Genomic DNA, 56,634 nt, shown 5'->3' on the forward strand with positions numbered 1-56,634 from the left:
GGTGGTCAAGGTCAAGTCGATGGCCACCCAGGAGATCGGGCTCAACGAGCATCTGGCCGGCGAGGGCATCACCGCGTACGAGACCGACCTGGCCGAGCTGATCGTGCAACTCGGCGAGGACTTCCCCTCGCACTTCCTGGTCCCGGCGATCCACCGCAACCGCTCGGAGATCCGCGAGATCTTCCTCGACAAGATGGCCGAGTGGGGCCGCCCCGCGCCGCCCGGACTGACCGACGACCCGCCCGCGCTCGCCGACGCCGCCCGGCTCCACCTGCGCGAACGCTTCCTGGCCAGCAAGGTCGCCGTCTCCGGCGGCAACTTCATGATCGCCGAGACCGGCACGCTGGTCGTCCTGGAGTCCGAGGGCAACGGCCGCATGTGCCTGACCCTGCCCGAGACGCTGATCAGCGTGGTCGGCATCGAGAAGCTGCTGCCCGCCTGGCGCGACCTGGAGGTCTTCCTCCAACTGCTGCCGCGCAGCTCCACCGCCGAGCGCATGAACCCCTACACCAGCACCTGGACGGGCTCCGCGGAAGGCCAGGACTTCCACCTGGTACTCCTCGACAACGGCCGCACCGGCGTGCTCGCCGACGAGGTCGGCCGGCAGGCGCTGCGCTGCATCCGCTGCTCGGCCTGCCTCAACGTCTGCCCCGTCTACGAACGCGCCGGTGGCCACGCCTACGGCTCGGTCTACCCGGGCCCGATCGGCGCCATCCTCACCCCGCTGCTGCGCGGCTTCGACACCGAACTGGACGCCTCGCTGCCCTACGCCTCGTCGTTGTGCGGCGCCTGCTTCGACGCCTGCCCGGTCGCGATCGACATCCCGGAGGTGCTGGTCGACCTGCGCGCCAAGGTCCCGCACGGCCGGGCCGAGCGCGCGGGCATGAAGGTCGCGGGCTGGGTGCTCAACGACGAGGTACGGCTGGCCAAGGCCCAGCGCCTCGCCACGCGCTTCCGCAAACTGGTGCCCAAGCGCCTGCCCGGCCCCTTGTCGGCCTGGACCGACACCCGGGACCTGCCGGACATTCCGGAAGAGTCGTTCAGAGATTGGTGGGATCGTGATGGGCGCGCGTGAGGAGATCCTGGGCCGGATCAGGAAGGCCGTGAAGGGCGCCCCCGAGGTGGAGATCCCGCGCGACTACCGCACGAGCGTCCCCGTGGCCGACCCGGTCGGGCTGTTCGCCGAGCGGCTGGACGACTACCGGGCCATCGTGCACGTGGTGCCCGCCGCCGACGTGGACGCCAAGGTGGCCGAGCTGACCGCCGGCAAGCGGATGGTCGTGCCCGGCGAACGCGCGTGGTCACGGGAAGAGCTGGCGGCGGCCGACGGCGTCGTCACCGGCTGCGCGATCGCCATCGCCGAGACCGGCACCATCGTCCTGGACACCCGCCAGGGCGAGCGGGCCCAGACGCTGCTGCCCGACTACCACCTGTGCCTGGTCCGCGCCGGCCAGATCGTCGGCGGCGTCCCCGACGCGATCGCCAGGCTCGACCCGTCCAGGCCGCTCACCTGGATCAGCGGGCCGTCGGCCACCAGCGACATCGAGCTCAACCGCGTCGAGGGCGTGCACGGTCCAAGGACCCTGGAAGTGATCATCAGCACCTGACTGGGTAGCCTTCGCACGTGTTCGACGCACAGCTCACCGTCACGACGGAACGCCTGGTCCTGCGCCCGTTCGGCCCCCAGGACGCCGACCGGATCCGCGCCGTCGTCGAGTCCGGGGCGATCTTCCTGCCGCCCGGCGCGCCCGCGCACGTCGCCGGGATCACCCCGTGGCTCACCGCGGGCGTGCACGAACTCCAGCGCTCGGGCACCGGCGCGCACCTGGCCATGACGGATGTCGACGGGCTGGTCGTGGGCGCGATCAGCCTGTTCAAGACCTCGTGGACCGCGGGAACCACCGAGGTCGGCTACGGCGTCCACCCGCTCTACCGGGGGCGCGGTTTCGCGCCTGAGGCGGTCACCGGACTGGCCGATCACGTCTTCGCGCACACCGACCTGCGGCGTATCGACCTGACCGCCAACCTCGACAACACCGCCTCGCTCCGGGTCGCCGAGAAAGCCGGCTTCACCAGGGAAGGCGTGCTGCGGGCCGCGGTCCTGGAGGACGACGGGCCGCACGATCTGGCCATGTTCGGGCTGCTGCGCGGCGACAGCCGTACCCCCAGAGAGGTCTTCCCGCACCGTGAGCTGCTCACGGCGCGGCTGCGGCTGCGGCGGCCGGACGAGCGGGACATTCCCGGACTGGCCGCGACCGGCGCCGACGAGCGGACGCAGGCCTTCACCACCGTGCCGCGCGGCTACACCGAGGCGGACGCGCGCGGCTTCCTGCGTCACGTCGAGCAGGCGCGCGCCGACGGCGCGGGCGTCGCGTGGACGGTCGAGGAGCGCGAGAGCGGGCGGTACGTCGGCGGCGTCGACCTCAAGGACACCGACTGGCGGATGCGTACCACGGAGGTCGGCTACATGACCGCGCCGTGGGCCCGCGGGCACGGCTACATCGGCGAGGCCGTGCTCGCCGTCGCGCGCTGGATCTTCGCCGAGCACGGCTTCCTGCGGCTCCAGTTGCGGGCCGCGGCGTCGAACACCAGCTCGCAGCGGGTGGCGGAGAAGGCGGGGTTCGTCCGCGAAGGCGTGGCACGCAACGGCGGCCACGGCGAGGACCTCGTCGTGTACGGCCTTATCCCTTCCGACATCCCTTCCGAGCAGGTGGGAAAGACGTCACTCTGAAGGGGTGACAATCACGGTGATCGGCTGGGACGGTACCGGCCTTCCGGCCATGGCGGCCGACCGGCTGCGCGCGGCCGCCCTCGTGATCGGCCCCGACGCCCTCCTCGGCGAGCTCAAGATCGACGCGCCGACCGCCTCGTCCGACGCGCTCATCGACGCCCTCGACGACCACCTCGAACAGGGCGAAGGCCCCGCCGTCGTGCTCGCGGAAGGCGACCCCGGGCTGTTCGGCGCCGTCGCCGCGCTGCGTGCCCGCGGCATCAAGCCCGAGGTGCTGCCCGCCACCGCGGTGATCACCCGCGCGTTCGCCTGCGCCGGGCTCAACTGGGAGGACGCCCTCGTGGTCGCCCCCGCCGGCGCCTACCAGCTCGCCCGCGTCGTCAACGCCTGCCGCGCCCACCCCAAGGTCGCCGTGCTCTGCACCGACGGCGTCGGCCCAGCCGAGCTGGCCCGCGAACTCGCGCCCACCACCCCGCGCTCCCTCATCGTCTGCGAGGACCTCGGCGGCCCCGGCCAGCGCGTCACCCACAGCCGCATGGGCGAGGCCACCACCCGGCCGTGGAAGGACCCCGACGTCGTCCTCGTCCTCGACCCGCTGCACCGGCCCAGGGAGACCGGCTGGGTGGCGGGGGCGCAGCCGGGGCCGCGCGAGTGGGCGCTGCCGTTCGGCACGGGGATCGCGCCGGAGGTACGCGCGTTCATCCTGGCCAAGCTCGGCCCCCGCCTCGGCGACCTGATCTGGGACGTCGGCGCCGGATCCGGAGAGATCGCGGTCGAGTGCGCCAGGTTCGGCGCGGCCGTCGTCGCCGTCGAGCGCGAGGAGGAAGCCTGCGCCCGCCTGCGCGCCAACGTCATCGAACACGGCGTCAAAGTCGCCCTCACCCGCGGCCAGGCCCCGCCCGCGCTGGAACCGCTGCCCGACCCGGACGCCGTCTTCGTCGGCGGCGGCGGAACCGACGTGATCGCCGCCTGCGCCGCCCGCGGCCCCCGCACGCTCGTGTGCTCGCTCAACACCGTCGAGCACGTGCCCGCCGTACTCGACCTGCTGCGCGAGCAGGGCTACCAGGCCGAGGGCACCCAGATCCAGGCCTCCAGGCTGACCGCCCACTCCGACGGCTCACACGGCCTGCACGCCGCCGATCCCGTGTTCGTGGTGCACGCACGGGTTCTCTGAACCGTCGCCGATCGGTTATCCTCGCGTGTCTTGTCTACGCACCGGAGAACCCCAACACATGAAGCCGCCGCTGCTGCTCATCGGGCACGGCTCGAACGATGACGGCGATTCCGCAGAGTTCGGCAGATTCGTCCATCGGCTCCGATGCCGCCTCGACGAGCAGGCCGCCGATGTATCCGGCGGTTACCTCGAACGCGCGACCCCCCGGTTGAGCGACTCCGTCGCCTCCCTGGTGGCACGCGGCCATCACCGCCTGGTGGCGCTGCCCCTCAGCCTCAGCCGGGTCAGCGACGACGACTTCCCCGCCGCCATGGCCCTGGAGCAGGAGAGGCACCCCACGCTCATGTACGACTACGGCCGCCCCCTCGGCCCCGACCCCCGCGTGCTCGCCGTCCTCGCCGAGCGGCTCAAGGACGCCGCCACCGACATCGTGGAGCCCGTCACCGAGCGGCCCCGCCTGCGCGTCGTCGACTCCTCCGCCGTCCTTGAGGAGTCCCCCAGGATCGAGCCGGGCGAGACCGCCGTCGTGCTGGTCGGCGAGGGTTCCACGGACCCGGTCGCCAACGCCGAGGTGCACCGGGTCTCGCGGCTGTTCTGGGAGACGCACGCCTACGACTTCATGACCGTCGAGACCGCCTTCGTCTCCGTCACCCCGCCCGGTGTGCCCGGCGGCCTGGAGCGCTGCCGCAGGCTCGGCGCCAAGCGCGTCATCGTCGTCCCCTACCTGCTGTTCGCCGGGGTCATGCTGGAGAAGGTCTGGGCCCAGGCGCTCGCCTACGGCGCCGGCCACCCCGAGCTCGACATCCGCTGCGCCGAGGTGATCGGCGACTGCGAGACCCTCGCCGACGTCGTGATCGACCGCTACGAGGAAGCGCTCCAGCTCGTCCACTAGCTAAGGTGGCGGGCGTGCTGGAAGAGACGATCGCCGCGATCCGCCCCGCCGACGCCCGCGCGCTGGCCGAAGCCCGTTCCCACCAGGACCGCCTCACCAAGCCTCCCGGCGCGCTCGGCGCGCTGGAGGAGGTCGCGGTACGCCTGGCGGGCTCGGCCGGAACCTCCCCGCCCCCGATGCCGGCGCCCGCCGCCCTGGCCATCTTCGCCGCCGATCACGGGGTCCACGCCCAGGGCGTGAGCCCGTGGCCGCAGGAGGTCACGCAGCAGATGGTGGCCAACTTCCTGGCCGGGGGTGCGGTGGCCAACGCCTTCGCCGCCCAGGTCGGCGCGTCCGTGACCGTCGTCGACGTGGGCGTGGCCGCCGACCTCACGCCCGCGTCCGGCCTCATGATCAAGAAGGTGGGGTACGGCACCGCCGACCTCTCCCTCGGCCCGGCGATGACGCAGGCGCAGGCCGTACAGGCGCTCGAAGCGGGCATCTCCGTGGCCCGCACGCTCATCGCGGACGGCGCCCGCTGCCTCATCACCGGCGACATGGGCATCGCCAACACCACGGCCTCGGCCGCCCTCATCGCCGCCTTCACCGGTACCGACGCCGCCGCGGTCACCGGCAGGGGCACCGGCGTGAACGACGAGACCCACACTCTCAAGATCGCAGTGGTCCGCCGCGCCCTCGACGCGGGTGCTTCGGCCGAGACACCCCTGTCCACCCTCGCCGCGCTCGGCGGGTTCGAGCACGCGGCCATCGCCGGGTTCATCCTGGGCGGAGCGGCGGCGCGGGTGCCGGTGATCCTCGACGGCGTCATCGCCGGTGCCGCCGCCCTGGCCGCCCACGCGCTGTCCCCCTCGGTCACGGACCACTGCGTGGCCGGCCACCGCTCCGCCGAACCCGGCCACGCGGTCGCCCTCGCCCACCTCGGCCTGCGACCGCTGGTCGACCTGGAGCTCCGGCTGGGTGAGGGGACGGGTGGGCTGCTGGCGCATCCGCTGGTGTGCGCGGCGGTCCGCGTCATGCACGAGGTGGCCACCTTCGACGCCGCCGGCGTAACCGAAAAGCCCATCTGACCAGCCCCTCGCCCCTTGCAACCTCCACCCGCCTCCATAGCCCCGTCAGGGCCGTCGCACCCCTCTAGCCTCACCCCGCCCCATCACCCTCACCCGCTACTCGCGCTCAGGAGCGCAACCCTGCGGCGCGCCGCCCCCAGCGCGGCATCCCGTCTCCACGGAAGCGCCCATTGGATCCCGGGCCCGCGTCTCGTGGCCGTGTGTCCGGGTCTCTGTGTGTCCGGGTCTCCGTGGGTCCGGGGCATCGGTCGTCGGCCAGGGGTCGCGTCCGGGAGTGGCCTGGCCGGGGATGGGGTGGTGAGTGTGATGATGGGGTTGTGACTCGTTATGGTGCGATGTACGGACCCGACATCACCTTCCTGGGCGTCGAGCGGTGCGATGTGCTCGATCCGGCCACCTACGCGGGCGCGGACGTGGTCATCGTCGGCGCCCCCTTCGACGGCGGCACCTCGAACCGGCCGGGCGCCAGGTTCGGGCCGATGGCGCTGCGCCAGGCCTGCTACCTGCCACACGACGGCTCCAGGCCCAGCCTGGCGCTCCGGGTGGACGCCCTTCAGGACCTGCGCGTGCTGGACGCCGGAGACGTCGAGATGTACTCGGGAGACGTCGAGAGCTCACTGGCCAACATCGAGGACGCCGTCCACCGGATCGCCGCCTCCGGCGCCATCCCGCTGATCCTCGGCGGTGACCACACCGTGGCGCTGCCCGACGCCAAGGGCACCGCGCGGGCCTTCGAGCCGGGCCGTACCTCGATGATCCATTTTGACGCGCACGCGGACACCGGTGACATCGAGTTCGGGCACCTGCACGGGCACGGTACGCCGATGCGCCGGCTCATCGAGTCCGGGGCGATCAGGGGGGACCGCTTCCTCCAGATCGGCCTGCGCGGCTACTGGCCGGGGCCCGAGACGCTCGACTGGATGGCCGAGCAGAACATGCGCTCCTACGAGATGACCGAGATCGTCGCGCGTGGGCTGGAGGAGTGCCTGACCGAGGCGTTCACGCTCGCGCTCGATGAGTGCGACCAGATCTTCCTCTCGGTCGACATCGACGTCTGCGACCCCGGCCACGCGCCGGGCACGGGTACGCCGGAACCCGGCGGGCTGTCGGCCAGGCAGCTTCTCGACGCGGTCCGCCGCATCTGCTACGAACTGCCGGTGGCGGGCATGGAGGTGGTGGAGGTGGCGCCGCCGTACGATCACGCGGACATCACCGCCTTCCTCGGCAACCGCGTTATCCTTGAGGCTCTGTCAGCGATGGCCAGACGCCGCAAGGACGGTGAGGGCGGGCCGCGCTGGGATCCCCGGCAGCCTCTACTTGACGGCCGCTAGTTCCACATTGCCAATCTTCCGTTAGGTTTACCTCCTAACACACCAACCTTCGCGAACGGGAGATTCGCCCCATGGGCCCCTACCTCCTCGGCCTGCGGCTTTCCGGCCGCCGGGTCCTCGTCGTCGGTGGCGGCCGGGTCGCCCAGCGACGGGTTCCCGCGCTGCTGGAGGCCGGTGCGGCGGTCACGGTGGTCTCGACCTCCGTCACTCCGGCGCTCGACGACCTGATCGCCGCCGGCCGGATCACCTGGCACGCCAGGCCGTACGAAGTGGGCGACTGCGACGGCGCGTGGCTCGTGCAGGCCTGCACGAGCGACCACGCGGTCAACGCGGCCGTGGCCGCGGAGGCCGAGGCCAAGCGGATCTGGTGCGTGCGCGCCGACGACAAGGACGCCTCGGCCGCCTGGACGCCCGCCTCGGGCAAGGTCGACGAGATCAGCGTCGCGATCACGGCGGGCGGCGATCCGCGCCGGGCCGCCGGAATCCGCGACGCCGTGGTCGACGCGCTCCGCGACGGCACCGTCGACGCCCGCCGTAACCGGGCGAAACCCATCGGTGTCGCCCTCGTCGGCGGCGGGCCGGGCGATCCTGGCCTGATCACGGTGCGCGGGCGGCAGTTGCTCGCCCAGGCCGACGTGGTGGTCGCCGACCGGCTCGCGCCCCGGGCGCTGCTCGACGAGCTCGCCCCCGACGTCGAGCTGATCGACGCCGCCAAGGTGCCGTACGGGCGTTCGCTGCCCCAGGAGGCCATCAACGAGGTGCTGATCGACCGGGCCAGGCAGGGCAAGTTCGTGGTCCGGCTGAAGGGCGGCGACCCGTTCGTGTTCGGGCGCGGCGGCGAGGAGATGCTCGCCTGCGCCCACGCGGGCATCCCGGTGCTGGTCGTGCCGGGCATCACCAGCCCGGTCGCGGTCCCGGCCGCCGCGGGGGTCCCGGTCACTCACCGGGGGGTCAGCCAGGAGTTCCATGTGATCTCGGTGCACGTCGCGCCCGACGATCCGCGCTCCACGGTCGACTGGCCCGGAATGGCACGCTCCGAAGGAACTCTCGTGCTCATGATGGCCGTGGAACGGCTGGCCAAGGTGGCCGAGGCCTTGCAGCGAGACGGACGTTCGCCGGAAACTCCCGTAATGGTGGTACAGGACGGTACTCTTCCCACGCAACGGGCGGTCACCGCCACGCTTGCCACCGTGGCCGACCGCGTTTCAGCGGCCGGGATACGGCCCCCGGCGATCGTCGTCGTCGGCGACGTCGTGAAGGTCGGCCAGGAGGTCGAGATGGTTCGATCGGAGCGGGTTCCGTGAATGCCATGGGTGACGGGCACCAGGAGTCCGCGGGGGAGCGGACGCTGTTCATGCCTCCCATCAGACAGCCCGCAGAGGTACGGCCGGCCGCCCCCGACCCGGCCGCCGAGCACGACGGCGAGCCACCGGAGGAGACGCCGGAGGCCGAGGCGACCCAGGATCCGGGCGCCGAGGACGTCGCCGCCGAGGACGTCGTGGAAGAGGACGTCGTGGAAGAAGACGTCGCGGACGAGGACGCCGGTGAGGTCGCCGAGCATGACGACGAGGCGCCAGAGGTAGCGGATCACGCGGACGTCGAGGCTGAGGCTGACGACGAGGCCACCGAGGACGAGGCCACGGAGGTGGCCGAGGACGCGGCGGGAGCCGTACCGGAAAAGAGTGAGGGCGCGCCCGCGCGGGCGGTGCGGGAGGAAGCGCTGCCCAAGGAGGCGGCTCAGCGGCTCGGCCTCGCACTCGACGCGCTGCGGCTGAGCGTGGCCGACCTGAGGTTCGGGCTCGACCTGCCCGGCGCCGAGGAGGCGAGGCAGGCGCGGGACGACCTGCTGGCGCAGTTGCGGGACTACGTGCTGCCCCGGGTGCGCACCAGCACGGCCCCGGCGCTGATCGTGGTGGCCGGGTCGACCGGCGCGGGCAAGTCCACGCTGGTCAACAGCCTGGCGGAGAAGAACATCAGCCGCACCGGCGTGCGCCGGCCCACCACCGGGACACCGGTGCTCGCCTGCCATCCCGACGACCTGCCGTGGTTCGGCTCGGGCGAGCTGCTCGGCGGGCTGACGCGGATCGAGAAGCCGACCCCGGAGACCGGGCTCGACAGCCTGGTCGTGGTGTCCACCGAGAAGCTGCCCCAGGGCGTGGCGCTGCTCGACACCCCCGACATCGACTCCGTCGTGGAAGAACACCACGACGTCGCCCACCGCATGCTCGACGCCGCGGACCTGTGGATCTTCGTCACCACCGCCGCCCGCTACGCCGACGCGCCCGCGTGGAAACTGCTGCGGCTGGCCAAGGAGCGCGGCGCCCGGCTCGGGATCGTGCTCTCCCGGGTCCAGCCGCGGGCGCGCGACGTGGTTGTGAAGCACTTCGTCCGCATGCTCACCGAGTACGGCCTGGGCGACGCCGACCGGTTCGTGGTCAACGAGGCCACGGTCACCGACGGCAGGCTGCCCGACAGCGAGGTCACCGACCTGCGGCTCTGGCTGGCCGAACTCTCCGTCGACGAGGAGCGCCGGGCCCTGGCCGTACGCGAGACGCTGGACGGCGTGCTCGACAGCTTCCGCACCCGGGTGCCGGAACTGGCCAGGCAACTGGAGGAGCAGGTCGCCTTCCGCAACGAGCTGCGTACCGACGTCGAGGCCGCCTACCTGGGCGCGCTGTCCGACATCGAGCGGGCCACCAAGAACGGTTCGCTGGTCAACGGCGAGGTGCTGGCCCGCTGGCAGGACTTCACCGGCTCCGGCGAACTCACCCGCGCCCTCCAGGTACGGCGGCGCGGCAAGGCGGCCAAGCAGACGCCCGAGCGCATCCAGGCCTTCCGCACCGCGATCCGCACCGGCCTGGAGTCGCTGATCGCGGCGGCGGCCAACCGGGCCTCCGAGGAGGTCGTGGCCCGCTGGCGGCACCGCGCGGAGCTGGGCGGGCTGCTCGGGGCCGGGCTCGAACGCCCCTCCGACGAGCTCGCGCGCCGGGCCAACCGGGCCATCGCGGCCTGGCAGGAGCACGTCACCGAGCTGGTCAGGACCGAAGGCGTGGCCAAGCGGTCGATCTCCAAGATCGTGTCGTTCGACGCCGACTCGCTGGCGTTGATCTTCATGGTGGCGATGTTCAGCGGCGGCAGCGTCGAGGGCGTGCCGCACAAGCTGGTCAACGCCCTGCTCGGCGCCGAGTCGCTGCGCGGCATCGGCGCGAAGGCGCTCAGCGACCTGCGAGCCAGGATCGGTGTGCTGTTCGACGAGGAATCCATGCGTTACGTGCAGGCGCTCGACGCGGCCGGGATACCGGACGAGTCGGCCGCGACGAGGCTCTACCAGGCGACATACAACCTCGAGGTCGCTCGATGACGGCTGTCACCACCACCGGAAGGCCGGGGCTCGGCCCCCGGCTCAACGCCCTTTCCAAGATCGTGGAGCTCGGCCCCGGACGGCTCGACGAGAAGCTGCTCACCGACTCGGGCGCCCTGCTGCTGCGTGCGGGCGACCGGCTCAAGCTCTCGTCCGAGCACACCGTGGTCGCGCTGGCCGGAGGCACGGGCAGCGGCAAGTCGACGCTGTTCAACGCGGTCTCCGGGCTCGAACTGTCGCCGACGGGCGTCAGGCGGCCGACGACGGCGCGTACCCACGCCTGCGTGTGGGGGCTCGACGGCGCGGCGCCGCTCCTCGACTGGCTGCAGGTGCAGTGGCGGCACCGCTTCGCCCGCGCCAGCGCGCTCGACAAGGGCGAGAGCCGCCTGCACGGGCTGATCCTGCTCGACCTGCCCGACCACGACTCGATCAGGGCGCTCACCGACAACGAGGCCGACCGGCTGATCGGGCTGGCCGACCTGGTGGTGTGGGTGCTCGACCCGCAGAAGTACGCCGACGCCTCCACCCACCGCCGCTACGTCACCGACCTGGCCGGGCACGAGGCCGTCACCGTCTTCGCGCTCAACCAGTCCGACCGGCTCTCCCACGAGGAACTGGCCGAGCTGGTCATCGACCTCAACGACCTGCTCAAGCGCGAGGGCGTGGCGCAGCCGACCGTCGTGCCCACCTCGGCCGTCTCCGGGCGCGGCATCGACAGCCTGAAGAGCGTGATCGCCGACGCCGTCTCCCGCCGGAGGGCCGCCATCCAACGTCTCGACGCCGACCTTGACCGGCTGACCAGACGGCTGGCCGAAACCTCACCCGTGGGCGAGGCGCCGCCCAACGTCGACGCCGCGCGCCGGGTCGGGCTGACGGACGCGCTCTGCGACGCCGTGGGCGTGCCCGCACTGGGCGAGGCCATGGAGAACATCTACGCCGAGCGGTCCGGGCGGTGGGTCGGCTGGCCGTACCCGCGATGGATCGCGAAGTTCCGGCCGGATCCGCTGAAGAGCCTCAAGCTGGACGAGATGCAGGTCGTCACCGGGCGGATCACCGCACAGCCCGCCGAGGTGGTCAACGCCGTGCAGGCGCTGGCCGACGGGCTGTCGGGCGGGATGACCGACGTCTGGCGGACGGGGCTGCACCACGCGGCGCGCTCGCGCTCCGGGCAACTGCCGCAGGCGCTCACCGAGGAGCTGGCCGAGGTCGCGCCAGAACTCGACCGGGTGCCGGGGTGGTGGCGGGCGCTCAAGGCGTGGCAGTACACGCTGGTGGCGGCGTTCTTCCTCGGGCTGGTGTGGCTGGGGGTCGGGCTGACGGCCGGTGACTCGCTGCCGACCGCGTTCGCGGTGCTCGGCGATACGGCGGCGCTGCCCTGGGTCGGGGTGATGATGGCCTCCGTGCTCGGATTGGGCGCGTTGTCGGCGGTCGCCTCGCGGAACTTCGTCGTTCTGGGCGCCTCGCGCGAGCGTGAGCGGCTGGAGCGGGAGATGCGCCGCCGGGTGGGCGCGGTGGCGGAGAGCATGGTCGTGGAGCCGGTTGAGCGGGAGCTGACCAGGCACAACGAGTTCGCCGCCGCCATGAGGGGCCTCACGGGCTGAGTTCTCCACAGGGGCAGGTTGTCCCCAGAACGGGGTTCGGCTGGTTCTTCCGGGTGCCGTTCGCGAGAACGTGGCCTCCGTCCGCGGGCAGCCCGCCCGCCGCATGGGAGGCAACCGATGAACGACATCTACATCACGCTCACCGGCAACGTCGCATCCGAGCCGCGCCAGTACACCTTCGAGGACGGGGTCCGGGTGACCTCGTTGCGGGTGCTGACCAGTCACCGCTATTTCGACAAGAAGACCGGGCAGTGGGCAGACGGGGAGAAGGTCTGCTTCGCCGTACGGTGCTGGCGCGCGCTGGCCGACAACGTCGCCCAGTCGATCCGGGTCGGGCATCCGGTCGTGGTGTCGGGGAAGTTGCGGATCAGGGAGTTCGGGGCGGAGGACGACCGGCGCTTCATGGCCGAGGTGGAGGCCTCTTCGGTGGGTCACGACCTGAGGTGGGGGACCGGCGTGTTCAGCAAGCCGGAGCGCGGGGCCTCGATCGTGAGCAGGGAACGGCGTGAACGGCTCGACGAGGACACCCAGGACTGGGCCATGGGCGGCGGCGGCCGTCCCCGGTCCGGTGCCGCGGAGCTCGACCCGGTGTTCGGCACGCTGGAGTCCCGTGAGCGCGCCCTGACCGGCGGCGACACCCTCCGTGCCGCCCTTCCGGCCGGGGCGGGGGAGGTTCGTGTGCTGGGCACGTCCATGGGGGATGCGGGTGACCCCGCGCTCCAGAGCGCCGGTGGTGACTTCGGTGGCCTCGGTGTTGCCGGTGGCCTCGTGCCGGAGGGTGAGCCCGGGGCAGGCGATGCCGGAGGTGCACAGGAGGTGGTGAAGGGCGAAGGTGGAAGCGCTCGCGAGCTGGGGAAGGGCGAGGGCGGTGGCGCTCGTGAGCTGGTGAAGGGCGGGGCCGGGGCGGTTCGGGAGCCGGGGAAGGGCGGCGTGGTGGCGGAGGTCGCTCGTGGGCGGCGGCGGGGGCGGCGTGAGGAGCCGGAGGGCGCGCTCGACGACGGTGACGTGCTGGTGAGAGTGCTCGGCGCAGCGGGCGACGGCTCAGGCGATCCCGTCGAGGAGCGGGCTGCCGCCTGAGTTCAGGCGGGCGGAGGAGGAGGGGGCACCGGCCGTGACGTGTCGGTGTCCCCGAGCCTGGCGAGCTCGGACACCGCGCGGATCAGCCGATGGTGTTGCCCGTGTCAGATGTTGAGAGCATCTGTCAGGTCCAGGTCACGCCCCGCACCATGGCTGCTCCTTTCCCGCACGGCCCGCTCGCGGAGTGAGCGGCATCCCATTCGGTGGCCGCTTGACGCAAAGGCCACCGAGCCAAAGGTAGCGGTTCCCGTCGCGCAACGCACACTCCGCAACTATTGTGTTACACATCGTTAGTTTGAGAGGAGACGGGATGGCGGCGACCAGTCACACCTCGGTCAAGTCTCGCGACGGTGTGTCAACACTGGCCGGCCGCTGGCCGCTGCTGGGGCAGCGCCGCGCCCTCATGGTCTATCTCATAGGGATCGTAATCCTGGATGTCGCGGCCATTGCCGTCTTTGCGACATCTGCCGAATTTAGCTGGTCAGATCTGCTGATGTTCGGCGCGTTGATGGCCTGTGGGGCGGTCTGCATCGAGGCGACCAGGCGGCTGGGCATGCCGGCCGGTGTCTCACGCGACCTGTTGTCGGCGTGGTGGCTGCCGGTGGCGCTGCTGCTGCCGCCGGTCTACGCCCTGTTCGCGCCGATCCTGTTGCAGGTGTTGCTCCAGTTGCGGGTGCGCGCCACGGTCCTGTACCGGCGCGTGTTCAGCTCGGCCGCCATCGGCCTGGCCGGGTGCACCGCCTCGGTGGTCTTCCACCACTTGGTCCCCGACCCGGCCGTCCTGTCCAGAGGCGGCGGCACCCCGATCCTCTACGCGGTGGCCTGCGCCACGCTGTTCGCCCTGCTCAACACCACGCTCATCGCCGTGGCCGCCCACACCGCCGACCCCGACACCCGCTGGCGCGACGTCCTGTGGGACCGGGAGAGCGTCCTGCTGGACGTGGTCGAGCTCTGCCTGGGCGTCACGGTGGCCATAGCCTGCGGCCTGAACCTGGCCTTGCTGGTCCTGGCGCTGCCGCCGGTCGTCCTGCTGCAGCGCAGCCTCCTGCACGCCCAGTTGCAGGCGGCGGCCCGTACCGACCCGAAGACCGGCCTCCTCAACGCGGCCGCCTGGCAGCGCGAAGCCGACACCGAGATCGTCCGCGCCCGCCGTACGGGCGAGACGCTGGCCCTGCTGATCATCGACATCGACCACTTCAAACGCGTCAACGACACCCACGGCCACCTGGTCGGCGACCAGGTCCTGGTGGGAGTGGCCGCCACCCTGCGCGGCCAGCTCCGCGACTACGACGTCGTGGGCCGCTTCGGCGGCGAGGAGTTCGTGGTCCTCCTCCCGAGAGCCGACATCTCCGAAGCCCGCCGCGTCGCCGAACGCCTGCGCCACCGCATCGGCCGCATGGCCATCCCCGCCGACGACGCCATGATCACCATCACGATCTCGGCCGGGGTCGCCATCATGAGCATCCACGGCGACGACCTGATCGAACTCCTCGCCGCCGCCGACCTGGCCTTGTACCGCGCGAAGGAACTGGGCCGCGACCGCATCTGCATCCCCGCCGTCCAGCCCCCACCCCCACCCCAACCCCCAGCCGACCCACCCCTCCCTCCACCCTGACCACCCCCACCCCAGGAGTTGTCACCCCGGCGCCGCGCGCGTGAGGTCTTCACCACGGACCCTCCCGGCCGCGTGCCGCCACGGCGCACGGGCACGCCTCCGCCCTTCCCGTGCCGCCTCGGGGTACCGGCAGGCCTGCGCCCTCCGCGTGCCGCTTCGAGGCACCGGCACGCCTCCGCCCTTCGCGTGCCGCTTCGGGGCACGGGCACGCCTGCGCCCTCCGCGTGGCGCCTCGGGATAAGGAGCACGCTCTTGCGCCCGGCGTGGCGCCTCGGGGCAGGAGCGCGTGCTTGCGCGTGGCGTGGCGCCTCAAGACACGGGGCATACCGCCGCTTCGCGAGTCTCTCCGGCCACGCGGCCTGGTCCTCCCGCGTGTTCCCGGTGCCGCTCGGCTCGGCTGTCAGGCGGTAGCTCGCCGGGTGTTCTTCCGTCGGCCGTGGGGTGCCCCGCCCGCCTGTCGTGCAGCCTGCTTGTGCGTCCGTGACGGGCGCCGGTGTCTCGGGCGTGTGGTGCGGCGGTGATGTGCAGGCGTATCGGCTGTGGGGCTCAGGCGTGGGGATCGGGTGTGAGCTGTGGGGCTGTGCTGTGGGGCTGTGCTGCGGGGCTGGGGTTTGGGGTGTGGGGTTCTTGGGTGGTGGGGAGGTTGCGTGCTTGACCGCAGGGTTGGGGTATATCGCTGGGGTTATCCCCAGGTGAGATGGGACGGATGGGTGGCGTGCGCGGATAGTACTAGCACGTCATGTACCACACCCCGGAGGTCCCATTGCGCGCCACCGGCGCCTTAGCCGCCCTCTTGCTGGCCGGATCCCTTCTTGTCCACCCCCTTCCCGCCAGTGCCGCAGAGCCTGGTGCGGCGACGGTGGTTCCGGTGCAGGTCACCGGGGATCCGGCCAAGCGTTTCAATCTGGTGCTTCTCGGTGACGGGTATACCGAGAGCGAGCAGGCCGCCTTCAAGACCGACGTGGACCGGCATCTCAACGTGATGTGGTCCATCGAGCCGTTCAAGAGCTACCGGAACTACATCAACGTCTACCGTGTGGACATTGTCTCGGGCGAGTCCGGGATCAGCTGCGATCCTGATCTCAGTTCGCCGCGGAAGAACACGCCGCTGAGCATGGGGTTCTGGGGGCAGTGCAACGCGCAGAGCGTGCAGCGGCTGATCACGATGAACAACTCCGCCGCCAACCGCTACGCCAACATGGTCACGGGCACCACGCCGGGCAATCGGCAGATTCTGGCGCTGGGCAACAGCAAGACGTACGGCGGCGCGGGCGGCTCCTACGCCACCGCCTCCGGCAGCAACGCGATGTCGGCCCTGATCAGCCCGCACGAACTGGGCCACTCCCTGGGCGGGCTCCAGGACGAGTACGACTACTACCAGCGCGGCGTCCCCGGCGGCGCCTACACGGGGCCGGAGCCGTCCAGCGCGCACCACTCGTTGCTGACCGAGCAGCAGATGCTCGACCAGAAGCGCAAGTGGTGGCGCTGGCTGGGTGAGGAGAGCGAGTCGGGCGGGCCGATCGCGCGGTTCGAGGGCGGGCTGTACGCCTCGACGGGCGTGTGGCGGCCCTCGCGGCACTCGATGATGAAGTCGCTCGGCTACTACTTCGACCAGGTCAGCCGCGAGGTGATGGTGCAGCGCATCACCGCGAAGACGGACGTGATCCAGGGTTCGACGCCGGTGAACGCGCCGGTGGGGGCGGACCGGGTGTTGTGGGTGGAGCCGATGCGGCCGCTTGGTCACGCGTTGAAGGTGACCTGGAGTGTGGACGGCGCCGCCGTACCCTCGACTGAGGATGCTCTTGACCTGCGGACCTTGAACCTGTCGCCGGGGACGCACACGGTCACGGCGACGGTGGCGGACACGACGGAGTTCGTGCGGGACCCGGCGGTGCGCGCCGCGCTCACCCGCGGCAGGACCTGGACGGTCGACACCACGCTGACCACGCCGCCCGACGGGCTGACTCCCGGCATCGTCTCGGCCGCGCCCACGACCAGGCCGGCCGGGCGCGGCGACGTCATGTACGTGGAGACCACGCATCCGGCGCAGCAACTTGTCCCGGTGACCTGGAAGCTGGACGGGACGAAGGTGGGCGACTCGGGCAGCGACTTCGTGCTCAAGGACCTGAGCCCGGGTGTCCACACGCTCACCGCGACCGCCGGGGCGGACACGGTGACCTGGACCGTTGACGGGACGCCGCCCACGACCGGCTACGAGCTGTCCGATCCTGTGGTGAAGGACGGTGATCTGTACCTGTACAACGGGCCGTTCACGATGCGGCTGACCGGCCGCGACGACAAGGACGGCTACGTGGTGTCCGAGTCGCGTGTGGACGGCGACGGCTGGTTCAACTACTTCGGCTGGCCGACCTCGGCGGACCTGCCGTGGACGTTCAGCGAGAGCGGCACCGTCATCGACCATCTCGTCTACGGCAAGTTGCCGCGCGGCCGCCACACGATCGAGTACCGCTCCATCGACGCGGCGGGCAACTACGGCAGGGCCGGCAGCTTCCGGGTGGCCACGATGGCGCCGCCGCCCGCGTGCGACCGCACGATCACGGGCACGTACCGCGGCGCGCTGGTGGTCACGTCCGGTGTCACCTGCTTGGAAGGTGCAAAGGTGTCCGGTCCCGTGTCGGTACGGCCCGGCGCCTCCCTGGTCATGCGCGGCGGCAGCATCTCGGGCGTCCTGAGCACGTCCAAGGCGGCACAGGTGCACCTGCTGAAGGGCCGCGTGAACGGCGCGGCGGAGATCAAGGGCACCACGGACGCCCTGGTCATCGCCGGGACCGAGGTGCGCGGGGCGCTCGTGCTCACCGGGAACCAGGCGCCGGCGCTGGCCGGGAGCACCGTGCGGGGCGCGCTGGTCTGCACCGGCAACAGCGCCGCCCCCGCCAACCTGGGCGCGGCGAACCGGATCACCGGTGCCGCGACCTGGCAGTGCGCGCACGCTGGCCGTCCCGATCCGGCCGCCGCCGTCTCCGGCGCGATGGCCAAGGTGGCGGCGGTGCCGTACACGGCGGTGGAGAACTCCTCGGCGCCGCAGCACGGCGACGACGGACACCGGCACTGACGCCGAAGGGGCGGGCGCTCCCCTCCCGCGCCCGCCCCTTCGAGACCCCGGCCGCTACTCGAGGTTGCCCAGCCGCAGCGGCTCGCCGACCTCGTGCATGTGCTGCAGGGCCTCATGGTGCGACTGGATCAGGCTGGTCTCGTAGTAGGGCACGTCGATCTCGGCGCAGTGGTCGCGGACGAACGACTGGGCGAGAGGCAGGTGCGGGCTGGGCATGTTCGGGAACAGGTGGTGCTCGATCTGGTAGTTGAGGCCGCCCATCGCGATGTCGGTGACGACGCCGCCGCGCACGTTGCGGGTGGTCAGGACCTGGCGGCGCAGGTAGTCGAGCTTCTCACCCTGCTTGAGCGTGGGCATGCCCTTGTGCCCGGGGGCGAAGACCGAGCCCATGTACAGGCCCCAGAGTCCCTGGTGGATCGCGAGGAAGATCAGCGCCTTCACCGGCGACAGCACCATGAACAACGCCGCCAGGTACCCGACCACGTGAACGGTCAGCAGGACGCCCTCGACGGCCTTGAACTTGAGCTTCGGGTTGGTCAGCGAGCGGAAGCCGGACACGTGCAGGTTCAGGCCTTCGAGCAGGAGCAGCGGGTAGAACAGCAGCGCCTGACGGGGGCCGATGATGCGGGCCAGGCCCTTGCTGGAGCGCGCCTGCTCCTTGGACCAGACGATGACGTCGGGGCGGACGTCCGGGTCGAGTTCCTCGTGGTTCGGGTTGGCGTGGTGGCGGGTGTGCTTCTCCATCCACCAGCCGTAGCCCATGCCGACGAGCAGGTTGCCGGTGACCCAGCCGGTCATCCTGGTGGGCTTCTCGGTACGGAAGACCTGACGGTGGGCGATGTCATGGGAAACCAGTGCGACCTGGGCGAACATGACGGCGAAGAACACGGCCACGCCCACCTGCCACCAGGAGTCGCCGAGCGCGAAGAAGGCGGCCAGGCCTCCGGCGTACAGGCCGAGGATGAGGCCGATTCGCACCACGTAGTAGCCGGGGCGCCGGCGCATCAGGCCGGCGTCGGTCACGCGCTGGAGTAGCCGGGCGTAGTCGCTGCCGGTACCCGGCCGCGCGATCGTCTCGGTGGTCATGCTGATGAGTCTGTTGAAGATCTCCCCCCGTTCTAAGCCCGTGGACACCCCGAACCATAGGGGGGCTAGCCCTACCTTCTGACGTGGACCCGGCAGCGGGCCTGGTACTTGTCCTCGCCGCCCACGTGCTCGGCGACCACATCGGTCGCGCTGCCGTCCGCCTGCGTCACCCGCTCGTGGAAGATCGCGTCGTTGCCGCAGACCAGGCAGATCGCGGTGAGCTTCGTCACGTGCTCGGCCAGCGCCATCAGAGACGGCAGCGGCTCGAACGGCCGGCGGTCGAAGGTCACGTCCAGACCGGCGACGACCACGACGGCGCCGCGCACCGCCAGCCGGTCGGCGACCTCGGCCAGATCGGGGCCGAAGAACTGGGCCTCGTCGACCGCGACCAGATCGGCGGCGGGGTCGGCCATGGACTCGATCCCGGCGGCGGTCGCGGCCGAGCGGGCCGGGTGGCCGGCGCCGGCGTGGGAGGAGATCCGGTCCGCGCCTCTGCGTACGTCCAGCCGGTGGGTGAACACCTCGACCCGGCGTCCGGCGATGACGGCCCGCCGTACCCTCCGCAGGAGCTCTTCGCTCTTGCCCGCGAACATCGGCCCCGCGATGACCTCGACCCGTCCCTGGCGCACCCGCACACGTTAACCGCAACCGTGGCCGGGGCGGGGTGACACACGCCCTAAGCTAGAGGGCATGGCCGAGTACATCTACACGATGCAGCGCGTACGCAAGGCGCATGGCGACAAGGTTGTCCTGAACGATGTCACGCTTTCGTTCCTGCCCGGCGCGAAGATCGGCGTGCTCGGCCCGAACGGCACCGGCAAGTCCACTCTGCTGCGCATGATGGCGGGCCTGGAGCAGCCCTCCAACGGTGACGCCAAGCTGATGCCCGGCTACACCGTGGGCATGCTCCAGCAGGAGCCGCCGCTCAATGAGGACAAGACCGTCCTCGGCAACGTCGAGGAGGCGGTGGCCGAGACCAAGGGGATGCTCGACCGCTTCAACGAGATCGCCGAGCTGATGGCCACCGACTACAGCGACGCGCTGCTGGAGGAGATGGGCAAGCTGCAGGACGAGCTCGACCACCGCAACGCGTGGGAGCTCGACTCGCAGCTCGAGCAGGCCATGGACGCGCTGCGCTGCCCGCCGCCGGACGCCGACGTGACGACGCTGTCCGGTGGTGAGCGCCGCCGCGTGGCGCTGTGCAAGCTCCTGCTTGAGGCGCCCGACCTGCTGCTGCTCGACGAGCCCACCAACCACCTGGACGCCGAGAGCGTGCAGTGGCTGGAGTCGCACCTGGAGAAGTACGCGGGCACCGTCCTGGCCGTCACCCACGACCGCTACTTCCTGGACAACGTGGCCGGATGGATCCTGGAGCTCGACCGCGGCCGCTGCTACGCCTACGAGGGCAACTACTCCACCTATCTGGAGGCCAAGGCGCAGCGTCTGAAGGTCGAGGGCCAGAAGGACGTCAAGCGCAAGAAGCGCCTGGAGGACGAGCTGGAGTGGGTCCGCTCCAACCCGAAGGCCCGCCAGACCAAGAGCAAGGCCCGTCTGCAGCGCTACGAGGAGATGGCCGCCGAGGCCGACAAGCACCGCAAGCTGGACTTCGAGGAGATCCAGATCCCGCCGGGCCCGCGCCTGGGCACCACGGTGATCAGGGCCGAGAAGCTCACCAAGGGCTTCGAGGACCGCGTCCTGATGGAGAACATCACCTTCGACCTGCCCCGCAACGGTATCGTCGGCATCATCGGCCCGAACGGCGTCGGCAAGACCACGCTGTTCCGCATGATCACCGGCCAGGAGAAGCCCGACAACGGCGCCATCATCGTCGGCGACACCGTCAAGATCTCCTACGCCGACCAGTCGCGCGGCGGCATCGACCCGAACAAGAACGTCTGGGAGGTCGTCTCCGACGGCCTCGACTTCATCAAGGTCGGGCAGGTCGAGGTGCCCTCGCGCGCGTACATCGCGGCGTTCGGCTTCAAGGGCCCCGACCAGCAGAAGAAGGCCGGCGTGCTGTCGGGCGGCGAGCGTAACCGCCTCAACCTCGCACTCACCCTCAAGCAGGGCGGAAACGTCCTCCTGCTCGACGAGCCCACCAACGACCTCGACACCGAGACGCTGGGCTCACTGGAGAACGCCCTGCTCGACTTCCCGGGCTGCGCCGTCATCACCTCCCACGACCGGTGGTTCCTTGACCGGATCGCCACGCACATCCTGGCTTGGGAGGAGGGCTCGAACTGGTTCTGGTTCGAAGGCAACTTCGCCGACTACGAGAAGAACAAGATCGAGCGTCTGGGCGCCGACGCCGCCCGCCCCCACCGCGTCACCTACCGCAAGCTCCACCGCGACTAGCTTCACCGGTTTCCGGCTGCTCGCCGTATTAGGCCGCCGTCCTCGTCCACGAGGGCGGCGGCCGGTTTACGCTGCCCGGCCTTAGACGCTTCTTCTAACCTGCGTTCGTGCCTTTCTCCTGCCTGTGATGGGTGCGGCCCTTCTGCTTGTGGCTCGCGGCCGATCGGGGTGTTTCCCTCGGTGCGCTGCCCATCCGTTACGGCTCCGCCGCCCCCACGCCACCCGCCGACGTACGCTCGCGCCGATCGGGGGGATCGCTTCTCACGTCGGACGTGGTACCCGCCGTCACGGCTCCGCCTGCCCAGGCAAGTGCCACAACGGGACCGGCGGCGATCACCAGCATGGTGAGGGCGGCGGCGCCCAGTTGTCCCGTGGACAGGAGTGGGGTGACGGTCGCGGCTCCCAGGGGTGGGGTCGCCTGCATGAGGGTTCGCAGGAGGGCGAAGCCTCGTCCGCGCATCGGGGCGGGGATCCTGGCCATCCTGAGTGACTGGGCCCAGACCGTCATCGGGGCGCTGAACAGGCCGATGACCAGGAAGCCCGCTGCCACCGCCCAGGTGTTCGGGGTCGCCAGCACGGCCAGGAAGCCGGTGGCGGCCAGGAACTGAACCATCGCTATGGCCCGCATAGGGCGTCGGCCGGGGCTGCGGCTACCGGCGGCCGTCGCGCCCAGCAGTTCGCCGACGGCCAGGGCTGAGAGCAGGACACCCAAGGTCTGTGCGCCGCCGGTCAGCTGGGTTTTGGCCAGCCACGGGGCGGCGACCAGGAGCATGCCTTCGGCCACGTTGAACGCCATGAACGCCAGCGTGGTGACGACCAGAACCCGGTCTCGGAACAGGAACCCGAGCTTCTTGCCGTGCGGTCCGGACAGGCCTGTCGCCGGGCTGACCGGGCTGAACGAGGTCGCCCGGCTCGTCGGGTCGTTGGGTTCCGCTGGAGGGACCTGTGTGGTGGGTGGTAGCTGGGACGGGATGCCGGGGTGGTTCGGCGAGGGTGGGGACAGGGTGTTTGGTTGTCCTGGGGGTGGGGTGGCGGGGAGAGCCGGTGAGGGGGACAGGGGGCGGCGGACGGTCAGGGCTGCTGTGGCGAACAGCGCGTAGGACAGGGCGTCGAAGGCCAGGACCAGCTCGCTGCCGATGGTCCCGATCAGGAACCCGGCCAGCGCGGGGCCGAGCACGCCCGCGACGCTGAAGCTCACCGACTCCAGCGCGTTGGCCGCGTCTCGGTCGCGGGGTTCGACCAGGTCGGGGATCGCTGCCGGGAATCCGGCCAGGGGGATCATCTTGAACAACCCGTACACGGCGGCCACCACGAACGGGAGCGGCTCCGGGACGCCGCCCAGCGCCGAAGCGAGCGGTACCGACGCCATGGCCAGCCCGCGCACCACGCTGTCGACCGCGAGCACGTGCCGTTTGTCGAAACGGTCCAGCACCGGTCCGGCCAGCAGGCCTCCGGCGAAGACCGGCAGGGTGTAGCAGATCGCCAGCAGGCCCAGTTGGCCGGCGCCACCTTCACGGGCCAGCACCAGCCAGGTCAGCGCCACGAACGTCATCCCATCGCCCACCAGCGACAACGACGAGCCGAGCCACAACACCCGGAAGTCCCGCCCGGCCAACGCACGCCGATAGGGCCCGAGCCGGGCCCGCACCTGAAGCACCATGCCGCCCACCCTCCCGCCCGGCCAGCCCCACACGCTGGCGCCCATCGGCCACCGACCCCGCCTTCACCCAAGCGTCTTCGGGGTAATGCCGCAGCGGTCCAGGAGACGCCGAGTGGTGGTCACGCGCTCCCGATCAGCACCGCGAGCTGTCCCGCTTCGGCCGAACGCCGGGCTCAGGAGCGTCGCCGGTCCACGGGGGCCGGACAGGGCGGTGGCGGGTCAAAGGTGGTGTGGGGATGGTGTCCGATGGGTGCCGGTTGGCTGGTCAGGGGTGTGGCAGGCTGGTTGGGATGATTGATGAGGAGGTGGCCTTCGCGGCCATGGAGAGCCGGGATCCCCGGTTCGACGGGTGGTTCTATGTCGGGGTTGCCACCACCGGGATCTACTGCCGTCCCAGTTGCCCGGCTGTCATGCCGAAGCGGCAGAACGTTCGCCTCTTTCCGTCCGCCCACGCGGCCCAGGCCGGCGGGTTCCGGGCGTGTAAGCGGTGCCGGCCCGATGCCGCGCCCGGGTCGCCGGAGTGGAATCTCCGGACCGATCTGGCCGCCAGGGCGATGCGGCTGATCGCCGACGGGGTGGTGGACAGGGAAGGGGTGGCGGGCCTGTGCCGGCGGCTCGGGTACAGCGAGCGGCAGGTGCATCGCCAGCTCGTCGCCGAGGTCGGGGCCGGGGCTCAGGCGCTGGCGCGGGCGCAGCGGGCGCGTACTGCCAGGATGTTGCTGGAGTCGAGCGGGCTGCCGGTGAGTGATGTGGCGTTCGCGGCCGGGTTCGCGAGCATCAGGCAGTTCAACGTGACGATGCGTCAGGCCTATGGGAGCACGCCGAGCGCGATGCGTGGGGAGCGGCGGGTGCCGTCCGGGGTGATCGCGTTGCGGCTGGCGTTCCGGCCGCCGATGGACGTTCGTGCCATGCTCGACCGGCTGGGGAGTGAGGGGCTGCCCGGGATCGAGGAGTACAACGAGGGGTATACGAGGTCGCTCGATCTTCCTCATGCTCCTGGGATGGTCACGCTCACCGAGGTTCCGGGCGCCGGTCATGTCGGGTGTGAGCTGCGGCTGGATGATCTGCGGGACCTCGCCGCGGCGGTGCGGCGCTGTCGCCGGCTGCTCGACCTGGATGCCGACCAGCACGCCATCGACGCCTTCCTCGCCGCCGACCCGCGGCTCGGGCCGAGCGTGGCCGCGCGCCCCGGGTTGCGCGTGCCCGGTCACGTGGATCCGCACGAGCTGGCCGTACGCACGGTGCTGGGCGAGCGCGCGAGCAAGCTTGTCGAGCGGTACGGCCGGCCGCTGCCGAACCCGGTCGGCGCCGTCACCCACACCTTCCCCGACCTCGCCACCCTCGCCAAGGCGCGACTCGACGACGACCTGAAGATCGCAAGACCATTGGTAGAAGCGCTCGTGGACGGCAGCCTGCGGCTGGACGAGGCCGCCGACCCGCAGCAGGCGGGCAAGCGGCTCACCGACCTCCCCGGCCTGGGCGAACGGGAGGTGGCGCTCATCCGGATGCGCGCCCTGCACGACCCGGACGTCCGCCTGAACCACCCCGGCGAGGACCGATGGCGCCCCTGGCGCTCCTACGCCGCACAGCATCTGAAGGCGCATGGCACCTGAAGGCCGCGCGGCACCCGCCCGCCCATGTCTAGAATCAAATTCTAGATGGCGCGAGAGGAGCCAAAGCGTGGGACTGGAACAAGATCTTGACGGCCTCGGCGTGACGTTCGACCACACGGCGGTGGCCGCCCCCCGTATCAGGGACCTGCTCCCGATCTACCAGGACCTTCTGGGCGGACGGCACCTGGGCGGCGGTGGCGACAGCCGGGCGGCCGGGTACCGGACCGTGCAGCTCACCTACACCGGAGGCGGCAAGGTCGAACTCATGGAACCCCTGGCCGGATCGCCCTTCTTCGACAGCTTCTTCGAGCTGACCCGGGGCAGGGGCGGGGTTCATCACCTCAACTTCCACGTCACCGACATGGACGCGGCGGTCGCCAGGCTGACCGGGAAGGGGTACCGGCTGCACGGGCTGAACACCGGCGACCCGCGCTGGCGCGAGGTGTTCCTGCACCCGAAGGAGGCGCACGGCGTGCTGATCCAGCTGGCCCAGTCCGGCGGCGACCACGGCGGGACCCGGGTGAGCCTCGACGACGTGCTGGCCGGACGTGGGTTCGACGGCAACGGCATCCCCAGCCCATGACCACGCGATGACAGTCGATAGCGTGGAGGGGTGGTCAAGAGATCCCCGGCCAAGCGGCACATCTTCCCGAGGATGGTCAGGTTCGCCGACATCGACTCGCTCGGGCACGTCAACAACGTGCGGTTTTTCGACTATCTGGAGGATGCCCGGCTGGGGATGCTGCACATCGACCCGTATCGCGCCGGGGACGCGCCGTTCAAGGGGCTCGTGGTGTCCCGGCATGAGATCGACTACCGGCGGCCGCTCACGTTCCGGGCGGATCCGGTCAGCGTGGAGACGTGGGTGACCGAGGTGCGGCCGGTGCGGTTCACGCTGGAGTACGAGATCCGGGACGAGCACGAGGTCTTCGTGACCGCCCGGTCGGTGCTCGTGGCCTATGACGTGGACCGTGCGGCGCCGCGCCGCCTGCTGGAGGACGAGCTCATCTATCTCAAGCGGTATCTCGCGGAGTAATACGGGCTCGCGCAAACAGCCTCATGTCATGAAATATCGGAGGTTGTGGGCGATAAGAGGCGTTGGGGGATGCTGGGACTCGGCGTCAACGCTCATACGAGTGTCACGCTCGGACTCTTCGGGCTTCCGCTGGTCATGCCGGACATTCAGCGCGACTTCCAGGTGTCGCTGCCCGTCGCGGCGGTGATCGGGAACGCTCCCGGCATCGGGGTCCTGTTCGCCCTTGTCGCCTGGGGCGCGCTGGCCGACCGGCGCGGCGAGCGGGTGGTGCTCGGCGCCGGGGTCGGGCTGGCCTCGGTGTTCCTGGCGGCGGCGGCGTTCGCCCAGGCGGCGTGGGCGGTCGTCGCGCTGCTCGCGCTCGCGGGCGCGGCCGGATCGGCGGCCATGGTGGGCGGCGGGCGCATCGTGCTGCGGTGGTTCGATCCGCCGGAGCGCGGCGTCGCGATGGGGCTGCGGCAGGTCTCCTACACGCTCGGGATGGCGGTGGCGGGCTTCCTGCTGCCCGCGGTGTCCAGCGCGTATGGTCTGTCCGGCGTGTTTCTGGTCTGCTCCGCGTTCTGCCTGGTCGCGGCGGTCCTGGCCGGACTGTTGCTGGCCGAGCCGCCGCGCGAACTGGCCGCGGCGAGCGCTCCGCAGGCGGCCTCGCCGTACGGGAAGAGCGTGTTGTGGCGGGTTCACGGCACGAGCGCGCTGCACGTCGTGCCGCAGATCGCGGTCAGCACGTACGGCGTGGCCTGCCTCGTCGGCACCTACGGGTGGGACACGGTGCACGCGGGGCAGCTTTTCGGGGCGGCGGCCATCGGGGGAGCGGTGGTGCGGATCGCGGTGGGGCGCTGGTCGGACCGGACCGGGCTGCGGATGGCGCCGTTGCGGATCCTCACGGTCACGACGGTGGCGGTGCTCGCGCTGCTGGTCGGCGCGCAGGTGGCCGCCGGGGTGGCGGCGATCGCGTGGGCGGGGCCGGTGACGCTGGCGCTCGCGGCGGTGCTCACCGTGGCAGGGAACGGGCTGGCCTACCTGGCGGCGGGAGAGCTGGCCGGGCCCGGCTGGGCGGGGCGGGTGCTCGGCACGCACAACGGCATCCAGAACATCGTCGCCCTGGTCGCCGCGCCCCTGCTCGGCGTGCTGATCGCGCACACGGGGTTCTGGGCGGGGTTCGGGGTCGGGCTGGTGCTGTGCCTGGCCTCGCTGCCGGTGATCCCGGTCGGCTCGGAGCGGGACCGGGGGGCGCCATGATCAGGCTCACCATGACGCCCGCGGGCTGTCTAGGGGCGGTGGAGCCAGGCCGCCGTGTCGGGCGGGAGCAGGCCGCCGTCGAGCGGGCCGCTCGACAGAAGCACGCTGTCGTACGGCGGAAGCCGCACGGGTTCCAGGCCGCAGTTGAGCACGCAGGTCAGCGGGCCACGGGTAAGGAAAAGCGCACCTTCGGGGGAATCCAGCCACTCCAGGGTGTATGGCAGGGAACGTAGGAGGTCACGGCGGGTGGTCAGGGCTTGGCGGTAGAACTCAAGGGTCGAGGTGGTCTGCCCGGTCTGGGCTTCCGCGCTCAGTTCGCCGAAGGCTTCCGGCTGGGGGAGCCAGGGCTTGACGTCGCCGGGGGAGAAGCCGAACGAGGCGCCGCCGGAGGTCCAGGGAATCGGCACGCGGCAGCCGTCGCGGCCGGGGAGCTTGCCCTCGGACTGGCGGAAGACCGGGTCCTGGCGGGCTTCCGGGGGAAGATTCTTCACCTCGGGGAGGCCTAGTTCCTCCCCCTGGTAGAGGTATGCACTACCGGGCAGGGCAAGCATGGTGAGCAATGCGGCTTTTGCCCGCTTAAGGCCGGTGCCCGGGTCTTCGGCGTCGTAGCGGGTGCGGTGCCGTACGACATCGTGGTTGGACAGCACCCACGTCGCGAACGGGACCGTCGCCATCGTCTCGTCGATCACCTTCTTGAACGCCGTCGGCGACCACGGCGCCTGCAGCCACGCGAAGTTGAAGCTCTGGTGCAACTCGTCCGGGCGCACGTACTGGGCCAGATCCTCCGCCTTGTCCGTCCACACCTCGCCGACGGCCATCCGCTCGCCGGGGTAGGAGTCCAGGACCTTGCGCCACTGCCGGTACACCTCGTGCACCTCCGGCTGCCCCCACACCGGCGAGACCGACGTGAACGACTGGTCCTCGACGTCGGGCAGCCCCTCGGCCTTGTACAGGCCCATGGCCACGTCGATGCGGAAGCCGTCCACGCCGCGATCCAGCCAGAACCGCAGGATGTCCAGGAACTCCGCGTGCACCTCGGGATCGCGCCAGTTGAAGTCCGGCTGGCCCGGCGCGAACAGATGCAGATACCACTGCCCGTCCGCCACCCGCGTCCACGCGGGCCCGCTGAACGTCGACTGCCAGTTGTTCGGCGGCAGCTCCCCGCCCTCCCGGAACAGGTAGCGCTCGCGCCGCTCGCCCCGCAGCGCCTCCCGGAACCACGGATGCCGGTCGGAGCTGTGGTTCGGCACGATGTCCACGACCACCCTCAGCCCGAGCTCGTGCGCGTCGGAGACCAGCGACTCGAAGTCGCCCAGCGTCCCGAACAGCGGATCGACGTCACGGTAGTCGGCCACGTCATACCCGCCGTCGGCCATCGGAGAGGTGTAGAACGGCGTCAGCCAGATCGCGTCCACACCCAGATCTCTGAGGTACGGCAGGCGCTCCCGGATCCCGGGGAGGTCGCCGACACCGTCACCGGAGGCGTCGGAGAAGCTGCGGACGTAGATCTCGTAGACGATGGCATCACGCCACCAGGGGATATCCATGTGGCGTGTCATGCCCGCTATGTCGGAGTGTTCACCATGCTGTGCGCCGCGTACACCAGATAGTCCCAGAGCCGCTTCTCCAGCTCCTCGGTCAGCTCCAGATCCTCGACCGCGTCGCGCATGTGCCGCAGCCAGGCGTCCCGCGCGGCCACGTCGACCTGGAACGGCGCGTGGCGCATGCGCAGCCGCGGATGGCCGCGCTCCTGGCTGTAGGTCGTCGGCCCGCCCCAGTACTGGATCAGGAACCCGCGCAGCCGGTCCTCGGCGCCGGCGAGATCCTCCTCCGGGTACATGGGCCGCAGCAAGGGGTCCTCCTTGACGCCCTCGTAGAAGCGGTGCACGAGGCGCCGGAACGTCTCCTCGCCTCCGACGGCGTCATAGAAGGAAATCTCAGTCACGGTATAAGCCTAAGTGTTAGGGAGCGATGGCTATTCCCGCCGCGTCCAGGGCGGCCTTGACCCGGAGCCTCAGCTCGCGGGCCACCTCGGCCTGGCGGGACGGCAGCGTCTTGGCCGAGACCCGGAAGACCAGCGAGCTGTCCGACAACTGCTCCACGCCGAAGACGCTCGGCTCCTCCACGATCACCGACTCGCGGTACTCGGGGTCCTCCCACAGCTCCGCGGTGACCCGCTGCAGCACTTCGCGTACTGCGGCGACGTCGGAGTCGTAGGCCACCGGGACGTCCATGTAGGCGCGCGACCAGCCTTGCGACTCGTTGCCGACGCGGGCGATGGTGCCGTTGCGCACGTACCAGACCCGGCCGTCGGCGTCGCGCAGCCGCGTCACCCGGAGCGTGACCGCCTCCACCGTGCCCACGGCGGCGCCCACGTCCACGACGTCGCCGACGCCGTACTGGTCCTCCAGCAGCATGAACATGCCCGCGATGAAGTCCTTGACCAGCTCCTGCGCGCCGAAGCCGATCGCCACGCCGAGGATGCCGACGCTGGTGAGCAGCGGGGCGATGGGGATGGTCAGCCGGTCCAGGACGGTCAGGACGGCGGTGCCGATGATGACGATCGAGGCGATGTGCTTGAGCACCGAGCCCATGGTCTCGGCGCGCTGCTTGCGGCGCTCGCTGAGGAGGGCGTCGATGCCGTCGGTGGCGGCGCCGTTCTTACGGAAGCGGCCGGCGATCGGGGTGGTGGTGGACGCCCGGTTGACGACCCGGCCGATCAGGCGGTGCGCCACGTTCTTGATGACGAAGGCGATGACCAGGATGAGGACGATCGTGATCGTGGTGGCCACGACGGGCGCCCAGCCGTTGTTGCCCATCAACTGAGCGAGGCCACTGCAGATCACCGTGTCCTTGCTGCAGAGGTCGGCCATGCCCGTGCCGAACTTGTCGATCGTGTCGCTCAAGCCGGTGGAGGACGAAGGCGATGGTGATGGCTGTGGCGTGACGAGCACGAGGTGGATCCCCTCCGGATGCGGTTCGGTCGACGGTCACTAATGAGCAAATCGCCTCAAAAGATACCGCCGACCGAACCGGCCGCCGTCACATCACGCCGGGGAAGACGGGGTCGCCAGGGCCCGGGGCCGCGGAGGGCGGGCTTGGCGCTCCGGTGACGGACGGCTCGGACGGGACACACACCCGGAAGCATGTCCCGTGCCGTTCTCCGGGAGGGATCCCCCGATACACCCTCCGGTTCGACCCGGAAGGCGGTCCAAGCGTTACGAGCTGAGAAAAGGGGCCGGAACCGGCGAGATGCCCAAGGATTCCGCAAACGGAAACCCTCCGCACCGGGCACCCCGCCGGCTCCGAGAGGCCGCGCTGGGCGCGGTGAGCCGAGGTGGCTGCGCTCCACCCGGATCACCGCATGGTCACTCCCCCACCGCGGCGAGCACGCGTGCGACCTTGGTCGCTGCACCGGCCGGATCGTCGGCCGTATGCATCCGTTCGCCCCATGACCAGCAGTACCACCAGTCGGGGACGTCGGCGTTCGGCCGGCAGGTGACGTTTTCGGACAGGCTGGTGGCCGCTGGATTGATGACCCGTACGAAGAGCCGGCCGGACTGCGTCCGCACTACTCTGGCGAGCAGCCCGTGGCCGCACAGTTCCGCCACGAGCCTCTCCAAGTGTCCGACGTTGTCGCCTCCCACCTCGATGCCTCCCTTGAATCGTTGCTGGTGAGCAAAAGATGACTCAAGTCTGCCGGTGACGCAACGAGGCCCCCCTGTACACAGGGAGCGACCTTCTCCCTAGTGGGTTGTAAGAAACAGTCCGCGGGGGGACGATCCTTAACCGTAAGCTTCAAGAGGACGTTTTCAACCTGTCATTAATGGGCCATAGTTCTTGGTAGGCGCAGTGCTATCTTCGGACTACGCTGCGTCAGCGGTAGCGGACCCGTCGGGACGTGTGTGAGAGGGGCCGGGATGTCCGGCAGACAGCACAGGGAAACGGAAATGGCACGGCGGATCCGGGCCAAGGGCCTCGCCGCCGGCCGTACCGCTGCCCAGATCGCTGAGGAGATCCACGAAGCCTGTGAGCCGCAGTTCGGGACGACCAAGATCAAAGGTCATCGCCTGAGCCACGGCATCGCGCTGGCCGACGTGATCGAGCAGGTGCGCGCCCTGTTCGAGCGAGATGAGAAGCCGCCGCCGGGAATCGGTGAGACGTTGCTGTCGGCGTACGAGAGCGGGCTCAAGCGGCCCGGACCCGAATACCTCCATTACCTGTGCAGCGTCTACCGGGTCGAGCCCAAGTCGCTCGGCTACGACGGCCCCTGCATCTGCGGCCACGGGCACCGGATGCCCGGCGTGGTCCGCAGCGAGACGGTCGACACCATCGAGATCGACCGCCCGCGCGACATCTGGGTTCCGGCCTCATCGGCCGGGCCCACGGACGAGGTCGGCGAAGAGCACGAGAACGTCATGCGCAGGACGTTGTTAACGCTGCTGCGCGGCGACACGTCGCTCAGGCTCGACGCCCAGATCATCGGCGCCGCCGAGGGCATCAGGAGACGGATGGACGAGATGCTGGTCTCGTCCACCGTCTCCGCCAACATGCTCGACCAGTGGGAGGACGCCACCCTCGCGTTCGGCCGGCAGTACACCACGACCGCCCCGCTGCGGCTCCTGTGTGACGTGCTGCTGGAGCTGAGCGCGGTGCGCGCCGCGATGTCGTGCAGGCAGCCGATCGACCTTCAGGAACGGCTGTGCCGCATGGCCGCCCAGCTCGCCGGGCTGAGCGGCATGATCATGATCAACCTGGGCGACCACCGGCTGGCCCGATCCTTCTTCCGCACCGGCCGTACCGCGGCCGACGAGACGGGCGACCGGGCCCTGCGCGCGTGGGTCACCGCTCGCGAAGCGCTCGTACCCCTCTATTACGGCGACGCCCGCGAAGCGCTCAACCTCGCGAAGAAGAGCCGCGACCTGGCCGGCCAGACGTCCTGCGCGGCGCAGGCCATGGCGCCGGTCGTCGAGGCCCGCGCGCTCGCCATGATCTCCGGCACCGACAGCAACAAGGAGATCGTCGACCAGGCCAAGCGCGCGCTGACGCGGGCCAGGAACGCCTTCGCCCACATGAAGGCGCACGAGCAGGAAGACGTCGCCTTCGGCTACACCGAGAAGCAGCTCTACTTCTACCAGGGTGACGTCCTCACCAAGCTCGGGCAGACGCTCGAAGCGGAGGTCGTCCTCGGTCAGGCGCTCGACAAGTACTCCGACCACATCCTCGACCAGACGCTCATCCGCCTGGACCAGGCGCAGTGCCGCCTGATCGAGGGGGATGTCGACGAAGCCCTCAAGATTGGCACGGCCGCTCTCAAGAAGCTGAGCGACGAGTACCGCACCGAACTCGTCATGCGGCCCGCTCTGCAGTTGGAGCAGTCCGTGAAAGCCAGGAAACCCAACCACCCCGATCTGCCGGGCTACCAGAGTCAGCTCTACAAGGCATCCGTCGGGGAAGGGAGCAATGGTGCATGAACCTGAAGATCAGGCGCTACCGCTGGTCTGACCTTGACACGATCCTCGCCCTGCACCGCATCTGCCTCGCGGAGGTGGGCCTGGTGCCGGGCGACGGCGTCTACTACGACGACGACTTCCCGCGTATCCAGGAGATCTACCTGGCATGCGGCGGTGACTTCCTCGTCGGCGAGGTCGACGGCCGGGTCGTGGCCATGGGCGGCATCAAGCCCGTCGACGCCGGCATGGCCGAGATGTGCCGCCTGCGGGTGCATCCGCAGTTCCAGCGGCGCGGGTTCGGCCGGGCCATGGTGCAGGCCCTGGAGGCGCGGGCACTGGAGCTCGGCTTCCACAGTGTCCAGGGCGACACCACGCTCAACCAGAAGGCCGCTCTGGCGTTGTACTTCGCGCTGGGGTGGCAGGAGGTCTCACGGCGGCGCGTAGGGTCGCTGACCGTCGTGTTCATCGAGAAGCGCCTCACCTCCGCGGCCGTCGCGGACCGCTGATCCGTCCTTCTCCGGGCGCCAGTCACCACTGGCGCCCTTTCCATGTCCGGGGACGCCTGGGAAGAGATGCCCAAGGTGGGCGAGGGAATTGTGGGGAATGGACGATTCGTCAAAGGGGCCGGGTAGGGCTGTGCGGACCCGTGAGTGAGGCCCTTCACTCCGAGTGGTAGAGGAGCATCACCAGCTCCGGGCTGTACACCGACGGCTGCTGATTGTAGTGCCATGCTTTTCCCATGGCAGGCGTGCCCGCTCCCCGACCCCTCCTGGGAGCCGTGCTTCTGTTGTTCGTCAGCGCCGCTTGGGGGTCGGCGTTTCCGCTGATGAAGGACCTCATTCACCGGTTACCAGTGGAGGATCTGCTCGCCGAGCGATACACCATCGCGGCGATCACTCTCGTTCTCCTCCGGCCGGGGTGTCTGCGGGGGCTTTCGCGGTCCACCTGGACCAGCGCGATCGTTCTCGGGGTGATGTTCGGTGTGGGGCAGGCGGCCCAGGCGGTCGCGCTGGAGAGCCTGCCCTCCTCGGTGTCCGGCTTCGCGGTGGGGTGCAGCGTGATCATCACGCCGCTCCTCGCGCTGGCGCTCTTCCGGGTCCGCGTCCCGACGCGGGTGTGGATAGGGGTGGCGCTGGCGATGGCGGGGATGACGGTGTTCACCCTGCTGAGCGGGGCCGAGGACCACGAGCTATCCATTGTCGCGCTGGTCGTCACGCTCGGGGCGGCGGCGCTCTACTCGGGGCACACGCTGCTGCTGGCGCGGGTGTCCAGGGCCGGGCAGGGCTTCAACGCCTATGCCGTCACCGTCATCCAGCTGGCCACGATCGGGCTGTCCACCGGCGCCTTCGCGGCGCGGGACGGGATCGTGCTCCCGGCCACCGGGGGCGACTGGATGATCCTGGCGCACCTGTCCGTGGTGGCGTGCGCGCTGGGCTTCCTGGCACGTTCCTACGGGCAGATCCACGTGCCGGCGGTGCCGAGCGCGGTGCTGATGTCGTCGCAGCCGCTCTGGGTGGCGGCGATCGCGGTGCTGTGGTTCAGCGAGCCGGTCGGGATGAGCCTGATCATCGGCGGCGGGCTCATGGCGGGGGCGATGCTGCTCGTCGTGCCCGGCCGCGGCGGCCCGCCGATGACGGGCGAGGTGGCGAAAACCGAGCAGTCCCCGCCGGGCTCCGACGCCGGGCTGCTGCGGGTCTCGCGCCGCGCGGCGAAGGTCCTCGCGGACCTTCGCGTCAAACGCGACGATCCACTCAAGTTGGTCCGTACGGCGCTGCCGATCGTCCCGGTCAAGGCGATGGCCTGCGCGGAACGGGAGTCGTGTCCATGGAACAACCGAGCCGTCAAGGGCAGCGGCGAGCCGAGCCTCGACCGCCTGCTCCAGCGTGCCACGGCGATCGTCCGGGCACGTTCGGCCTCGGGACCGGGGTGCTGCCAGTCGGTGACCTTGCTGGGTCGCTGCCTGTGCACGCTCATCGAGGAAGCCGAACAGCAGAAGGTCACGGCCGCAAGCTGGTTTCGGCCCAACTAATCAACAAATAACGGCCAATAAGCTACAGCAAGTTCTCACCTATTGGCCTCCGGCTTATTCCTTATAAATCTTGATATTCGGTGGAGTGTCCGAATAATGGTGAATTACCCCGAACTAGAGAGGTACACCATGAAGCGCATCGTCGTCCGTAAGCCGGGAACCGCGAAGCTTACCGGGACCTCCAGCGTCATTCACCAGGGGTGATAGAGAACAGGTCCCATCTCAGGGTTCAGGGTGCACCACCGGCCCGAGTAGACGACATGGCGCTGCTGGTGCCGCCGATCGACGCGCACCGGCTGCCTCATGGTCCCTATACCGTCGGGGCAGCGCTACTGCACCACCTCGTGCCGGCCGCCATGGAACGTTCCGAACGTCTCGTGGCGGCCCACGACATCGAGATCCGTGCGGCCGCGCCCGGTCTTCGCGACCGGGTGCCGGCCCGTCGGGTGACGCTCGACGCCGAGCTGCCCGACGACGAGCGGATCCTGGTCCCCGCGCCCCGCCGTACGCTGAGGATCGCCAACGGACTGGCGGAGTTCGTGCGCGCGGCCGCTCCGCCCGGCGGCGCCGTCGTGGTGTGCAACGCGGCATGGGCCGACCCCACCGACGCCGAACTGCTGAACGTGCTGATGCGCAGGGTTCCGGCGGAGGTGCTGAGCTTCACCGTCTACGAGGACGGTCCCGAACATCCCGGCGACGAGCGTGACGCCGAGGAGCTGTGGCGCGTCGTCGATCGGTGCGTGCGGGAGGGGTTCCTGCACGCGGTGGTCGAACTGGGCGAGCGCGGCATGGACCGCGCCCCGGCCGGAGGCGCCCTGTGGTGGCGCTTCGCCCAGCGCACCGCGACCGCGCTCGGCGGGCTCGGCCGTACCGGGGAGGCGCGGGCACTGTGGGAGCACGTGCGGCGCGTGAGCCAGGATCCGGCCGTCCACGCCGCCGGCGCGTACGGCACCGCCATGCTGGACGCCCGCCACCCCGATCCCGCCCAACGCGACCTGGGCCGGGCCCGCGCCTGGCTCAACCAGGCGATCGCCATCTCCACCCTGCTGCCCGACCCGGTCGAGCGCGCCTTCAAGCTCGGCTTCGACCGCAACGGCCTGGCCCTGGTGGAGCTGCGGCTCGGCAACGCCGGGCGGGCGCTGGAGCTGGTGGAGTCGGCGCTTCAGCTGGCCAAGGAACTGGGGGAGCGGCACCCGGTGCACCGGATGGTGCTGCTGGCCAACCGCGCGCAGTTGCTGGCCGGTGCGGGCCGTACCCGTGAGGCGCTCCAGGACTACGACGCGGCGATCGCGCTGGACCCCGCCTTCCCCGACTACTACGTCGACCGCGGGAACCTGCGCTTCCGTCTCGGCCGGTACGCCGAGGCGCTGGCCGACTACGAGGCGGCCATCGAGGCGGGCCCGCCGCTGCCCGAGGCGTACTACAACCGGGCCGAGCTGCGCCTGGCCGAGGGTGACGAGGAAGGCGCCCTGGCCGACCTGGGCCACGTGATCGTGCTGGATCCCGGCTACCTCGACGCCTACATCAACCGGGCCGGGCTGCTGGCCGCCGCCGAGCGGGACGAGGAGGCCAGGACCGACGTGACGGCCGGGCTGCTGCTGGCGCCGGGCAACCCGCACCTGCTGGCGGTGCTCGGCCAGCTGGAGACGTCCGCGGGCCGGTACGACGCCGCGCACGAGGCGTTCGAACTGGCCGTCGCGGCGGCGCCCGAACTGGCCGCGGCCTGGGCCAACCGGGGCGTGCTGCGCTACGAGACGGGAGATCTGGAGGGCGCGGTGGCCGACCTGACGCGGGCGCTGGAGCTGGAACCGCAGGCCGACGTGCACGCCAACCGGGCCATCGCGCTGCGCGAGCTGGGCCGGGTCGCCGAGGCCGCCTGGGACGAGAAGCGGGCCGCCGACCTCGCGTAGATCACGATGATTGGCCATGATGGGGCCATGCGGGGGCGGTGGGCGAGGGCGGCGGCGGTCTATGCCGCGCTGGGGCTGGTGTGGTGGGCCAGTGTCGAGCTGGTCTACCAGGCCGTCGGCTGCGAGGAATGGGGATGCCTGGCCACGCTGCTCGGGTCCCAGGCGGCGGTCTCGGCGGCGGTGCTGGTCGGGGCCGGGTACCTGCTGCGGCTGGTGAACGTGGCGCGGGCGGCGGCGACCGGGTGGCTGGCCGCGGTGCTGGTCGCGCTGGTCCTGCTGGGGCAGTGGGTGCTGCCGGTGTGGACCGATACGGTGCCGGACAGCGTGTCGGCGGTGGTGGCGTTCGGGCTGAGCGGGGCGGCCGCGGCGGTGGTGACTGAGCGGGGGCTGCCGGGGTGGCTGCGGGTGCTGGTGCTCCTGGTCGTGGGGGCTGCGGTCCCGGTCACGCTGGCGTGGGTACTGGCCACCGGGAACGGCTGACCGGGCGGTCGGGTGATCGCCCGGCGGGGCCGTACCGGAAATGTCAGGCGGGGAAGACCTGGACGTGCGCGTCGGCGACGCGCACGCGGACCTCGTCGCCCGGTGTGAGGCCGGATGCCGCGCGCGAGGAGATGTCGGCGAAGACCGTGGCGGGGTGGCCGTTGACCTGGACCTGCGTGTAGACGCGGGTGGTGGCGCCGAGGAAGACGGTGACGTCCACGGTGGCGCGGGCACCCTCGCCTTCGCCTTCGCGGGAGAGTTCGACGTCCTCGGGGCGGAACATGGCGAGGACGCGCTCCGACGGCGCGGGCACGTCGAACGCGCCGCCCGCGCGCACCCTGCCGTCGACCGCGGACAGTTCGAGCGTGTTGCGGTTGCCGACGAAGCCGGCGGCGAAGCGGGTGGAGGGCGCGGTGTAGATCTCGGCGGGCGGGCCGCACTGCTCGATGTCGCCGGCGTTCATCACCGCGACGCGGTCGGAGATGGCCAGCGCCTCGGCCTGGTCGTGGGTGACGAAGACGGTGGTGATGCCGACCTGGTGCTGGATGCGGCGTACCTCGTCGCGCAGCCGGGTGCGTACCTGGGCGTCGAGGGCGGACAGCGGCTCGTCGAGCAGCAGCACCTCCGGGCCTGGCGACAGGGCGCGGGCGAGCGCGACGCGCTGCTGCTGGCCGCCGGACAGCTGGTTCGGCAGCCGGTCGCCCAGCTGGTCGAGGCCGACGAGGGCGAGCATCTCGTCCACGCGCTCCTGCGTGCGCCTTCTCTCCTCCTTGCGCACGGTGAGGGGGAAGGCGACGTTGCCGCGGACAGTGAGGTTGGGGAAGAGGGCGTAGGACTGGAAGACCATCCCGATCGGCCGCTTCCTGACCGGCACGCCGGACATGTCGGCCCCGCCGATGGTCAGCCGGCCGCTGTCGAAGGCGGTCAGGCCGGCGATGCAGCGCAGCAGCGTCGTCTTGCCGCAGCCGGAGGGCCCGAGCAGCGCCAGCATCTCGCCCTGTTCCACGTGGACGCTGACGCCGTTGAGGGCGGTGTGCCCGGAAAAGCGCTTGGTGATGCGGTCGAGTACGACATGGCTCATGAGATGGTGTTCCCTCCCATGCTCGCGCTCACCCGGCCGCGGCCGAGCCAGACGACCAGGGCGGACAGCGCGAACAGCAGGCCGAAGGTGAAGATGGTGACGACGGCGAGCGCGTTGGGGTCGCCGAGCGTGCGGGAGACGAACTGGCGGGCCGACCACAGCGGAAGCGTCTCGAAGCTGACGCCGGTGAGGATCTTGGCCAGCGCGAACTCGTTCATGGCGGTCGCGATGACCAGCAGCGCGCCGGAGACGACGCCGCCGCGGATGGCCGGCACGATGACCTTGACCAGCGTCCGCATCGGGCTCGCCCCGCACGTCGCCGCGGCCTCGCTCAGCTGTACGGCTCCCGCCGCCAGCAGCGAGCTCTCCACCGCCCGGTACATGAACGGGAAGGCGATCGCCGCGGTCGAGGCGGCCAGCAGCCAGAACGTGCCGAACAACTGCGGCGCCAGCGACTTGGTGACGAGCTGGATGCCCGCCCCCACGACCACCCACGGGATCGCGAACGGGATGACGGCGATCGTCTGGATCATCGAGCCGATGCGCGGATTGTGCACCACCGACCAGTATGCGGCGGGCACGACCAGCACGATCTCGATGACGACCACCACGGCCGACAGCAGCAGCGAACGCCCGAGCGCGCCGACCACGTCCGGCTTGGCGAAGACGTTGATCCAGTGGCTCAGCGTGTAGCCGTCGGGCAGCGGGGTGTCGGTCCACCGCGTGGCCACCGAGTAGAGCAGCGCGGCCAGCAGCGGCAGGCCGAAGTAGACGGCCAGCAGGCCGAGGAAGACGCGTCTGGTCACAACCACCTCGCGGCGCGCTTGAGGCAGAGCCGGTAGAGCACGGTGGCTCCGATGGCCAGGATCATCAGCAGCACCGACAGGACGGCGGCGCGGCCGAGGCCGAAGACCGAGGTCTCCAGCGTGGTGCCGATCTGCAGGGTGATGAGCTTCTGCGAGCCCGGCGAGGCGGCCACCGCGTACGCGACGGCGTAGACCCCGATGGTCCAGGTGAAGACGAGCAGCCAGCCGGCGATCACGAACGGCGACAGCACCGGGATGCCGACGTACCGCCAGAACTGCCACCGGGTCGCCTTGCAGACCTCGGCCGCCTCCTGCCAGTCGTCCTTGAGTACGCTCAGCGCGGGCAGCGTGAGCAGGACGAACATCGGCACGTTGAAGTACAGGTAGACCAGGTTCATGCCGTTGAAGGAGCCGGTCGAGGGGAACGGGTTGCCCTCGATGCCGAGCAGCGCCTTCAGAATGAGCGTCAGCATGCCGGTGGAGCCGATCAGCGCGACGAAGCCGAAGGCCAGGCCGATGCCGGCGAAGTTCGACGCCACGTTCATGAGCGAGAGCCAGAAGGCGCGCCCGCCCAGCCGCATCCGGGTGATGAGCCAGGCCGCGGGGGCGCCGAGCGCGGTGGCCAGCGTGGCCTGCACGACGCCGAGCGCCAGCGAGCCGCCGATGGCCTGGCGGTCCACGGGGTTGCTCGCGACCTTGGTGATGTGCTCGAAGCCGAGGCCGCCGTCCGGCAGCGCGAAGCTCTCGTACACCAGCATGATCGCGGGCAGCACCAGCGTGGCCGCCGTGAACAGCAGCAGGGGCAGCGCCGGCCCCCATCTGATGAGGAATCTGCGGGGGGACGACCGGCGGGTGAGGATCGCCGGTCGTCCCTCTACGTGGGAGGTCACGCGAGAACCTTGGCCTCCCAGTCGGCGACGATCGTCTCGACGTTGACCTTGGTGATCTCGATCTCCTTCACGGGGGCGTACGCGCTCTCCGGCAGCCAGTTGGCCTTGGCCTCGTCCGGGACCTGGAGGTCGCCGTTCAGGGCGCGGATGGGGCGGGCGCCGAACTTGGCGAACAGGAGCTGGGCCTCGTCGGACAGCACGTACTCGAGGAAGCCCTTGAGGAAGTCGCCCTTCTTGGTGTTGTACCTGTTGATGATCAGGCCGGAGGGCGACCAGACGGAGCCGTCGGCCGGGATGATCACCTCGACGTTGACGTTCTTCTCCTTCAGCGCGGCCTTCTGCGCGATGCCGTTGAAGTCGTAGTTGATCTGGATGGGGGCCTCGCCCTTCTCCAGCGTCTCCTCGCTCATCTTGACGTCGCTGAGGTTGCCGGCGTCCTTGAGCTTCTTGAAGTAGCCGTAGGCCGGGGCCAGGTTCTCGGCCGAGCCGCCGTTGGCGACCGCGGCCGCCACGACCATGGCCTGGCCGGTGCCGGACGAGGCCGGGTTCTTGGTGGAGATCATGCCCTTGTACTCGGGCTTGAGCAGGTCGGCCCAGCTCTTGGGTGGGTTCTTGACCTTGTCGGTGTTGACGACGAAGGCGGGCGCGCCGACGAAGGTGGCGACCCAGCCGCCCTTGCCCTTCTGCCAGTCCTTGAGCTTGGCGGCCGACGGCGGCTGGTAGGCGGGCACCACGCCCTTGGCCTCGGCGACCGGGCCCCACATCAGGCCGATGTCGCTGGCCGTGGCGATGGGGTTGGCCTTCTCCGCGTCGATGCGGACGATCTCCTCCGAGGAGGACATGTCGGTGTCCTTGTGGGCGCAGGTGCCGCTGTGCTTGGCGCAGAACGCCTTCACCACCTCGCCGTAGTTGGCCCAGTCGGGGGCCAGGCCGTACGTGGGCAGGTCCTTGCCCTGCTCGGCGATCTTCGCGGCGTCCGGTGCGGCGGCCCAGTCGTAGTCACTCGCGCCCGCTCCGCCACAGGCCGTCAGCGCGAACAGGGATGCGAGAGCAACCCCGATACGAAGTTTCATCCTTTATCTACCCTTCTGAGGGATTTCGCACCGAATGCTGGCTTATGTCGGATATCCCTCGGGCTTCAAGGAGGTGAATTCGGGGTGAACTCGCGCCTTGCCATCAAGAGGGGTGGCTTTCGGCATGTCTAGTCCAGGTGTACGGCCCGGCCAATGTGTGATTTGCCTATGGCGGCCATAGGCAGAGGCATATAGCCGCTGTCTATCGGGGGCATCAGGCTTATCCCCCTTGTCCGGAACATCCCTGGCAATGAGGCTTTGCCGTACTAGACCATGAGAGGAAAGGAACTCGATGGCGACGATCCCGAGTCGCTACCTGCTCAACCACATCGGGGGCGAATGGCGTGCCCCCGAGAGCGGGCAGACGCGGCCGAACATCAACCCGGGCGACGTCTCCGACCACATCGGGGATTTCGCCGAGTCCGGCGGCGCCGACGTCGAACTGGCCGTCGAGGCGGCCGCCGCGGCCATGCCGGCGTGGAAGGCGCTCGGGCCGATCAAGCGGGCCGAGTACCTGCGGGCCGCCGAGCGCCTCATCGAGGAGCGGGCCGAGGACTTCGCCCAGGCGATCACCCGTGAGCAGGGCAAGCTGCTCAAGGAGGCCCGCGGCGAGGTGAAGCGGGCCCTCGCCATCCTCGACTTCACCGCGGGGGAGGGGCGCCGGCTCAAGGGCGAGACGCTGCCGGCCGAGGAGCCGCGGACGTTCGCCTACACCTTCCGCGCGCCCATCGGCGTCGTCGGGCTGGTCACGCCGTGGAACTTCCCGCTGGCCATCCCGATGTGGAAGGTCGCGCCCGCGCTGCTGGCCGGGTGCGGGGCGGTGCTCAAACCGTCGCCGTTCACGCCGCTGACCGCGGCGCTGCTGGTGGAGGCGTTCGTGGACGCGGGTGTGCCCGCCGGGGTGCTCAACCTCGTGCAGGGCGACATCGCCGCGGGTGAGGCGCTGGTCTCCCATCCGCGGGTGGCCGGCATCAGTTTCACCGGATCGCTGCCGGTGGGCCTGGCCATCCACACCGCCGGCGCGCCCCGCCTGCTGCGCACGCAACTGGAGCTCGGGGGCAAGAACGCCGTGCTGGTGCTGGCCGACGCGGAACTCGACAAGGCGGTGAAGGCCACGGCGTTCGGCGCCTTCGGCCAGTCCGGGCAGCGGTGCAGCGCCACCTCACGGGTCGTCGTGGACAAGGCGGTCAAGGAGCAGTTCCTGGACAAGCTGGTCGCCGAGGTCGCCCAGATCAAGGTCGGCGCCGACATCGGCCCGGTGATCAACGAGGCGCGCATGCAGGCCTGCCTGGACGCGATCAGAACGGCCCAGGAAGCCGGCGCGAAGGTCGTGGCCGGCGGCGGGCGCGCTCCCGGCAACGGCTTCTACGTCGAGCCGACCGTGCTGCGCGACGTGCCGTGGGACAGCGAGATCGCCCAGGAGGAGATCTTCGGGCCGGTGCTCTCCGTGGTCGACTGCGACGGCTTCGACGACGCCATGCGCATCTCCAACTCCGTCAAGTACGGCATGAGCGGCACCATCTTCACCCAGGACCCGGCCCTCATCTTCGAGGCGCTGGAACGCTTCGAGGCCGGGATGCTGCACGTCAACCGGCCGGGCGTGGGCGCGTACGCGCATCTGCCGCACATGGGCGCCAAGCTGTCGCAGTTCGGCCCGCCCGAGTGCTCGCCGCAGGTCTGGGACTTCTACACCGAGTGGCGGTCGGCGTGCGTAAGTTACTGACCGCCACCGAGGCCGTGTCCCGGTTCGTCGAACCCGGCTCGGGCGTCGGGCTGAGTCGATGCGCGTGGGCAGAACATGGACGGAAGTCGTGAGTATGGGAAAGGTTCTCGCGGCCGAGGACGCGGTGGCGCGGTTCGTGCGGGCGGGTGCGGTTGTCGGGATGGGGGGCCAGAACATCAACCGCTGCCCGATGGCGCTGGTCCACGAGGTGATCAGGCAGGGGATCGGCGGGCTCACCGTGGTGGGCTGCAACCTGTCGCTGCCGCTGGACATGCTGGTCGCGTCCGGGCTGGTCGCCCGGACCGAGCAGGGCACGGGCAATCTTGAGCGGTACGGCACGCTGTTCGCCTGGCGGCGGGCGGTGGAGCGGGGTGAGGTGTCGGTGGGCGACCACTCCCACCTGGCCATGGCCACGCGGTTCGCGGCGGGGGCGCTCGGGCTGCCGTTCCTGCCGACGCGCAGCCTGCTCGGGACGGATCTGCTGGAGGACCTGGTGACCTCCGGGGTGGCCGTCGAGTCGGTGGACCCGTGGACGAACAAGCCCGTGGTGCTGCTGAAGGCGTTGACGCCGGATGTGGCGGTGATTCACGCGAATCGCGCCGATGTTTCCGGAAATATCGTGATCGAGGGGGTTACGTCGCATGAAGTGGACATGGTCCGGGCGGCGCGCGTCACCATCGTCTCGGCCGAGCAGGTACTGCCCGCCGGCGCCTTCGCCGACCGGCCCGAGCAGGTGACCATCCCCGAGGCGTACGTCACCGCCGTCGTCGAGCAGCCCTTCGGCGCCTTCCCGACCTCCGTGTACCGGGCCTACGACTTCGCCGAGGCGGAGATCAAGGAGTACCAGGCGCTGGGCCGTACCGGGGACGGGGAGTTGCGCGCGTGGATCGCGGCCAACCTCGGCGGCAGTTTCGACGACCACCTCAGGACCCGCGACGCGTCCGGCGCCCTGCGCGACGGCCTCGTGGAGCAGATGCGGAGACTGGTGTGAGCGACGTGAGCCGGGGAGGCGGCGAGGCGCTGCCGCGCGAACTGCTCGTGGTCGAGGGCGCCCGGCAGATCCGCGACGGCGACCTGGTCATCGTGGGCACCGGGCTGCCGCTGCTGGCCGCCACCCTGGCGCAGAAGACGCACGCCCCCGAGGCCAAGCTGGTCATCGAGTCGGGGGTGGTGTTCCCCAAGGTGGTGCCCACTCCGGTCTCGGTCGTGGACCCGAGGCTGATGCGCGGCGCCGCCCGGCACGGCTCGCTGTTCGAGGCGCTCGGCGGGCTCGTGCAGCGGGGGCTGGTCAGGACCGGATTCCTGGGCGGCGCGCAGGTGGACGAGTACGCCAACATCAACTCCACCTGGGTCCCCAGGCCGGACGGCTCGCAGGTGCGGCTGCCGGGCAGCGGCGGGGCGAACGACATCGCCAGCCATTGCTCGCAGGTCGTCATCCTGACAAATCATGAAAGGCGGCGGTTCCCGGCCCGGTGTGACTACATCACCAGCCCGGGGTTCCTGGGCGGGCCGGGGGAACGAGCCAAAGCCGGGCTCGGCCCGCTGCGCGTCAAGGTCGTCACCGATCTGTGCGTGATGGAGGCCGAGGACTCCGCCCTCACCGTCACGGCGCTGATGCCGGGCGCGACGGCGGATGCCGTACTCGAGCACACCGGCTTTATCCCGAAATTTCGTGAATCGCTGGACCTTGTGGTCCCGCCGGACCCCGAGGAGATCCGCCTCCTGCGCGAGGAGATCGACCCGGCATGTGTGTACTTCCCAGAGAGGAAACCCCGTTGACCGACAAGAAGCCTTTCGCCTGGGAAACGGCGATCGCCTGGAAGAACAAGGACCGCATCGTCGTACGCGGCTACGACGTCAACGAGCTGACCGGCAACATCTCCTTCGCCGAGCACTTCCACCTGGTGCTGAAGGGTGAGCTGCCCACGCCCGAGGTCGGCAGGATGACCGACGCGATCATGGTGAACATGGCCGAGCACGCCATGTCCCCCTCCTCGGCCACGGTCCGCTTCGCCACCAGCGGCGGCGCCGAGCTCAACTCCGCCGTGGCCGCCGGCGTCGCCGGCATCGGCCGCCTGCACGGCACCGCCGACCGCCCGGCCGAGCTGTTCCTGAAGGTCGCCGCGCGGGCCGAGGCGGAGGGCATCGCCGACACCGAGGCCGCCGCGAAGGTCGTCGCCGAGATGCGCGCGGTCAAGGAGCGCATGCCCGGCTTCCACCACGCCCAGCACATCCGCGACCCGCGCACGGTCCGCCTGATGGAGCTGTCGGACAAACTCGGCGTCACCGGCCGGTACGTCACGATCGCCCGCGCGATGGAGGACGCCACCGGGGCCGTCTTCGGCCGCCGGATCTGGATCAACGGCCCCGGCGCCATGGGCTGCATCGGCCTCGATATGGGCTACGAGCCGCCGCAGCTCAAGGCGTTGTTCATCGTGTGCAGGTCGCTGTCGCTGTGCGCGCACTCGATCGAGGAGATGACCAGGGAGAAGGGCTGGCGCGCCTCGTCGAACTCGCACATGGTCCAGCCGCTGGACCTGGCGATGCAGGGTCCGGACAACTACGACGGTCCGGCCGACCGCACGCTCGGCTAGCCAGTGGTGACGCCTGGGACCAGTGGTGTCCATTAGCGGACAAAGGGCACTCTGGGCCTCCGGGGAGGCGATAGCGTGATCGCTTCGGGGTCGGGGGGCTTCGCGCTCAGGCCTGGAGGCACGCATGGCGGTGAGGTCTGCCGTGTCCGCGGTGATCTCGATGATGATGGCGTTCGGATTCGGGACGGTGAGCGGGTGCGGCCACGCCGACCGGCCAGGCGCCCGCGCCCCCGAGACCGCCGCCCTGTCCTTCCTGCCGCAGGTCGCGGTGCCCGACCTCGTGGGGCGCCCGCTCGCGGTGGTCCAGCGTGAGGTGCAGGGCCTCGGTCTGGTCCTCGCGCCGAAGGGCATCTCGCCGCTGTCGGTCTGCCGCCCGGACGAGGTCTGCCACATCTTCGCGGTACGGCCCGCCCCCGGCACCAAACTCGCCTGGGGCGCCAAGGTCGAGGTCTCGTTCCTGACCGCCGCCGAGTCCCGCTTCTACCGCGAGCACCCCCGCATGCCACGCGTCGTGGGCCGGAGCGGCGCCTGGGCGGCGATCGTGTTCAAGCCGGTCATGGGCCTGGTGGACGTGGCGACCCAGCCCGAGCGCGGCCTGCCGCGCGGCACCGACCGGGTGCTGCTCCAGTCGCCGCAGCCGGGCACGCCGCTGGTGTTCGGCCAGCCGGTCAAGTTCGTCGTGGGCGAGAGCCGTGGCGGCAGGCCGTGCGGCGTGCGCTGGTGGTGCTGACGTCGATCAACCGGGCCGGCGATCACTTCCGTAGAGGTGCACCCGCCGGCCTCGGTAGTCGAGGTCGCGCAGGTGGCGGTGACCGATGCGCTCGGCCACCGAGACCGAGCGGGTGTTTCCCGGCAGGATCAGCGAGATCACCTCTTGGGCGCCGAGCTCGGTGAAGCAGTAGCTCAGGGCGGCTTTGGCCGCCTCGGTGGCGTAGCCCTTGCCCCAGTGCTCGCGGGCCAGGCACCAGCCGACGCCCAGTCCGGGGAAGCCGTGGGGCTGCCAGGGTCCCGCCCGGCCGACGAAGCGGCCGCTCGCCTTCTCCACCAGCGCCCAGTGCGAGTAGCCGAGGATCTCGCGATGGCCGATGAACGTGGCCAGGCTGCGCCAGGCGTCGGCCGGTGAGGTGCCCACGGACTCGGCGAGCCCGCCGGCCACGTCGGGGTCGGCGAGCATGGCGGCGTAGGCGTCGAAGTCGGATCCGGTCAGCGGACGCAGAATCAGCCGTTCAGTTTCCATGATCCCAGTATTGACAGCCGGGCCGCGCGGAGGGACCGTGTTCCATATGCGGAACAATGCCCGCTTCGCCCATGTCCAGACCTTCGACATCGACCGGGTGGCCGCGGCCGCCGGAACCGACCCGGACGTGCTGCGCATGGAGAACCTCGACACCGACGTGCCACCGCCGCCGAACGCCGTCACCGCGACCGCACAGGCGCTGGCCACCGGCCAGGGCAACAGCTGGCTGCCCTTCAACGGCCTGCCCGTGCTGCGCGAGGCACTCGCCGCCGACCTGCGCGAGCGCACCGGCCACGACTACGACCCCGCCCGCCAGATCGTCGTGACCTCCAGCGGCACCGCCGCGGTCATGCCCGTCCTGCTCGCCACCACCGAGCCGGGCCAGCGCGTGGTGCTCACCGACCCGACCTACGCCGGCCTCCTGCAGCGCGTACGGCTGGCCGCCGCCCAGCCCCACCTGGTGCCGCTACGCGTGGACGGCGGCATGTGGCGCCTCGACCGCGACGCGCTCGCCCAGGTCACCGAGGCGGCGGCGATCATCATGATGAGCCCGTCGATGCCCGCCGGCGTCGTCCTCACCCACGAGGACTGGACCGCCGTGGCCGAGGCGTGCGAACGCCTGGACGCCTACCTGATCTACGACGCGGCCATGGAGCGCATCGTCTTCGACGGCCACCCGAGGATCAACCCGTGCCGGGTGGACGGCCTGGCCGGGCGGACGATCATCATCGGCTCCATGTCGAAGGAGTACCGGATGATCGGCTGGCGGATCGGCTGGGTGGCCGGACCCGCCGACATCCTGTCCCGCGTGCTGACCGCGGTCACCTACAACACCACGGTGGCCGGCGGCTTCGCCCAGATCGGCGCGGCCGTCGCGCTCAGCGAGCCCAGCGGCGTGGCCGAGGCGGTCGCCGAGTACCAGGCCCGGCACGAGGCCGTGGTCCGCCAGCTCGACGGGCTCCCGCTGGTCCGGGCGGCGGGTGGCTGGTCGTGCCTGGTGGACGCCGAGGAACTCGGCATCGGCGCCCGGGAGCTGTCCGATCGCCTGCTGGCACGCGGCAGGATCGCCGCCACCCCGATGACCGCCTGGGGCGAGGAGGTCGCCCGCCGCTACGTCCGGCTCGTGTACAGCAACGAGCCGGTCAAGCGGCTCAACGAACTGCGCGACCGGTTCGCCGCCGCCCTCGCCTAACCCGTCCTGGGGAGCAGCAGGGTCTTGCCGGTGACCGTCCTGGCCTCCATGGCGGCGTGCGCCTCGGCCGCGCGCGCCAGCGGCAGCCGCCGGCCGATGACCGGCCGCAGCCGTCCCGCCGCGGCCTCGGCCATCGCCAGCCGGGCCAGTTCGCGCAGGTCGGTCCCAGGGAACGCGACGGCGGTGACCCGCGCATCGGGCACGGTCATGGAACCGCCGGCCATCCCGTAGGCGCTGATCCGGCCGCCGTCGCGCAGCAGCGCCTGCGCCGCCGCGCCGATCTCGCCGCCGACGCCGTCGAAGACGACGTCCAGCCCATCCGGTACGGCCGCGCGCACCCGCTCCGTCCAGCCCGGATCGGTGTAGTCGACGGTCAGCTCGGCGCCGAGTTCCTCCGCCAGTGCCCGCTTGCCCACGCCGCTCGCCGCGCCGATCACCCGGGCCCCCGCCGCCGCGGCCAGTTGCACCAGCAGGCTGCCCACCCCGCCGCCGGCCGCCTCGACCAGCACCCACTCACCCGGCCGGGGCGCGGCGGCGGTGAACAATCCCATGGCCGTCCTGCCGTCGGCCAGCAGCGCCACCGCCTCCTCGGCCGACAGCTCTTCCGGCACCGGGATCAACTGCCCGGCCGGGGCGACGGCCAGTTCGGCGTAGCCCCCGGTGCCGCCCAGCGTCGTCACCACGCGGCGCCCGGCGAGCTCTCCGGTCAGCGCGCGGCCGGCCACGCCGTTGCCCAGCACCGCTGGCAGCTCGACCCGGCGCGGCCCCCGGTCGGCGCGCACCTGCGTCTCCACGAACGTCACCCCGGCCGCGGCCACCTCGACCAGCACCTCGCCGGGTCCCGGCACCGGATCGGGGACCTCCTCCTCGGTCAGCCGGTCCGGCCCGCCGTACTCCCGCAGGACGATCGCCTTCATCGCACACCTCACCTCAATAGCGGAGCGCGACGCTCCGGAAGGAAAGCTATAACGGAGCGCAGCGCTCCGCAAGCCGCTATCCTGACCGCATGAGAGGCAGGCAGGCCGAAGCCCGGCGAAATGACCTCAAGCTGCTCGAAGCCGCCCTGGAGGTCTTCACCACCCAGGGCTTCGACGCGCCCGTCTCGGCCATCGCCAAGCGGGCCGGCGTCGGCATGGGCAGCCTCTACCGGCGCTACCGCACCAAGGAGGAGCTCCTGCAGCGGCTCGCCGTGATCTCCATGGAGCGCGCGGCGGGCGCGGCCGAGGACGGGCTGCGCGAGGAGGACCCCTGGCTCGGCCTGGCCGGATACATCCGGGCCTGCGTGGACTTCGGCTCGGGCAGCCTCGCGCCGGTGGCCGGGACGATCGTGGTCACCGAGGAGATGTGGCAGGTCGGCGAGCGGGCCGGCGCCGCCATCGGCGAGCTCATCGGCCGTGCCCGCACCAGCGGCGCGCTGCGGCCCGACGTCACCGACCTGGACATCGCGCTGCTCATCGAGCAGTTCAACCGGCCCGTCGCCGGCGTGCCGCACCTCAGGGATCGGCTGCTCACCCTCGCCCTCGACGGGCTGCGCGCCCCGGAGCCGACTCCGCTGCCCGGCCCCGCTCCAGATCGTCATTGGTATGAATCCCGATGGGGTGAACGGCTACCGTAAGAGACGTGGCGGTTACCAGTTTCGACGACCTCTTCCGCGACCTCGCGCCGGGCGCCAGCGCCCAGGCCGCCGGCATCGCGCGTGGCTACGCCGGTCCGCCGGCCAGATCCGTAACCGCCAGGGCCGGGCTCGACCGGCTGCGCTGCGCCTCCCTGCTCAAACCGCTCTACGCCTGGGCCGCCGCCGCGCACATCGATGACGCCGAGCGCTGGCGCCGCCACGCCGAGCCCGCCGTCGTCGTCTCCTCCAACGCCGACACGCTCAACCTCTGGCTGTCGGTGGGGCCCCGGGTCATCCTCGACACGATCGCCCGCCGTACCGGGGTCGCCTGGTCGCCGCCCAACTCCGACCCGTCGCGCTTCGGCTCCGTCGAGATCGCCGCCGACGAGGTGGCCACCGCCTACGCCGTACTCGCCCAGGCCGCCCTCGCCGGTGAGCCCGTCGCCGCCGCCGTCCTGGGCTGGATGCGCGCGGTCGGGACCGGGCAGACGTACGGCGCGCGCGAGGCGCTGGGCGATCCCGGCGCCGCCGTCAAATGCGGCTGGTACGGCGCCGCCGACGAGACCTGCCTGCGCACGCACGCCGTCGGCATCCTGCCCGGCCCCGGCACGCGGGTCGCGGTGGTGGTGGCGCTGACGGCGCAGCCGTACACCGACGAGATGGAGCGGGAGATCTACCAGGCCAGGGTCGCCGAGGGGCTCGCGGTCGAGGCCGAGCACGAGAAGGTCGGCGGCGAGCTGCTACGCGGCCTGATGGCCACCACCCTGTCCGAGCTGGGCGACCGCTCCGCCTAGAGGTTCAGCACCAGCCCGGCGCGGGTGACGGAGACCTTCCCGGCGAACTCCGCTCCGGCGGCCTCCAGCGCGGGCCGGTCGGTGTGGCCGGGCCACAGATGGGTCAGCACGAGACGGGCCACTCCGGCCGCGGCGGCGATGGTCCCGGCCTGCCGCGCGCTGGACAGATAGGGCGCGTCCTCCTCGGGAACCGTCTCCGGATAGGTGGCCTCGGCCAGGTAGACGTCGGCCTGCCCGGCCAGTTCGGCCAGCGCCGGGCTCGGACCGGTGTCACCGGTGTAGGCGAGCGTGGCGCCGCCGGCGCTCAGGCGCAGGCCGGCGTTGGGTACGTGGTGCGGCAGGTCGAAGACCCGCAACCGGAAGGGCCCCACCTCACCGTCGGCCACCTCGTTCAGGCGGAAGCTGCCCGCCAGCATGCTCGCCTTGTCCAGCGCCAGCACCGCGTCGAGCGCGCCCGGCGGCGCGTACACGGGCAGCGCGGCGGGCGGCCGGTCGCCCAGGGCGCGGGCGCGCAGCAGGGGGTTGAGGTCGGCGCAGTGGTCCGGATGGCCATGGCTGACCAGCACGGCGTCGATCTGCTCGGCGGGAACGATCTCCAGCAGCCTCGGCAGCGTGGCGTAACCGGGATCGACCAGCACCCGGAAACCCTCGTGCTCGACCAGGTAGCCGCTGCACGCCTCACCCGCGGCGGGCCAGGCCCCACATCCCCCCAGAACGGTCAGTCGCATCAGATCATGGTCCCATGTGCGGGCACGCGCGTACCCACACATGGGATGGACATGTCTGGCGGGGGGTTGGGTCTGATTACGGAATCGGCTGGATCAGATCGTCGAATTCGCCGTCCTTCATGCCGAGGCGGAAAGCTTCCCACTCGGCTTCGGTGAAGTACAGCCGCGGTCCGTCGGGGTCTTTGGAATCGCGCAGGACGAAGAGCCGGTCCTGGTCGGGCTTGTGCGTGGCGGTGTCCCCGGTTGCGGCGAGGACGGCCACTTCAACGCAGTCTCCGCCGTTGCTACCGCTTCGGCGGGACTTACGCCATCGGAGAGCGCTCATATCTCCTCCTCTACCTTCGACAGCAAATCTAGGCTTGGGTGAACGGGTAAGGCGAGTGACCGGATGACGTCATACCTCCGTACGATCGACTCGACATCCGGGGGACGATCGGATACGTACCCCTCCCTGGCCGATTCCACGTAGACGAGATCAGGTTCTCCCGGGACTTTCGCGATGACGAACGCGCCGGTGAGCCCGGCCAGCGCCGGGGACTCCTTGGGGACCACCTGGACGCTGACATTGGGCAGGTCGGCGGTCTCCAGCAACGAACGCACCTGCCCGCGCATGGTGGCCGGCGAGCCAACCTGCCGATGCAGCACCCACTCGTCGAGCACCGCCCAGTACATGGGCGGGTCCGGCCGGTGCAGGATCGCCTTCCTCGTCATGCGCGCCGCCGCCGCCTCCTCGGCCTGCTCGGCGGTGGCGGCGGGCTCGCGCATCAGCACCTCGCGGGCGTAGTCCTCGGTCTGCAGCAGGCCGGGGACCAGCAGGGGCTGCCACGTCTGCAGGGTGCTGGCCGACTCCTCGATCTCCAGCCACGGACGGAACCAGGCCGGGTAGGCCGCCTGGCGTACCAGCGGCCACAGCCGGATCAGCTCGCCGCGGGTGTCGAGGACCTCGTCGGCCCGCTCGGCGAAGTCACGCGAGGGCGTGCGCTTGGCGAGTTCGACCGCGCACACCAGCGACAGCGAGTAGTTGAGCCGCTCGGCGAGCTGCTCCTGCGACAAACCCATGCGAACCCGATGTTCGCGGAGTTCCGCGCCAAAAAAGGCAAGCGGGCTCGAACCAGGATCGAGTTCGCGAGCGGCGGGCATCGGGTGCTCCAGGGGGTTCTACACGGTTCTACAAACGAAGCCTCGAGCCATACAGTCTTGTTCTTCCTTGTACCTAGGGTAGTCATCCGAGTGCACTCTGGTATCAAGAATGCGCCAACGACAAGGACATGAGGTACCAATGTCTGCTGTCCACACAGAACGGTCGGAGGATGAACAGCTTGAGCTGCTCGGCTGGGTCCAGGAGGGCCTGGCGGCGCTGGGCGTGCGGGCCCTGCTCGTACGACGGCTGCGGCTCACCCTCGCGCAGAACCGCTACCACCCACCCGAATCCGACGGGCCCGTGCTCGTCTCCGGGCCCGTCACCGTCAACGTCGACGGCGGTTACGTCGTACGGCGCGGCGACACGGTGGCCGTCCTCGGCGAGGTCGAGGAGACCGTCGCCTACATCAGTTCCCTGATCACCTCGGCGAGCTCCGGCGGCTCGACGGAATCGGGTAGCGCGTCCACGGCGAACCACCCGTAACCCAGGTAGGTCTGACGCTCCTCGAGAGTCAGCGATTGGTCGGTGCATACAGGCGACACCGACCTCAATCGCGCCAGGAAGAACGGCTCCGTCTTCACATACCGGATCCCCAGCCAGGTGAAGTCTCGGGCCACGTCGACATAGCGGTCGGTCACGACGTCCCCCGGCAGTCCGGTCTCCTCGGACAACTCCCTCCGGGCCGCGTCGATCGGCTCGTCTCCCGGGTGGAGCCCGCCACCCGGCGGCTCCCAGAGATCCTTGCCGCTGACATGGTCGCGCCAGTGCATGAGCAGCACCGAGCCCTCACGGTCCAGGCAGACGACGCGCGCGGCAGGACGGTCGCTGGTGCTCAATTGGGCCCCCTGAATCCTTGATGGAGAACATCGGAAAGATGGTCTTCACGTCTCTCCCGCCGCCGGAGATCCTCAATCGGAGCCCCAAGCTCGGAGCCCCGAGCGACTCGACCGGAACCGCGAGCGAGGAGAGAACCGCCCGTGCGCAGAATCGCGTCAGCCGCCTTATTGGTCCTGGCCGCCGTGGTCGTCCCGGCACCCGCCGCCTTAGCCGACCCCGGAACCCCGGAGAACAAAGTACTCAACTCCAGCGACGCCCCTCTCGGCGCGGTCGCCGTACCGGCCGTGGCCGACGGCATCAGCTCCGACAAAGTGCTGGTCATCGGCATGGACGGCCTGCGCCACGACCGCATAGCCGCCGCCGACGCCCCCAACCTCGACAACCTCATCGCCACCGGCACCTTCGGCGCCAGCCTTCTGTACACCAACCCCATGGCCGCCACCTCCAGCGGCCCCGGCTGGTCCACGATCGCCACCGGCGTCTGGCCCGACCGGCACGGCGTCAAGGACAACTCCTTCAGCGGCAAGCGCTACGACCTCCACCCCGACTTCCTGACCCGGCTGGAGAACCTCAACCCCGCATACTCCACCTTCGCCGCCCTCGACTGGAAGCCCCTCGGCGACCAGGGCACCTTCGGCACGAAGATCGACTCCAGAGTGATCCTGGACGGCGACGCCAACGGCTACCCCGCCGAGGACGCCCGCATCGCCACCGCCGCCGAGACGGTCCTGCGCCAGCAGAACCCCGACGCCGCGTTCGTCTACTTCGGCAACACCGACATCGTCGCCCACAACAGCGGCGCCGCCAGCCAGGCCTACCTGCGCGCCATCGCCACCCAGGACGCCTACGTCGGCCGCCTCCTGGCCGCCATCAAGGCCCGGCCCAGCTACCCGAGCGAACGCTGGACCATCGTCGTCACCACCGACCACGGCCACACCGACGGCGGCGGACACGGCGGCTCGTCCATGGAGGAACGGCGCACCTTCGTCCTCGCAGCGGGGCCGGGCATCGCCGCCGCCGCCCGGCCACTCGACACCAGGCTCGTGGACGTGACCGCCACCGTCTTCAACGCCCTCCGCCTCGGAGCGCCCGCCGGAATCGACGGCAGGCGGATCGATCAGCGGACCGGCGACCCGTTCGAGAACGTACCGCTGTCCGGGCGGGTCGACGAGACCGGCATACCGGCCGGGGTGCTGGGCTTCAGCCACACAGTCCCCACCTCCTGGACGCTTGACACCACGCGGATGCCCAGCGGAGGCGTGCAGGAGTGGCGCGGATGGTCGTTGACCACCGCCGAGTTCTGGTCGCGGGCCCAGCGGGACCAGTGGCGCGAACTCAACGTCCGCAGCCGAGGAACGTTCGCCGTCGCCGACTCCGACGAGTGGGACGACAAGTCACACGGTTCCGGCCCGTTCGACTCCACCCTGGTGACCGGGGGCTATTCCGTGGCAGGGAAGGCGTCCGTGCGGGTGGGATACACCACGCACTACCGGCCAGAGGGGGCGCAGAAGGCGCAGGTGCTGGTGTCCTTCGACGGTGGCGCCGATGTGCTCGTCAAGAACTACACCGCTGAGACCGTTTCCCAGGTGGAGAGCCTTGTGGTGGGTGTGCCGGGCGGGGCTTCGACGATGAGGGTGAAGTTCCGGTACTTCGACGCCTCCAACAACTGGTACTGGGCAATCGACCAGGTCACCGTCTCCTGACCGCCCGCTTCTTGTTCGGCTCTGGTACGGCGGGGCCGCCTGGTGGGCGGGCTCCGCCGTACATGCTGGGCGCTCCGCCGTACATGCTGGGCCGATCCCACAACCCACACCCGCCCAGCCCCTCCACACCCGCCCCGCACAGACCCGCACCCGCACCTCACCCGCACCTCACCCGCCCGCACCCGCTCCTGACCCGCCCTGACCCGCGCCCCCACATCACCCGCCCCGACCCCGACCCCGACCCCGCGCACGCATTGCCCATCCGCCTCGACGCCCCCATGCCGTCGCGCGCTCGCCCAAGCGCTCTCCCCTGTCACGGTCACGCGGTCTCCACACACGACCGGTGGTGACCCGCGCCGTTGGGATGCCCGCGCCCTAAGGACCCGGCGCAGCCTCGTCCTCGCCCAGCACGAGCGTCAGCAATCCGGGAAACCGGGCGTCGAACTCAGGTCTGCGTAGCCGGTTGAGACGGCGGGCGCCTTCGTCGCGTTGTTCGAGCAGCCCGACGCCGCGCAGCACCGAGAAGTGGTGACTGAGCGTGGACTTGGCGATCGGCAGGTCGTGGAACGTGCCGCAGGGCCGCGTCCAGTCGGGCACCGACGCGAGCTCGCGCACGATCCGCCGCCGCATGGGATCGGCCAGGGCATCCAGAGCAGCCTGAAGGCTCACCTCGACCGGAGAGGTGTGGCTGAGCGACCGCGTTCTGTTCGACTGCGGTCGAACACTCGTGTACTGTTCCATCTCAGTCGAACACTCTACCCTCAAGGAGGCCCGACCATGGACGGTCGCATCGGCGTCTGGCACCCGCTCCTGGGCCGCGGCCCCGCGCAAGCGTCACGGCAAGCCGCCGCCAAGCTGGAATCCCTGGGCTACGGCACGCTGTGGGTCAACGAGGGCCCAGGCAGCCGGGAGCCGTTCGCGGCCGCCGCCATCCTGCTGGCCGCCACGCAGCGGGTGGCGGTAGGCACCGGCATCGCCAACATCTGGGCCAGAGACGCCACGGCCATGTCCGCCGGTGCCGCCACCCTGGGCGAGGCCTTCGAAGGCAGATTCATTCTGGGCATCGGTGTAAGCCACGGCGTCCTGGTAGAGGACAGGGGTCACACGTACGCCAAGCCGATCAGCGCCATGCGTTCCTACCTCGACGCCATGGACCGGACGACCACCGACGTCCCCACCCCGGAGCACCCGGCCCCACGCCTCCTGGCGGCGCTACGCCCGAAGATGCTGGAGTTGTCCCGCGACCGAGCCTCCGGCGCCCACCCCTACTTCGTCCCCCCGGAGCACACCGCGAAGGCCCGCGCCATCCTGGGCAAGGACCGCCTCCTGGTGCCGGAGCAGGCCGTAGTCCTGGAGACCGACCCGTCGAAGGCCCGCCAGATCGCCCGCGCCCACATGCACCCCTACCTGCAACTCCCCAACTACACCAACAACCTGAAGGACCTGGGCTTCACCGAGGCCGACCTGGCGGACGGCGGCAGCAACCGCCTGGTAGACGCCATCGTCGCCTGGGGCACGGAAGAGTCGGTGGTGAAGCGCATCCAAGCCCACTGGGACGCAGGAGCCGACCATGTGGCCCTCCAGCCCCTGTCCCCAGAACGTCCCAACCTGGACCACGCCCTGACCCAGCTGGAACACCTGGCCCCAGCCTTGGCTCTGCAGCCCTAGCCTCACCGCTTCATGGCCCCGTCGGCGATGGCGTCGGCAGCGTCCCCGATCGCCATCCCGACAATCTCCAGCCGCCGTACGAGCTCTCGCTCCTTGAGCGCCAGAGAAGTGACCTCCCCAGAGAAGATCCGCGAAATCTCGTATTGGTACATCCGCCGAATAGCCCCACCGGCCTTCTTCGCCTCCAGCGCGTCATGCGCAGCGGCAGAAGGCCGGGCCGCGAGATTCCGCACGGCATCCTCAAGCGCGTCAATGCCCACGATCACCTGATCAAGCATCGGCGAAAACCGAATCTGATCAGGCACCCGATAAAGATGCGACTCCCGCACAAAGTCCCGCAATGAATCCAGCACATCATCAATAGACCGCGACAGTCGAAACAAATCCTCCCGATCAATAGGCGTGACCAGCGCACTCTTCAGCTCATCCACCAGCCTGCGCCGCTCCTCATCCCCCAGATGCTCGATGGCCCGCATCTGCTCATGCGCCCCCGTCCGCCCCACCTCCCCACCGATCATCGCCATGGCCAGCCAAGCCCCGGCCTTGGTCGCCTCAAGCTGCCCCAGCAACGCCTCGGTCAGCGCCCGATCCATCCGCCCCGCAACCAGATCCCGAACCCGCCGCAACCGCCCCACTCCCACCCTCCACTCCACTCACTTGCGGCCTCGCCCCACCCAGCCACTCACTTACGGCCTCGCCCCACACCCAACTCCTCCTGCCCCACCGCACCACCCGACGCGCAATCCCACCCTGCCGACGACGTTGCCCGACG

Annotated in this window: 53 protein-coding genes (1 of these 53 running past the window's edge); 34 read left to right on the forward strand and 19 right to left on the reverse strand. The window is 70.5% G+C overall.

The window, feature by feature from the left end; translation table 11 throughout:
- From ACFWY5_RS38345 to ACFWY5_RS38405, 13 genes are all read left to right on the forward strand, one after another.
- A protein-coding gene (locus ACFWY5_RS38345; protein WP_379637689.1) for a lactate utilization protein B crosses the window boundary here: on the forward strand, positions 1 to 1,075 show its 3' portion. 329 nt of this gene lie to the left of the window's left edge; 1,075 of the gene's 1,404 nt are visible here — the last part of the coding sequence; the start codon falls outside the window, past its left edge; its stop codon occupies positions 1,073 to 1,075.
- On the forward strand, positions 1,062 to 1,607 hold the full coding sequence (locus ACFWY5_RS38350) for a lactate utilization protein C (RefSeq protein WP_379637733.1): 546 nt from the start codon (positions 1,062 to 1,064) through the stop codon (positions 1,605 to 1,607). The genes ACFWY5_RS38345 and ACFWY5_RS38350 overlap by 14 nt, the downstream gene beginning before the upstream one ends.
- Positions 1,608 to 1,624: 17 nt before the next feature.
- Positions 1,625 to 2,731 carry a GNAT family N-acetyltransferase gene (locus ACFWY5_RS38355; protein ID WP_379637690.1) on the forward strand — a complete coding sequence of 369 codons (1,107 nt, stop codon included), beginning with the start codon at positions 1,625 to 1,627 and terminating at the stop codon, positions 2,729 to 2,731.
- 4 nt (positions 2,732 to 2,735) lie between these two features.
- Positions 2,736 to 3,905 (forward strand): precorrin-6Y C5,15-methyltransferase (decarboxylating) subunit CbiT, encoded by a 1,170-nt coding sequence (locus tag ACFWY5_RS38360; protein ID WP_379614847.1) that lies wholly within the window; start codon positions 2,736 to 2,738, stop codon positions 3,903 to 3,905.
- Positions 3,906 to 3,963: 58 nt separating this feature from the next.
- Complete coding sequence (locus tag ACFWY5_RS38365) at positions 3,964 to 4,797, forward strand: sirohydrochlorin chelatase (protein WP_379614849.1); 834 nt, start codon at positions 3,964 to 3,966, stop codon at positions 4,795 to 4,797.
- A gap of 14 nt (positions 4,798 to 4,811) precedes the next feature.
- On the forward strand, positions 4,812 to 5,864 hold the full coding sequence (gene cobT, locus ACFWY5_RS38370) for a nicotinate-nucleotide--dimethylbenzimidazole phosphoribosyltransferase (protein WP_379614851.1): 1,053 nt from the start codon (positions 4,812 to 4,814) through the stop codon (positions 5,862 to 5,864).
- 335 nt (positions 5,865 to 6,199) lie between these two features.
- Positions 6,200 to 7,195 carry an agmatinase gene (gene speB, locus ACFWY5_RS38375; RefSeq protein WP_379637691.1) on the forward strand — a complete coding sequence of 332 codons (996 nt, stop codon included), beginning with the start codon at positions 6,200 to 6,202 and terminating at the stop codon, positions 7,193 to 7,195.
- 71 nt (positions 7,196 to 7,266) lie between these two features.
- Positions 7,267 to 8,499, forward strand: coding sequence for a uroporphyrinogen-III C-methyltransferase (gene cobA / locus ACFWY5_RS38380; protein WP_379637692.1), 1,233 nt, complete (start codon positions 7,267 to 7,269; stop codon positions 8,497 to 8,499).
- A gap of 5 nt (positions 8,500 to 8,504) precedes the next feature.
- The gene (locus tag ACFWY5_RS38385) at positions 8,505 to 10,556 is read left to right on the forward strand and encodes an AAA family ATPase (protein ID WP_379637693.1); all 2,052 of its coding nucleotides are present in this window, start codon (positions 8,505 to 8,507) and stop codon (positions 10,554 to 10,556) included.
- Positions 10,553 to 12,157, forward strand: coding sequence for a GTP-binding protein (locus ACFWY5_RS38390; RefSeq protein WP_379637694.1), 1,605 nt, complete (start codon positions 10,553 to 10,555; stop codon positions 12,155 to 12,157). Before ACFWY5_RS38385 ends, ACFWY5_RS38390 begins: the two co-directional genes overlap by 4 nt.
- A gap of 117 nt (positions 12,158 to 12,274) precedes the next feature.
- Positions 12,275 to 13,234 carry a single-stranded DNA-binding protein gene (locus ACFWY5_RS38395; RefSeq protein WP_379637695.1) on the forward strand — a complete coding sequence of 320 codons (960 nt, stop codon included), beginning with the start codon at positions 12,275 to 12,277 and terminating at the stop codon, positions 13,232 to 13,234.
- Positions 13,235 to 13,727: 493 nt separating this feature from the next.
- A complete protein-coding gene (locus tag ACFWY5_RS38400) occupies positions 13,728 to 14,849 on the forward strand; it encodes a GGDEF domain-containing protein (protein ID WP_379637696.1) in 1,122 nt (373 codons plus the stop codon).
- Between the two features lie 868 nt (positions 14,850 to 15,717).
- A complete protein-coding gene (locus ACFWY5_RS38405; RefSeq protein WP_379637697.1) occupies positions 15,718 to 17,922 on the forward strand; it encodes a M64 family metallopeptidase in 2,205 nt (734 codons plus the stop codon).
- A 54-nt stretch (positions 17,923 to 17,976) separates the two neighbouring features.
- Here ACFWY5_RS38405 and ACFWY5_RS38410 read toward each other — a convergent pair whose 3' ends face one another.
- On the reverse strand, positions 17,977 to 19,008 hold the full coding sequence (locus ACFWY5_RS38410; RefSeq protein WP_379637698.1) for a fatty acid desaturase family protein: 1,032 nt from the start codon (positions 19,006 to 19,008) through the stop codon (positions 17,977 to 17,979).
- A 71-nt stretch (positions 19,009 to 19,079) separates the two neighbouring features.
- On the reverse strand, positions 19,080 to 19,637 hold the full coding sequence (locus ACFWY5_RS38415) for a thymidine kinase (RefSeq protein ID WP_379637699.1): 558 nt from the start codon (positions 19,635 to 19,637) through the stop codon (positions 19,080 to 19,082).
- A gap of 61 nt (positions 19,638 to 19,698) precedes the next feature.
- Here ACFWY5_RS38415 and ettA point away from each other — a divergent pair, with 61 nt between their 5' ends.
- Positions 19,699 to 21,363, forward strand: a complete 1,665-nt coding sequence (gene ettA / locus ACFWY5_RS38420) for an energy-dependent translational throttle protein EttA (protein WP_379614871.1) — start codon at positions 19,699 to 19,701, stop codon at positions 21,361 to 21,363.
- A gap of 196 nt (positions 21,364 to 21,559) precedes the next feature.
- Here the strand turns inward: ettA and ACFWY5_RS38425 are convergent, their stop codons facing one another.
- A complete protein-coding gene (locus ACFWY5_RS38425; protein ID WP_379637700.1) occupies positions 21,560 to 23,023 on the reverse strand; it encodes an MFS transporter in 1,464 nt (487 codons plus the stop codon).
- Positions 23,024 to 23,313: 290 nt separating this feature from the next.
- Between ACFWY5_RS38425 and ACFWY5_RS38430 the strand changes: the two genes are divergently transcribed.
- The 4 genes from ACFWY5_RS38430 (at position 23,314) to ACFWY5_RS38445 (ending at position 26,908) form a co-directional block, all read left to right on the forward strand.
- On the forward strand, positions 23,314 to 24,636 hold the full coding sequence (locus ACFWY5_RS38430; protein ID WP_379637701.1) for a DNA-3-methyladenine glycosylase 2 family protein: 1,323 nt from the start codon (positions 23,314 to 23,316) through the stop codon (positions 24,634 to 24,636).
- Between the two features lie 67 nt (positions 24,637 to 24,703).
- A complete protein-coding gene (locus tag ACFWY5_RS38435) occupies positions 24,704 to 25,219 on the forward strand; it encodes a VOC family protein (RefSeq protein ID WP_379614877.1) in 516 nt (171 codons plus the stop codon).
- A gap of 30 nt (positions 25,220 to 25,249) precedes the next feature.
- Positions 25,250 to 25,672: an acyl-CoA thioesterase gene (locus tag ACFWY5_RS38440; RefSeq protein ID WP_379614879.1), complete on the forward strand. Its 423-nt coding sequence runs from the start codon at positions 25,250 to 25,252 to the stop codon at positions 25,670 to 25,672.
- Positions 25,673 to 25,741: 69 nt separating this feature from the next.
- Positions 25,742 to 26,908: an MFS transporter gene (locus ACFWY5_RS38445; protein ID WP_379637702.1), complete on the forward strand. Its 1,167-nt coding sequence runs from the start codon at positions 25,742 to 25,744 to the stop codon at positions 26,906 to 26,908.
- Between the two features lie 29 nt (positions 26,909 to 26,937).
- On the opposite strand, the gene ACFWY5_RS38450 is transcribed toward ACFWY5_RS38445, so the two are convergent.
- From ACFWY5_RS38450 to ACFWY5_RS38465, 4 genes are all read right to left on the reverse strand, one after another.
- A complete protein-coding gene (locus ACFWY5_RS38450) occupies positions 26,938 to 28,455 on the reverse strand; it encodes an alpha-amylase family glycosyl hydrolase (protein WP_379637703.1) in 1,518 nt (505 codons plus the stop codon).
- A gap of 17 nt (positions 28,456 to 28,472) precedes the next feature.
- Positions 28,473 to 28,853: a globin gene (locus tag ACFWY5_RS38455; RefSeq protein WP_379614885.1), complete on the reverse strand. Its 381-nt coding sequence runs from the start codon at positions 28,851 to 28,853 to the stop codon at positions 28,473 to 28,475.
- Between the two features lie 16 nt (positions 28,854 to 28,869).
- A complete protein-coding gene (locus ACFWY5_RS38460; protein WP_379637704.1) occupies positions 28,870 to 29,814 on the reverse strand; it encodes a mechanosensitive ion channel family protein in 945 nt (314 codons plus the stop codon).
- 462 nt (positions 29,815 to 30,276) lie between these two features.
- A complete protein-coding gene (locus tag ACFWY5_RS38465; RefSeq protein WP_379614889.1) occupies positions 30,277 to 30,531 on the reverse strand; it encodes a hypothetical protein in 255 nt (84 codons plus the stop codon).
- Between the two features lie 297 nt (positions 30,532 to 30,828).
- Here ACFWY5_RS38465 and ACFWY5_RS38470 point away from each other — a divergent pair, with 297 nt between their 5' ends.
- The 5 genes from ACFWY5_RS38470 (at position 30,829) to ACFWY5_RS38490 (ending at position 36,780) form a co-directional block, all read left to right on the forward strand.
- On the forward strand, positions 30,829 to 32,382 hold the full coding sequence (locus ACFWY5_RS38470; RefSeq protein WP_379614891.1) for an XRE family transcriptional regulator: 1,554 nt from the start codon (positions 30,829 to 30,831) through the stop codon (positions 32,380 to 32,382).
- Positions 32,379 to 32,867, forward strand: coding sequence for a GNAT family N-acetyltransferase (locus tag ACFWY5_RS38475; RefSeq protein ID WP_379614894.1), 489 nt, complete (start codon positions 32,379 to 32,381; stop codon positions 32,865 to 32,867). The genes ACFWY5_RS38470 and ACFWY5_RS38475 overlap by 4 nt, the downstream gene beginning before the upstream one ends.
- Before the next feature lie 272 nt (positions 32,868 to 33,139).
- Entirely contained in the window at positions 33,140 to 34,390 is a 1,251-nt protein-coding gene (locus ACFWY5_RS38480) for a DMT family transporter (protein WP_379637705.1), read from the forward strand.
- A 260-nt stretch (positions 34,391 to 34,650) separates the two neighbouring features.
- Positions 34,651 to 36,300, forward strand: a complete 1,650-nt coding sequence (locus tag ACFWY5_RS38485) for a tetratricopeptide repeat protein (protein ID WP_379637706.1) — start codon at positions 34,651 to 34,653, stop codon at positions 36,298 to 36,300.
- 27 nt (positions 36,301 to 36,327) lie between these two features.
- The gene (locus tag ACFWY5_RS38490) at positions 36,328 to 36,780 is read left to right on the forward strand and encodes a hypothetical protein (protein WP_379637707.1); all 453 of its coding nucleotides are present in this window, start codon (positions 36,328 to 36,330) and stop codon (positions 36,778 to 36,780) included.
- A gap of 43 nt (positions 36,781 to 36,823) precedes the next feature.
- Here the strand turns inward: ACFWY5_RS38490 and ACFWY5_RS38495 are convergent, their stop codons facing one another.
- Genes ACFWY5_RS38495 through ACFWY5_RS38510 form a run of 4 tightly spaced genes read right to left on the reverse strand, consistent with a single transcriptional unit; the run spans position 36,824 to position 40,630 of the window.
- Positions 36,824 to 37,861, reverse strand: coding sequence for an ABC transporter ATP-binding protein (locus ACFWY5_RS38495; RefSeq protein ID WP_379637708.1), 1,038 nt, complete (start codon positions 37,859 to 37,861; stop codon positions 36,824 to 36,826).
- Positions 37,858 to 38,667, reverse strand: a complete 810-nt coding sequence (locus ACFWY5_RS38500) for an ABC transporter permease (RefSeq protein WP_379637709.1) — start codon at positions 38,665 to 38,667, stop codon at positions 37,858 to 37,860. Before ACFWY5_RS38500 ends, ACFWY5_RS38495 begins: the two co-directional genes overlap by 4 nt.
- Positions 38,664 to 39,557, reverse strand: coding sequence for an ABC transporter permease (locus ACFWY5_RS38505; RefSeq protein WP_379614906.1), 894 nt, complete (start codon positions 39,555 to 39,557; stop codon positions 38,664 to 38,666). The genes ACFWY5_RS38500 and ACFWY5_RS38505 overlap by 4 nt, the downstream gene beginning before the upstream one ends.
- The gene (locus tag ACFWY5_RS38510; protein ID WP_379637710.1) at positions 39,554 to 40,630 is read right to left on the reverse strand and encodes an extracellular solute-binding protein; all 1,077 of its coding nucleotides are present in this window, start codon (positions 40,628 to 40,630) and stop codon (positions 39,554 to 39,556) included. Before ACFWY5_RS38510 ends, ACFWY5_RS38505 begins: the two co-directional genes overlap by 4 nt.
- Before the next feature lie 292 nt (positions 40,631 to 40,922).
- Here ACFWY5_RS38510 and ACFWY5_RS38515 point away from each other — a divergent pair, with 292 nt between their 5' ends.
- From ACFWY5_RS38515 to ACFWY5_RS38535, 5 genes are all read left to right on the forward strand, one after another.
- Positions 40,923 to 42,353 carry an aldehyde dehydrogenase family protein gene (locus ACFWY5_RS38515; protein WP_379637711.1) on the forward strand — a complete coding sequence of 477 codons (1,431 nt, stop codon included), beginning with the start codon at positions 40,923 to 40,925 and terminating at the stop codon, positions 42,351 to 42,353.
- A 94-nt stretch (positions 42,354 to 42,447) separates the two neighbouring features.
- On the forward strand, positions 42,448 to 43,344 hold the full coding sequence (locus ACFWY5_RS38520) for a CoA transferase subunit A (protein ID WP_379637712.1): 897 nt from the start codon (positions 42,448 to 42,450) through the stop codon (positions 43,342 to 43,344).
- Entirely contained in the window at positions 43,341 to 44,132 is a 792-nt protein-coding gene (locus ACFWY5_RS38525; protein WP_379614912.1) for a CoA-transferase subunit beta, read from the forward strand. Before ACFWY5_RS38520 ends, ACFWY5_RS38525 begins: the two co-directional genes overlap by 4 nt.
- Complete coding sequence (locus tag ACFWY5_RS38530) at positions 44,129 to 44,947, forward strand: citrate/2-methylcitrate synthase (protein ID WP_379637713.1); 819 nt, start codon at positions 44,129 to 44,131, stop codon at positions 44,945 to 44,947. Before ACFWY5_RS38525 ends, ACFWY5_RS38530 begins: the two co-directional genes overlap by 4 nt.
- A 124-nt stretch (positions 44,948 to 45,071) precedes the next feature.
- Positions 45,072 to 45,677 carry a hypothetical protein gene (locus ACFWY5_RS38535; RefSeq protein ID WP_379614916.1) on the forward strand — a complete coding sequence of 202 codons (606 nt, stop codon included), beginning with the start codon at positions 45,072 to 45,074 and terminating at the stop codon, positions 45,675 to 45,677.
- 6 nt (positions 45,678 to 45,683) lie between these two features.
- Here the strand turns inward: ACFWY5_RS38535 and ACFWY5_RS38540 are convergent, their stop codons facing one another.
- Positions 45,684 to 46,184 carry a GNAT family N-acetyltransferase gene (locus ACFWY5_RS38540; protein ID WP_379614918.1) on the reverse strand — a complete coding sequence of 167 codons (501 nt, stop codon included), beginning with the start codon at positions 46,182 to 46,184 and terminating at the stop codon, positions 45,684 to 45,686.
- A 46-nt stretch (positions 46,185 to 46,230) separates the two neighbouring features.
- On the opposite strand from ACFWY5_RS38540, the gene ACFWY5_RS38545 reads away from it, so the two are divergent.
- Positions 46,231 to 47,376, forward strand: coding sequence for a pyridoxal phosphate-dependent aminotransferase (locus tag ACFWY5_RS38545; RefSeq protein ID WP_379637714.1), 1,146 nt, complete (start codon positions 46,231 to 46,233; stop codon positions 47,374 to 47,376).
- Here ACFWY5_RS38545 and ACFWY5_RS38550 read toward each other — a convergent pair.
- Complete coding sequence (locus tag ACFWY5_RS38550; RefSeq protein WP_379637715.1) at positions 47,373 to 48,293, reverse strand: zinc-binding dehydrogenase; 921 nt, start codon at positions 48,291 to 48,293, stop codon at positions 47,373 to 47,375. The two genes, ACFWY5_RS38545 and ACFWY5_RS38550, sit on opposite strands and share 4 nt — an antisense overlap.
- A gap of 89 nt (positions 48,294 to 48,382) precedes the next feature.
- Between ACFWY5_RS38550 and ACFWY5_RS38555 the strand changes: the two genes are divergently transcribed.
- Together ACFWY5_RS38555 and ACFWY5_RS38560 are read left to right on the forward strand one after the other, a co-directional pair.
- Positions 48,383 to 48,991, forward strand: a complete 609-nt coding sequence (locus ACFWY5_RS38555; RefSeq protein ID WP_379637716.1) for a TetR/AcrR family transcriptional regulator — start codon at positions 48,383 to 48,385, stop codon at positions 48,989 to 48,991.
- A gap of 5 nt (positions 48,992 to 48,996) precedes the next feature.
- Positions 48,997 to 49,785, forward strand: a complete 789-nt coding sequence (locus ACFWY5_RS38560; RefSeq protein WP_379637717.1) for a hypothetical protein — start codon at positions 48,997 to 48,999, stop codon at positions 49,783 to 49,785.
- Here ACFWY5_RS38560 and ACFWY5_RS38565 read toward each other — a convergent pair.
- From ACFWY5_RS38565 to ACFWY5_RS38575, 3 genes are all read right to left on the reverse strand, one after another.
- Positions 49,782 to 50,513 (reverse strand): MBL fold metallo-hydrolase, encoded by a 732-nt coding sequence (locus ACFWY5_RS38565; protein ID WP_379637718.1) that lies wholly within the window; start codon positions 50,511 to 50,513, stop codon positions 49,782 to 49,784. The two genes, ACFWY5_RS38560 and ACFWY5_RS38565, sit on opposite strands and share 4 nt — an antisense overlap.
- Before the next feature lie 76 nt (positions 50,514 to 50,589).
- The gene (locus tag ACFWY5_RS38570) at positions 50,590 to 50,838 is read right to left on the reverse strand and encodes a DUF397 domain-containing protein (RefSeq protein ID WP_379637719.1); all 249 of its coding nucleotides are present in this window, start codon (positions 50,836 to 50,838) and stop codon (positions 50,590 to 50,592) included.
- A complete protein-coding gene (locus tag ACFWY5_RS38575; protein ID WP_379614931.1) occupies positions 50,835 to 51,653 on the reverse strand; it encodes a Scr1 family TA system antitoxin-like transcriptional regulator in 819 nt (272 codons plus the stop codon). Before ACFWY5_RS38575 ends, ACFWY5_RS38570 begins: the two co-directional genes overlap by 4 nt.
- Positions 51,654 to 51,792: 139 nt before the next feature.
- On the opposite strand from ACFWY5_RS38575, the gene ACFWY5_RS38580 reads away from it, so the two are divergent.
- Positions 51,793 to 52,137, forward strand: coding sequence for a hypothetical protein (locus tag ACFWY5_RS38580; RefSeq protein WP_379614933.1), 345 nt, complete (start codon positions 51,793 to 51,795; stop codon positions 52,135 to 52,137).
- Here the strand turns inward: ACFWY5_RS38580 and ACFWY5_RS38585 are convergent.
- Positions 52,056 to 52,490, reverse strand: a complete 435-nt coding sequence (locus ACFWY5_RS38585; RefSeq protein WP_379614935.1) for an NUDIX domain-containing protein — start codon at positions 52,488 to 52,490, stop codon at positions 52,056 to 52,058. The two genes, ACFWY5_RS38580 and ACFWY5_RS38585, sit on opposite strands and share 82 nt — an antisense overlap.
- 141 nt (positions 52,491 to 52,631) lie before the next feature.
- On the opposite strand from ACFWY5_RS38585, the gene ACFWY5_RS38590 reads away from it, so the two are divergent.
- Positions 52,632 to 54,194, forward strand: a complete 1,563-nt coding sequence (locus ACFWY5_RS38590; protein ID WP_379637720.1) for an alkaline phosphatase family protein — start codon at positions 52,632 to 52,634, stop codon at positions 54,192 to 54,194.
- A 375-nt stretch (positions 54,195 to 54,569) separates the two neighbouring features.
- Here the strand turns inward: ACFWY5_RS38590 and ACFWY5_RS38595 are convergent, their stop codons facing one another.
- Entirely contained in the window at positions 54,570 to 54,863 is a 294-nt protein-coding gene (locus tag ACFWY5_RS38595) for an ArsR/SmtB family transcription factor (RefSeq protein ID WP_379614939.1), read from the reverse strand.
- A gap of 108 nt (positions 54,864 to 54,971) precedes the next feature.
- Here ACFWY5_RS38595 and ACFWY5_RS38600 point away from each other — a divergent pair, with 108 nt between their 5' ends.
- The gene (locus tag ACFWY5_RS38600; RefSeq protein WP_379637721.1) at positions 54,972 to 55,862 is read left to right on the forward strand and encodes an LLM class F420-dependent oxidoreductase; all 891 of its coding nucleotides are present in this window, start codon (positions 54,972 to 54,974) and stop codon (positions 55,860 to 55,862) included.
- Positions 55,863 to 55,864: 2 nt separating this feature from the next.
- Here the strand turns inward: ACFWY5_RS38600 and ACFWY5_RS38605 are convergent, their stop codons facing one another.
- A complete protein-coding gene (locus tag ACFWY5_RS38605; RefSeq protein ID WP_379637722.1) occupies positions 55,865 to 56,497 on the reverse strand; it encodes a DUF47 domain-containing protein in 633 nt (210 codons plus the stop codon).
- Positions 56,498 to 56,634 lie beyond the last annotated feature (137 nt).

The organism is Nonomuraea sp. NPDC059007 (genome assembly GCF_042740555.1).
In the GTDB taxonomy this organism is placed as follows: Bacteria; Actinomycetota; Actinomycetes; order Streptosporangiales; family Streptosporangiaceae; genus Nonomuraea.

Bases quoted from the DNA above. Each gene is read 5' to 3' on its own strand.
- ACFWY5_RS38490 (WP_379637707.1), top strand. From the start codon at position 36,328: ATGCGGGGGCGGTGGGCGAGGGCGGCGGCGGTCTATGCCGCGCTGGGG.
- ACFWY5_RS38475 (WP_379614894.1), top strand. From the start codon at position 32,379: ATGAACCTGAAGATCAGGCGCTACCGCTGGTCTGACCTTGACACGATC.
- ACFWY5_RS38450 (WP_379637703.1), bottom strand. From the start codon at position 28,455: ATGGATATCCCCTGGTGGCGTGATGCCATCGTCTACGAGATCTACGTC.
- ACFWY5_RS38495 (WP_379637708.1), bottom strand. From the start codon at position 37,861: ATGAGCCATGTCGTACTCGACCGCATCACCAAGCGCTTTTCCGGGCAC.
- ACFWY5_RS38600 (WP_379637721.1), top strand. From the start codon at position 54,972: ATGGACGGTCGCATCGGCGTCTGGCACCCGCTCCTGGGCCGCGGCCCC.
- ACFWY5_RS38540 (WP_379614918.1), bottom strand. From the start codon at position 46,184: ATGGAAACTGAACGGCTGATTCTGCGTCCGCTGACCGGATCCGACTTC.
- ACFWY5_RS38565 (WP_379637718.1), bottom strand. From the start codon at position 50,513: ATGCGACTGACCGTTCTGGGGGGATGTGGGGCCTGGCCCGCCGCGGGT.
- ACFWY5_RS38365 (WP_379614849.1), top strand. From the start codon at position 3,964: ATGAAGCCGCCGCTGCTGCTCATCGGGCACGGCTCGAACGATGACGGC.
- cobA (WP_379637692.1), top strand. From the start codon at position 7,267: ATGGGCCCCTACCTCCTCGGCCTGCGGCTTTCCGGCCGCCGGGTCCTC.
- ACFWY5_RS38535 (WP_379614916.1), top strand. From the start codon at position 45,072: ATGGCGGTGAGGTCTGCCGTGTCCGCGGTGATCTCGATGATGATGGCG.
- ACFWY5_RS38555 (WP_379637716.1), top strand. From the start codon at position 48,383: ATGAGAGGCAGGCAGGCCGAAGCCCGGCGAAATGACCTCAAGCTGCTC.
- ACFWY5_RS38445 (WP_379637702.1), top strand. From the start codon at position 25,742: ATGCTGGGACTCGGCGTCAACGCTCATACGAGTGTCACGCTCGGACTC.
- ACFWY5_RS38570 (WP_379637719.1), bottom strand. From the start codon at position 50,838: ATGAGCGCTCTCCGATGGCGTAAGTCCCGCCGAAGCGGTAGCAACGGC.
- ACFWY5_RS38390 (WP_379637694.1), top strand. From the start codon at position 10,553: ATGACGGCTGTCACCACCACCGGAAGGCCGGGGCTCGGCCCCCGGCTC.
- ACFWY5_RS38485 (WP_379637706.1), top strand. From the start codon at position 34,651: ATGGCGCTGCTGGTGCCGCCGATCGACGCGCACCGGCTGCCTCATGGT.
- ACFWY5_RS38410 (WP_379637698.1), bottom strand. From the start codon at position 19,008: ATGACCACCGAGACGATCGCGCGGCCGGGTACCGGCAGCGACTACGCC.
- ACFWY5_RS38395 (WP_379637695.1), top strand. From the start codon at position 12,275: ATGAACGACATCTACATCACGCTCACCGGCAACGTCGCATCCGAGCCG.
- ACFWY5_RS38425 (WP_379637700.1), bottom strand. From the start codon at position 23,023: ATGGTGCTTCAGGTGCGGGCCCGGCTCGGGCCCTATCGGCGTGCGTTG.
- ACFWY5_RS38520 (WP_379637712.1), top strand. From the start codon at position 42,448: ATGGGAAAGGTTCTCGCGGCCGAGGACGCGGTGGCGCGGTTCGTGCGG.
- ACFWY5_RS38575 (WP_379614931.1), bottom strand. From the start codon at position 51,653: ATGCCCGCCGCTCGCGAACTCGATCCTGGTTCGAGCCCGCTTGCCTTT.
- ACFWY5_RS38515 (WP_379637711.1), top strand. From the start codon at position 40,923: ATGGCGACGATCCCGAGTCGCTACCTGCTCAACCACATCGGGGGCGAA.
- ACFWY5_RS38580 (WP_379614933.1), top strand. From the start codon at position 51,793: ATGTCTGCTGTCCACACAGAACGGTCGGAGGATGAACAGCTTGAGCTG.
- speB (WP_379637691.1), top strand. From the start codon at position 6,200: ATGTACGGACCCGACATCACCTTCCTGGGCGTCGAGCGGTGCGATGTG.
- ACFWY5_RS38350 (WP_379637733.1), top strand. From the start codon at position 1,062: ATGGGCGCGCGTGAGGAGATCCTGGGCCGGATCAGGAAGGCCGTGAAG.
- ACFWY5_RS38400 (WP_379637696.1), top strand. From the start codon at position 13,728: ATGTTCGGCGCGTTGATGGCCTGTGGGGCGGTCTGCATCGAGGCGACC.
- ettA (WP_379614871.1), top strand. From the start codon at position 19,699: ATGGCCGAGTACATCTACACGATGCAGCGCGTACGCAAGGCGCATGGC.
- ACFWY5_RS38470 (WP_379614891.1), top strand. From the start codon at position 30,829: ATGTCCGGCAGACAGCACAGGGAAACGGAAATGGCACGGCGGATCCGG.
- ACFWY5_RS38545 (WP_379637714.1), top strand. From the start codon at position 46,231: ATGCGGAACAATGCCCGCTTCGCCCATGTCCAGACCTTCGACATCGAC.
- ACFWY5_RS38430 (WP_379637701.1), top strand. From the start codon at position 23,314: ATGATTGATGAGGAGGTGGCCTTCGCGGCCATGGAGAGCCGGGATCCC.
- ACFWY5_RS38510 (WP_379637710.1), bottom strand. From the start codon at position 40,630: ATGAAACTTCGTATCGGGGTTGCTCTCGCATCCCTGTTCGCGCTGACG.
- ACFWY5_RS38550 (WP_379637715.1), bottom strand. From the start codon at position 48,293: ATGAAGGCGATCGTCCTGCGGGAGTACGGCGGGCCGGACCGGCTGACC.
- ACFWY5_RS38385 (WP_379637693.1), top strand. From the start codon at position 8,505: ATGGGTGACGGGCACCAGGAGTCCGCGGGGGAGCGGACGCTGTTCATG.